The organism is Paenibacillus sp. DRB1-1 (genome assembly GCF_052119485.1).
GTDB lineage: Bacteria > Bacillota > Bacilli > Paenibacillales > Paenibacillaceae > Paenibacillus > Paenibacillus polymyxa_B.
The window spans coordinates 1,441,790-1,499,460 of sequence record NZ_JBODQH010000001.1; the positions used below are offsets into that span (position 1 = coordinate 1,441,790).

At 47.4% G+C, this 57,671-nt stretch carries 50 protein-coding genes (2 of these 50 running past the window's edge); 7 read left to right on the forward strand and 43 right to left on the reverse strand.

Annotation, left to right across the window (positions count from 1 at the left end; all coding sequences use genetic code 11):
* Window positions 1–1,094, reverse strand: the 5' portion of a protein-coding gene (locus ACQW03_RS06290) for a M20 metallopeptidase family protein (protein WP_441948792.1). 133 nt of this gene lie to the left of the window's left edge; 1,094 of the gene's 1,227 nt are visible here — the first part of the coding sequence; the start codon lies at window positions 1,092–1,094; the stop codon falls past the left edge of the window.
* Window positions 1,095–1,320: 226 nt separating this feature from the next.
* Here ACQW03_RS06290 and ACQW03_RS06295 point away from each other — a divergent pair, with 226 nt between their 5' ends.
* Window positions 1,321–2,634, forward strand: coding sequence for a hypothetical protein (locus ACQW03_RS06295; RefSeq protein ID WP_023987220.1), 1,314 nt, complete (start codon window positions 1,321–1,323; stop codon window positions 2,632–2,634).
* A 217-nt stretch (window positions 2,635–2,851) separates the two neighbouring features.
* Here ACQW03_RS06295 and ACQW03_RS06300 read toward each other — a convergent pair whose 3' ends face one another.
* The 6 genes from ACQW03_RS06300 to ACQW03_RS06325 form a co-directional block, all read right to left on the reverse strand.
* Window positions 2,852–3,490: a glycoside hydrolase family 11 protein gene (locus tag ACQW03_RS06300; RefSeq protein ID WP_023987219.1), complete on the reverse strand. Its 639-nt coding sequence runs from the start codon at window positions 3,488–3,490 to the stop codon at window positions 2,852–2,854.
* Between the two features lie 545 nt (window positions 3,491–4,035).
* On the reverse strand, window positions 4,036–4,644 hold the full coding sequence (locus ACQW03_RS06305) for a TetR/AcrR family transcriptional regulator (RefSeq protein ID WP_220030822.1): 609 nt from the start codon (window positions 4,642–4,644) through the stop codon (window positions 4,036–4,038).
* 6 nt (window positions 4,645–4,650) lie between these two features.
* A complete protein-coding gene (locus tag ACQW03_RS06310; protein ID WP_053324732.1) occupies window positions 4,651–5,256 on the reverse strand; it encodes a VC0807 family protein in 606 nt (201 codons plus the stop codon).
* Between the two features lie 416 nt (window positions 5,257–5,672).
* Entirely contained in the window at window positions 5,673–6,425 is a 753-nt protein-coding gene (locus ACQW03_RS06315) for an amino acid ABC transporter ATP-binding protein (RefSeq protein WP_025683111.1), read from the reverse strand.
* A gap of 15 nt (window positions 6,426–6,440) precedes the next feature.
* Window positions 6,441–7,100, reverse strand: coding sequence for an amino acid ABC transporter permease (locus ACQW03_RS06320; protein WP_013308988.1), 660 nt, complete (start codon window positions 7,098–7,100; stop codon window positions 6,441–6,443).
* A gap of 40 nt (window positions 7,101–7,140) precedes the next feature.
* Window positions 7,141–7,908 (reverse strand): amino acid ABC transporter substrate-binding protein, encoded by a 768-nt coding sequence (locus ACQW03_RS06325; RefSeq protein WP_071639730.1) that lies wholly within the window; start codon window positions 7,906–7,908, stop codon window positions 7,141–7,143.
* A 318-nt stretch (window positions 7,909–8,226) separates the two neighbouring features.
* Between ACQW03_RS06325 and ACQW03_RS06330 the strand changes: the two genes are divergently transcribed.
* From ACQW03_RS06330 to ACQW03_RS06345, 4 genes are all read left to right on the forward strand, one after another.
* Window positions 8,227–9,153 carry an ABC transporter permease gene (locus tag ACQW03_RS06330; RefSeq protein WP_023987210.1) on the forward strand — a complete coding sequence of 309 codons (927 nt, stop codon included), beginning with the start codon at window positions 8,227–8,229 and terminating at the stop codon, window positions 9,151–9,153.
* A 1-nt stretch (window position 9,154) separates the two neighbouring features.
* Entirely contained in the window at window positions 9,155–10,105 is a 951-nt protein-coding gene (locus ACQW03_RS06335; protein ID WP_076293398.1) for an ABC transporter permease, read from the forward strand.
* A 196-nt stretch (window positions 10,106–10,301) separates the two neighbouring features.
* Window positions 10,302–11,945 carry a peptide ABC transporter substrate-binding protein gene (locus ACQW03_RS06340; RefSeq protein WP_441948798.1) on the forward strand — a complete coding sequence of 548 codons (1,644 nt, stop codon included), beginning with the start codon at window positions 10,302–10,304 and terminating at the stop codon, window positions 11,943–11,945.
* Complete coding sequence (locus ACQW03_RS06345) at window positions 11,945–12,325, forward strand: DUF3899 domain-containing protein (protein ID WP_220030821.1); 381 nt, start codon at window positions 11,945–11,947, stop codon at window positions 12,323–12,325. The genes ACQW03_RS06340 and ACQW03_RS06345 overlap by 1 nt, the downstream gene beginning before the upstream one ends.
* A gap of 266 nt (window positions 12,326–12,591) precedes the next feature.
* Here ACQW03_RS06345 and ACQW03_RS06350 read toward each other — a convergent pair whose 3' ends face one another.
* The 15 genes from ACQW03_RS06350 to ACQW03_RS06420 all read right to left on the reverse strand — a co-directional run bounded on the left by ACQW03_RS06350 (window position 12,592) and on the right by ACQW03_RS06420 (window position 27,304).
* Window positions 12,592–13,137 (reverse strand): hypothetical protein, encoded by a 546-nt coding sequence (locus ACQW03_RS06350; RefSeq protein WP_023987205.1) that lies wholly within the window; start codon window positions 13,135–13,137, stop codon window positions 12,592–12,594.
* Between the two features lie 338 nt (window positions 13,138–13,475).
* Window positions 13,476–14,576 carry a toxic anion resistance protein gene (locus tag ACQW03_RS06355; RefSeq protein WP_441948801.1) on the reverse strand — a complete coding sequence of 367 codons (1,101 nt, stop codon included), beginning with the start codon at window positions 14,574–14,576 and terminating at the stop codon, window positions 13,476–13,478.
* A gap of 97 nt (window positions 14,577–14,673) precedes the next feature.
* On the reverse strand, window positions 14,674–15,354 hold the full coding sequence (locus tag ACQW03_RS06360; protein ID WP_071639727.1) for a hypothetical protein: 681 nt from the start codon (window positions 15,352–15,354) through the stop codon (window positions 14,674–14,676).
* Between the two features lie 58 nt (window positions 15,355–15,412).
* Window positions 15,413–16,444 carry an ATP-grasp domain-containing protein gene (locus ACQW03_RS06365; RefSeq protein ID WP_441948804.1) on the reverse strand — a complete coding sequence of 344 codons (1,032 nt, stop codon included), beginning with the start codon at window positions 16,442–16,444 and terminating at the stop codon, window positions 15,413–15,415.
* Window positions 16,445–16,461: 17 nt separating this feature from the next.
* Window positions 16,462–17,298 carry an HAD family hydrolase gene (locus ACQW03_RS06370; RefSeq protein WP_441948806.1) on the reverse strand — a complete coding sequence of 279 codons (837 nt, stop codon included), beginning with the start codon at window positions 17,296–17,298 and terminating at the stop codon, window positions 16,462–16,464.
* Window positions 17,295–18,446, reverse strand: a complete 1,152-nt coding sequence (locus ACQW03_RS06375; protein ID WP_441948808.1) for a cysteine protease StiP family protein — start codon at window positions 18,444–18,446, stop codon at window positions 17,295–17,297. Before ACQW03_RS06375 ends, ACQW03_RS06370 begins: the two co-directional genes overlap by 4 nt.
* The gene (locus tag ACQW03_RS06380) at window positions 18,443–19,789 is read right to left on the reverse strand and encodes a phosphoribosyltransferase family protein (RefSeq protein WP_441952320.1); all 1,347 of its coding nucleotides are present in this window, start codon (window positions 19,787–19,789) and stop codon (window positions 18,443–18,445) included. The genes ACQW03_RS06375 and ACQW03_RS06380 overlap by 4 nt, the downstream gene beginning before the upstream one ends.
* A gap of 52 nt (window positions 19,790–19,841) precedes the next feature.
* Window positions 19,842–21,029 carry an HpcH/HpaI aldolase/citrate lyase family protein gene (locus ACQW03_RS06385; protein ID WP_441948810.1) on the reverse strand — a complete coding sequence of 396 codons (1,188 nt, stop codon included), beginning with the start codon at window positions 21,027–21,029 and terminating at the stop codon, window positions 19,842–19,844.
* A gap of 167 nt (window positions 21,030–21,196) precedes the next feature.
* The gene (locus ACQW03_RS06390; RefSeq protein ID WP_076293392.1) at window positions 21,197–21,931 is read right to left on the reverse strand and encodes a TerC family protein; all 735 of its coding nucleotides are present in this window, start codon (window positions 21,929–21,931) and stop codon (window positions 21,197–21,199) included.
* 26 nt (window positions 21,932–21,957) lie between these two features.
* Entirely contained in the window at window positions 21,958–23,226 is a 1,269-nt protein-coding gene (locus tag ACQW03_RS06395; RefSeq protein WP_029517566.1) for a TerD family protein, read from the reverse strand.
* Window positions 23,227–23,450: 224 nt separating this feature from the next.
* Window positions 23,451–24,032 carry a TerD family protein gene (locus ACQW03_RS06400; protein WP_023987194.1) on the reverse strand — a complete coding sequence of 194 codons (582 nt, stop codon included), beginning with the start codon at window positions 24,030–24,032 and terminating at the stop codon, window positions 23,451–23,453.
* Between the two features lie 31 nt (window positions 24,033–24,063).
* Window positions 24,064–24,639, reverse strand: coding sequence for a TerD family protein (locus ACQW03_RS06405; RefSeq protein WP_013308970.1), 576 nt, complete (start codon window positions 24,637–24,639; stop codon window positions 24,064–24,066).
* Window positions 24,640–24,686: 47 nt separating this feature from the next.
* Window positions 24,687–25,280 (reverse strand): TerD family protein, encoded by a 594-nt coding sequence (locus ACQW03_RS06410; RefSeq protein ID WP_013308969.1) that lies wholly within the window; start codon window positions 25,278–25,280, stop codon window positions 24,687–24,689.
* A 28-nt stretch (window positions 25,281–25,308) separates the two neighbouring features.
* Window positions 25,309–25,755: a tellurite resistance TerB family protein gene (locus ACQW03_RS06415; RefSeq protein ID WP_013369616.1), complete on the reverse strand. Its 447-nt coding sequence runs from the start codon at window positions 25,753–25,755 to the stop codon at window positions 25,309–25,311.
* Window positions 25,756–26,272: 517 nt separating this feature from the next.
* Window positions 26,273–27,304: a WXG100 family type VII secretion target gene (locus ACQW03_RS06420; RefSeq protein ID WP_441948814.1), complete on the reverse strand. Its 1,032-nt coding sequence runs from the start codon at window positions 27,302–27,304 to the stop codon at window positions 26,273–26,275.
* A 198-nt stretch (window positions 27,305–27,502) separates the two neighbouring features.
* Between ACQW03_RS06420 and ACQW03_RS06425 the strand changes: the two genes are divergently transcribed.
* Together ACQW03_RS06425 and ACQW03_RS06430 are read left to right on the forward strand one after the other, a co-directional pair.
* Window positions 27,503–28,285, forward strand: a complete 783-nt coding sequence (locus tag ACQW03_RS06425; RefSeq protein WP_441948816.1) for a Cof-type HAD-IIB family hydrolase — start codon at window positions 27,503–27,505, stop codon at window positions 28,283–28,285.
* A gap of 89 nt (window positions 28,286–28,374) precedes the next feature.
* On the forward strand, window positions 28,375–29,163 hold the full coding sequence (locus tag ACQW03_RS06430; RefSeq protein ID WP_013308962.1) for a formate/nitrite transporter family protein: 789 nt from the start codon (window positions 28,375–28,377) through the stop codon (window positions 29,161–29,163).
* A 71-nt stretch (window positions 29,164–29,234) separates the two neighbouring features.
* On the opposite strand, the gene ACQW03_RS06435 is transcribed toward ACQW03_RS06430, so the two are convergent.
* From ACQW03_RS06435 to ACQW03_RS06535, 21 genes are all read right to left on the reverse strand, one after another.
* A complete protein-coding gene (locus ACQW03_RS06435) occupies window positions 29,235–29,480 on the reverse strand; it encodes an HPr family phosphocarrier protein (RefSeq protein WP_071639720.1) in 246 nt (81 codons plus the stop codon).
* A gap of 90 nt (window positions 29,481–29,570) precedes the next feature.
* Window positions 29,571–30,440 (reverse strand): DL-endopeptidase inhibitor IseA family protein, encoded by an 870-nt coding sequence (locus ACQW03_RS06440; RefSeq protein WP_441952322.1) that lies wholly within the window; start codon window positions 30,438–30,440, stop codon window positions 29,571–29,573.
* Between the two features lie 111 nt (window positions 30,441–30,551).
* Window positions 30,552–30,785, reverse strand: a complete 234-nt coding sequence (locus ACQW03_RS06445; RefSeq protein WP_025722924.1) for a hypothetical protein — start codon at window positions 30,783–30,785, stop codon at window positions 30,552–30,554.
* 175 nt (window positions 30,786–30,960) lie between these two features.
* The gene (locus tag ACQW03_RS06450; RefSeq protein ID WP_441948819.1) at window positions 30,961–32,826 is read right to left on the reverse strand and encodes a rhamnogalacturonan lyase; all 1,866 of its coding nucleotides are present in this window, start codon (window positions 32,824–32,826) and stop codon (window positions 30,961–30,963) included.
* Window positions 32,827–32,983: 157 nt separating this feature from the next.
* Complete coding sequence (locus ACQW03_RS06455) at window positions 32,984–33,541, reverse strand: SLOG family protein (protein ID WP_076293389.1); 558 nt, start codon at window positions 33,539–33,541, stop codon at window positions 32,984–32,986.
* Window positions 33,542–33,748: 207 nt separating this feature from the next.
* Window positions 33,749–34,090, reverse strand: a complete 342-nt coding sequence (locus ACQW03_RS06460) for an iron-sulfur cluster biosynthesis family protein (RefSeq protein ID WP_071639718.1) — start codon at window positions 34,088–34,090, stop codon at window positions 33,749–33,751.
* A 218-nt stretch (window positions 34,091–34,308) separates the two neighbouring features.
* Complete coding sequence (locus ACQW03_RS06465) at window positions 34,309–36,231, reverse strand: IucA/IucC family protein (protein WP_441948822.1); 1,923 nt, start codon at window positions 36,229–36,231, stop codon at window positions 34,309–34,311.
* Complete coding sequence (locus ACQW03_RS06470; RefSeq protein ID WP_441948824.1) at window positions 36,191–37,444, reverse strand: type III PLP-dependent enzyme; 1,254 nt, start codon at window positions 37,442–37,444, stop codon at window positions 36,191–36,193. Before ACQW03_RS06470 ends, ACQW03_RS06465 begins: the two co-directional genes overlap by 41 nt.
* On the reverse strand, window positions 37,441–38,217 hold the full coding sequence (locus ACQW03_RS06475) for an HpcH/HpaI aldolase family protein (RefSeq protein WP_076293385.1): 777 nt from the start codon (window positions 38,215–38,217) through the stop codon (window positions 37,441–37,443). Before ACQW03_RS06475 ends, ACQW03_RS06470 begins: the two co-directional genes overlap by 4 nt.
* Window positions 38,214–39,998 carry an IucA/IucC family protein gene (locus tag ACQW03_RS06480; protein WP_441948826.1) on the reverse strand — a complete coding sequence of 595 codons (1,785 nt, stop codon included), beginning with the start codon at window positions 39,996–39,998 and terminating at the stop codon, window positions 38,214–38,216. Before ACQW03_RS06480 ends, ACQW03_RS06475 begins: the two co-directional genes overlap by 4 nt.
* On the reverse strand, window positions 39,986–41,701 hold the full coding sequence (locus tag ACQW03_RS06485) for an IucA/IucC family protein (protein WP_441952324.1): 1,716 nt from the start codon (window positions 41,699–41,701) through the stop codon (window positions 39,986–39,988). The genes ACQW03_RS06480 and ACQW03_RS06485 overlap by 13 nt, the downstream gene beginning before the upstream one ends.
* Window positions 41,702–42,020: 319 nt before the next feature.
* Window positions 42,021–43,046: an ATP-grasp domain-containing protein gene (locus ACQW03_RS06490; protein ID WP_441948828.1), complete on the reverse strand. Its 1,026-nt coding sequence runs from the start codon at window positions 43,044–43,046 to the stop codon at window positions 42,021–42,023.
* 332 nt (window positions 43,047–43,378) lie between these two features.
* The gene (locus ACQW03_RS06495) at window positions 43,379–44,161 is read right to left on the reverse strand and encodes an IucA/IucC family C-terminal-domain containing protein (RefSeq protein ID WP_076293381.1); all 783 of its coding nucleotides are present in this window, start codon (window positions 44,159–44,161) and stop codon (window positions 43,379–43,381) included.
* Window positions 44,130–44,951 carry an ABC transporter ATP-binding protein gene (locus ACQW03_RS06500; RefSeq protein ID WP_441948831.1) on the reverse strand — a complete coding sequence of 274 codons (822 nt, stop codon included), beginning with the start codon at window positions 44,949–44,951 and terminating at the stop codon, window positions 44,130–44,132. The genes ACQW03_RS06495 and ACQW03_RS06500 overlap by 32 nt, the downstream gene beginning before the upstream one ends.
* A gap of 13 nt (window positions 44,952–44,964) precedes the next feature.
* Window positions 44,965–46,008, reverse strand: a complete 1,044-nt coding sequence (locus ACQW03_RS06505; RefSeq protein ID WP_441948833.1) for a FecCD family ABC transporter permease — start codon at window positions 46,006–46,008, stop codon at window positions 44,965–44,967.
* Entirely contained in the window at window positions 46,005–47,018 is a 1,014-nt protein-coding gene (locus ACQW03_RS06510; RefSeq protein ID WP_025722912.1) for a FecCD family ABC transporter permease, read from the reverse strand. The genes ACQW03_RS06505 and ACQW03_RS06510 overlap by 4 nt, the downstream gene beginning before the upstream one ends.
* Window positions 47,019–47,111: 93 nt before the next feature.
* Entirely contained in the window at window positions 47,112–48,113 is a 1,002-nt protein-coding gene (locus ACQW03_RS06515) for an ABC transporter substrate-binding protein (RefSeq protein WP_069081282.1), read from the reverse strand.
* A 282-nt stretch (window positions 48,114–48,395) separates the two neighbouring features.
* Complete coding sequence (locus tag ACQW03_RS06520) at window positions 48,396–48,884, reverse strand: RTX toxin (protein ID WP_441948836.1); 489 nt, start codon at window positions 48,882–48,884, stop codon at window positions 48,396–48,398.
* A gap of 146 nt (window positions 48,885–49,030) precedes the next feature.
* Window positions 49,031–53,083: an S-layer homology domain-containing protein gene (locus tag ACQW03_RS06525; RefSeq protein WP_441948838.1), complete on the reverse strand. Its 4,053-nt coding sequence runs from the start codon at window positions 53,081–53,083 to the stop codon at window positions 49,031–49,033.
* Between the two features lie 63 nt (window positions 53,084–53,146).
* Window positions 53,147–56,068 (reverse strand): S-layer homology domain-containing protein, encoded by a 2,922-nt coding sequence (locus ACQW03_RS06530; RefSeq protein WP_441948840.1) that lies wholly within the window; start codon window positions 56,066–56,068, stop codon window positions 53,147–53,149.
* A 195-nt stretch (window positions 56,069–56,263) separates the two neighbouring features.
* Window positions 56,264–57,671, reverse strand: the 3' portion of a protein-coding gene (locus ACQW03_RS06535; RefSeq protein ID WP_441948842.1) for a glycoside hydrolase family 30 protein. 110 nt of this gene lie beyond the right edge of the window; the window shows 1,408 of its 1,518 coding nt (coding positions 111–1,518); its start codon lies beyond the right edge, outside the window; it ends in the stop codon at window positions 56,264–56,266.

Sequence of the window (57,671 nt, forward strand, 5' to 3'; positions counted from 1 at the left end):
TTAATAAACACTGAGGTACTTGGCACCGCTTGTGATACAAATGCGAAGTCTTCTGATCCCATTAATTTACCACCGGGTATCAATTGTGTTATACCGATAAAGGAACTGGCGCCAAAAGTGTTGGCAATAGTAGTTCTCATTTGATGGTTCAGCCCGCTTTCCGTTTTCACCTCAGGACAGCCCCTGGTATAAATCACATCCACCTTTGCATGAAAAGTTACTCCAATACCTGCAGAAATTTCGTGGATACGGGTTTCCATTTCATCCCGCAATGCGGCGTTAAATGTGCGTACGCTGCCTTTCATTCTGGCAGTATCGGGAATCACGTTGTTTGTACTTCCACCTTCCATCACTCCAATTGTAAGAACTGCACTCTCCATTGGCGAAATTTCACGGCTTACGATCCCCTGCAGCGCCAGATGAAGATGAGCAGCTACATTTAATGGGTCTACTGCGGCACTAGGCATCGCTCCATGTGCGCCCCTTCCGCGGATGATTACTTCGAACCAATCAGAAGAAGCTGAAATCGCTTCTCCGGCCTCAGGCACTACAAATTGCCCGGCAGGAATTGGCATTCCAGTCAACACGTGAAGCATCATGGCTGCATCCACTTTAGGATTTTCGAGAATCCCATTCTCAAGCATCATCTTTGCCCCGTGCAGAGTCTCTTCACCCGGCTGAAACATAAGCTTAACCGTCCCGCGAAGCTGCTCTTCGTTTGCCTTCAGGATCTCCGCAGCTCCCAACAGCATGGAAGTATGCAAGTCATGACCGCATGCATGCATGTTTCCATTCAACGACGCAAAAGAAATATCCGTTTCTTCTTGAGTGGGCAGCCCATCCATATCCGCACGAATAAGAATCACCTTCCCGGCATGTTGTCCGCCGATCGTAACCGTTAGACCTGATTCTCCTACGGGAGTGGGCTTAAGACTCATCGACTCCAACACCTCTTTTACGTAGGCAGTTGTCCTGGGCAAACTTAAATCAAGTTCCGGAATCGCATGCAGATGATGCCTGTACATGACCAATTTTTCCTGCAGCTGATGGGCCATACTCAAAAAGTCTCCAGCTTCTTCAATCACAATGAACATCTCCCAAAACACAAATTGAATGAACGTAAGAACAGAGTAAACATCCCCCCCTTCTTATTTTAAGACTTTTTAAGAACAATTTTATCGTACTTTTAAATTTATTAAATGTAAAGAGAAAATAAGACATTTTAAGAACGCTTTTTTTTGGAGGCTACCGGAACATTGAAATATTACATTTATTGTGATATAACTCTTTTGATTGAACTGTTTATGAAAGGAATCTACCATGAAAATCAAGCTGGGTATTATCACGCCTGAGACCCATATGGACTATTTCCGCGCCATTGAAGAAGAAATGCGGTCGGTATGTCAGTTCCGTTTTCTTACGATCAACAACTTCCGGGAAACAAAAGACATATATCTTAAAAACTTAGGTTCGGTAGATGGATTTGTTATCAGTGGCAGGATGCTTTACGAGTCAATTGATAAGGAATGCTTGGATGAAAAAGTACCTATTCACATTTTGCAGGATAATGAAAACCTTCTATATAGGGAACTTTTCCGGCTACTGGTTACATATCCTGAGCTTGATATATCTAGGATCTATGTGGATTATGCGTATATTATCGATTCTTTCAGTGAATTCCAACAATACCTGACTCATGAGGGAAAGCCCATTAACAACGACGATCTGCTCGAACGGGTGGAAACAATGCTCGAAAACCATATCACTCTGTGGGAAGATAAGAAAATAGACCTGTCCATCACGGCGTTCGGCCACTTTGTTCCAGAACTCAAAAAGCACGGAGTCAGATATATCTTAATCCGGCCCACTTTGGAAAACGTTAAAGAGACCATAAGAGAGATCATCAACGAGATTACCATCCTCAAGCTTAAGAGTCAGAGGGCAGTTGTCGCATGCTTATCGACCAAAACGGCGGAACCGCCATCTGAAGAGCAGCTTCATGAGCTAAAGGTCCTTGTCGGCAGATTTCTGCGAAGCGTGAATCTGGCAGACACGGCCCAAATTTCGGAAGGCTTTGTCAGACTATACACCACCTATGGAAATTTCATGAAAATCACCTCTAACGCGCATAACTGCACCCTGCTGGAGTATCTGGAAGAGCGCATAAGCGACAAGGTGAAGATCGGGTGGGGCTCAGGGCATGAATATTTTCAAGCTAACATTAACGCCACCAAAGCTCACAGACAGGCGGAAGCCTTTACGGGTAGCTGCAGCTTTTTTATAAACGAGGATCAGAAGGTTATCGGCCCAATGCGGAGCATGAATGTCATACAGTTCTCTGAACAGGGGGACCCGGAAATCATCGCGTTAGCCAAAACTATCGGAATAAACAACATTAACTTGCAAAAAATCATGTCCTACGCAGAAATCATGAGAACAAATAAATTATCCTCTGAGGATGTTGCTCAATGCCTGTCCATGACCGTCAGAGGTGCAAACCGTATCCTTAACAAAATTGAAGAAAGTAAATACGTACAAACGGTATTTGAAAAACGAGACAACAGTAAAGGGCGACCAAAAAAATACTACGAACTGTTGTTTCTCGACAAAGAAGGGCGCAAATTAAGCAGATGACACGCATTGTTACGTTTGCCATTTCGACTTTAAATTAATGGCAAAAAAGGCACATTTTCAAAACTGAAAACGTGCCTTTTTTGCGCTTAATTTACCAAGTCAAATCACTTATGATCGATTCATTTAAACCCTATCTATCAGACAGCTCTCAAAACCCGCTTATCCTGTGAGACAGTCCCAACCGCGCCTGTTCGTTGAACAGCTTGTGGTTGAGTGATTACCACACCGTTACGTCAGAACTCCCACTACTTTGATACCCCTCTGTTGCTAACACCTGGTAAGACCAGCTATTCCCCAGATTCATTCCTTTGCTCGCCCATGCTTTCACGTGGTTGCTGAAAGTGATCGTGGAGTTACCCCCGGTCGGTCTCTTCGACTGTCGAACACTCCAGTACTGAATAAACGTCGTTTTTTCGCCTTCAATGGAAGGGGCGTCGTATCGCATTGTTGTGTAGATGTCATATGTGCCCCCATCACTGGTCACCGTACCTTTATACGTTCCGGTAGGTCGATAAGTCCCCCAGCTATCAACGACATAATATTCGATGAGTGAGTTTTTCGTCCACCCGTAGAGAGCCAAGTATCCATTACCGGACGGCGCCCAGACACCGGCATTGTAGTTAATCGTTCTGTTTGGCGATCCAGTAGTCCAGCCTTTGCCGACAACAAAATTCCCGGTATCCTTCCATGTTACGCTGTAATTACCGCCTGATCCATTAACAGCATTGACCGTCCCACCGCCATCGGTCCAATTTTGCCAATAGTCTGTCGCTGCACTTGAGGTTGTTGCAAACAACCCAAAACTCATGGAAGCTGCAAGAACTACCGTCATCATTTTCTTACTAAAATTAAACATAATCTACCTCCTAAAATTTTTGTGTTTGTCCCATACACCTGCTTGTTAGTTGATTCTGTTTGTAACACATCTCTTATCTGTGCATATCCCGTTTTTTTACTTTTACCTCCCTTATGTGTAAATTATAGAATGATAGCGTTTGCATATAAACCTAGCAAATTAAAGCTTTAACTCTATTATGTTTAGCTCTCTTTGAATTTTATAGAATAATTCCAGTATTACAGCGATGGGAAGCACCACCCGACAGCGTAGTGGCGCCTCATGTACATTTTTAACTCAGCTTATATACTAAAAAAACTTTATGCAAATAACGCATAAATCTCAATATGCATCCATCACATGCTGTAAAATGTGCTTGGGTGATTAGCAGTGCTGATGAGAATTCTCGATTCACGTGAGGACAAACACTTAACTTTTCATAGGAGGTATGATAAAAAATGATTTTGGAGGATACCGTTCCGATCGCTGTTATCCCTAGATTTTTCCTCAATAAATATAAATTTAAAGGTAAGATCCGGGGATAACAAAACGAATGGAGGGGCTCACTAGCCTCTGCCTGCGCCCCCCAGCGCATTCATCAAGAACTCGTAAATTTCCAGTTCGTTGATTTTATCGCCATCGGTCACTATGTTATGCTGAACTTGCAGTCCGTTCTTGAACACGGTGAACATCCGAGCTGTCCTGTCCGCATCGATTGAAATAGGGATAGCTCCATTCTGCTGTCCGACTTCGATCCACGTTTTGGCAGTGAGGATAGATGCTTCATGATAACGTTTCAGAATTCCTGCCACGGCGGGCTTATCCTGTTGGCTGAGTAGATAGATAAAAATCAGGCTGGTAGCGCTGTTCCCACTGCCGATGTTACGAAGCCGTTCAGTTAAGGTGTTAAGCGGGGACTTGATTCCTTCTGGTCCTGCGGGAGTCCGGGCGACAGATTCAAAAAAACGCTGATTGGTTTTCTCCATTCCCGCCTCCAGAATCATACCGAACAATTCATCTTTGCTTTTGACATAATGGTAAATGGCTCCTTTAGTCAGTCCGCTGCGATCCGCAATATCCTGTAGTGTCGTCGCCCGACAGCCTTTCTCCATAATCATCTCTTCGGCAATCTCAAGCAGCTTTTTTAGACTGTCGTTCATCGCTTTGTCTTGCATAATCTTTTACCTCCCGGTTGTCTGTCTTTTTATTCGTTTAATGAAACCAATATTCCACCAGATCGTCAAACCAATAATCACGTAAGTGAAGAACGAGGATACGGCCAGAAAGGTCGGTATGGACAACGAGTATACCAGCACTACTTTGATGAAGGCTTCCAGCAGCAGGCTGAGTCCCCACACCGCCGTTATCAGGCGGAAATTAAAGCGATAGCGGGGAAGTTTCTCCCATTTATCGTTCATCTGAGGATTATGGCCTGTGAATCTTTCCGCAAAATAATAAATTAATGGTCGACCAAAGAGCAGCGAACCTAGAAACACCACCCCCATAATACCGGTCACATAAGACTCCCGTAGCAAAATAAAGCGTTCATCACCGCCCAAGAGAACAGCCACGACGCCAAGAATCAGACCAAGAAAAATAAAGCCAGAGAACACATCTGCTTTACGGGTCCGTATAAGGCTGTAGATCGAGTCGCATAGTGGTACAAGAGCAGCGATAGACAGAGCCACCACACTGCTCGTATACGGAATTAGCAGGCGATAAGTCAAATAAGGCAATACAAGATTGATGATTAACGTAAAGATGATTTCGTTGCGAGATTTATTCATGATCGACTCATCCTCTCATCATTTAAAACCTACCTTCGGTAGGTATCTTTTATTTTACATACCTTCGGTAGGTATGTAAAGATTAAAAAATAATAATACCTGACGTCATGACTTTTTACATAAGAATCATTAAGGTTTTTTACTCCTTGTTAAACCAGCTTTTTGAGAGCTTACATTCTATATTTCCTCATGTTGCTACACGTTTCTCATACCCTACAACTACAAAAAAGGAGATGGCGCTTGCCATCTCCCTTGCTTTTATTCTTCTCCCACACTTCCTGCTTAAAAACTTGTTGCAGCACAGGTTGTCGGTGAGCGGAGCGGGCAGAATTGTTCTGAAGAAGCATGTGCGTTCGAAAGAACAATCTGCACGCGCAGGGCCTCCCCGACACACACTCTAACAAGCAACTATTTTTTTAAGCCTCCACCCGATTCAAAAATACCTTCGTCCGCTCCAGCTGCGGATTTCCAAAAATCTGCTCTGGTGTACCGGATTCCGCGATTTCTCCATTATCCATAAAAATGACACGATCCGCCACATCTCTCGCAAAATTCATCTCGTGGGTCACGATGACCATCGTCATATGTTCCTCAGCCAGCTTTTTGATAACTCGCAGCACCTCACCCGTCAGCTCGGGATCAAGGGCCGAGGTCGGCTCGTCGAACAGTAAAATATCAGGGTTCATCATCATTGCCCGGGCAATCGCCACACGCTGCTTCTGTCCCCCCGACAGTCGGGATGGATACGCATCTGCTTTATCTGCCAATCCGACTTTAGCCAGCAACTCAGCGCTTTGGCGACGCAGTTCAGCCTTGCTCACCTTTTTCACCAGCTTCGGAGCCAGCTCCAGATTATCCTGCACCGTCAAGTGAGGGAACAAATTAAAATGCTGGAACACCATGCCCATCCCGGTGGTAATGCCCTTAATGTCACCTGCCGGAGCGTACTGGCCGTTTTCCACCAGTGCTTTATCATGAATGCGGATCGTTCCGCCCGTCACATCTTCCAGGTGTACCAAACTACGGAGCATGGTACTTTTTCCTGAACCTGAAGGACCGATGACGGCTACAACCTCGCCCGCTTTAACGTTAAAGCTCACTCTTTTCAGAACGTCGAGCTTGCCGAACGATTTTTTCAAATCGGTAACTTCTATTGCATTAGTATTCATATCCCGACATTCCTTTTACTCGAATTTAAAACGTTTTTCCAGCGCCCTGAAGAATAGCGTCAGCACCAAAGCTAACAACAAATAAATAACCGCCGCTACAACATAAGGTACAATCGAGAAATCACGGTTTACAGCCGTATTGGCAAAATGCAGTAGTTCTGGTACCGCTACTGCATACAGTAGTGCCGTATCTTTTACCAGTGTTGTCGCCTCATTGGTTACCGCAGGCAAAGCAATCCGTACCATTTGCGGCACAATGACTCTAATCAGCGTCTGCGACTTGCTCAAGCCCAGCACTTGCGAAGCCTCGTATTGCCCTTTATCAATCGACAACATCCCACCTCTAAAAATTTCTGCAAAATAAGCCGCATAATTCAGTACAAATGCCAGTACCGCAGCCGTTGTCCGGTCCATTACCAGATACTCCCCAATGACAGGCAGCATCGGCAGACCAAAACAAAAGAACAATAATTGCAGCAATAGCGGCGTGCCGCGTATAACATAAATGTACGTATGCATCAGCCAGGCGATTGGCTTAATCCGGCTTTTGGCCAGTAAAGTAACGATAAAACCCAATGGAATAGACAAGATGAGCGTGATGAAAAATAAAATAACCGTCATCTGTGCCCCTTCAAGCATAGGCTTCATAATTCGTAAAATATATTCCATACTCATAACCTTCGACTCCTAAACCCTTAGTTCAATACACTACGTATTAATTTAATACTTTATCTTCACCAAACCACTTTTTCGAAATTTCAGCAGCTTTTCCGTTCTTGTGCAGCTCATCCAATGCGGATTGCAGCTGCGTCAACAGCTCTTCATTCCCTTTTTTCACACCGATGCCGTATTCCTCAGGGGCCAATGATTCATCAAGCAGCTTATATGTCCCTTGTTCCTTCGACATATAGTATTTGGCGACGACCTCATCAATGACAACCGCATCCAGACGTCCGGTTTTCAAGTCCGTCAAAGCGAGAACATTATCCGGGTACTCGGACACAGGCTTCAACTTGCTTTTGATCGGATTCGCATCCAATGCATCGGCTGCTGAAGACAGCGTCTGGAGTCCGACCGTTTTGCCCGCCAGATCAGCCAGCTTGGAAAGACTGGAAGTAGCCGGAATGACAATCACCTGACTGTTTTTCAGATATGGCTTCGTAAACAGCACTTTTTCCTTGCGCTCATCCGTAATGGTGTATCCATTCCAAATGAGATCAATACGTCCGCTGTTCAGCTCGGATTCTTTGGCAGACCAGTCAATCGGCTGAAATTCCACCTGTTTACCCATTTGTTCCCCGGCCGCTTTCGCATAATCAATATCAAAGCCGGTCAGCTCGTTATTTTCATCTCTAAAGCCCATCGGGGCGAATTTATCATCAATTCCAATAATCAATTTACTGTCATCCTTACCGCCGGAACATCCGGCCAACACGATCATCATCAATCCAATTAACATCGTAAACATGGCTGCTTTTCTCATCTTATTCCCCTCCAACAATGATGACCCCCGTATCCAAGAACAGGTGGCAAACGCTTTAGCTCGTTAACACGTTATCAGAGTATCATCATAACACACCGCAGGATACTCGTCGAGAGGAATAAGCGGAATCTTAGCCTTATATAAATGGAAAACCTGTGACGAAAATTTGACCGATGTTCTATAATGTAAAACCTTACCTTGACATGTCACCTAAACCGTCTTATTATTTCCTAGTATTCTTATATACTTTTATTTATTTTAAAATTTCAGCAGCAATAGTATGTAAATCAGCTTGATAGACAGGAGAAATAAAGCCCCATGTACATTTTAAAGCGTCTTTTTACGATGTTCATAACGTTGTGGATTATCGTCACTTTAACGTTTATCATCATGCACATCATTCCGGGTGATCCATTCTCGAACGATTCCAAAACCATCCCGGAAGCGGTATTACAGAACATGCGTGCCAGGTACAATCTAGACAAGCCGCTCGCTGTGCAGTATGTGTTGTATCTAAAAAATCTGCTAGTGCTGGATATGGGCCCGTCTATTCAATCGAAAACGACGGACGTCAATATGCTCATCGCCCGAGGTTTTCCACCTTCTGCATTGCTGGGTATTCAATCCATCGTAGTCGCGATTATTGCCGGTATTTCGCTCGGAACACTAGCTGCTCTGCACCATAATCGACCACTGGATTATATCTCGATGTTTATCGCCATTGTTGGTATTTCCGTACCCAGCTTCATATTGGCACCGCTGTTAATCAAGTATGTTGCCGTCCAATGGCACCTGCTTCCGGTCGCCTCATGGGGAACCTGGCAGCATACGGTGCTCCCGTCGCTAGCTCTCGCTGTTTCACCTCTTGCCGTTATCGCCCGCTTTATGCGGACGAGTATGTTGGAAGTTATGCATGAGGAGTATATACGCACTGCCAAAGCAAAAGGGTTGTCCTCTTGGGCAGTAGTCATTCGTCACGGATTACGCAACGCGTTGATTCCGGTGCTGTCCTTTATCGGACCGCTATTCGCTTCCGTTATTACAGGTACCTTTGTCGTTGAAAAAATATTCGCCATTCCCGGCATCGGTAAATACTTCGTAGACAGTATCTTTAACCGGGATTATCCAGTGATTATGGGGACGACCATTTTCTACAGTGCCATTCTGGTCGTTACTTTATTTTTAATTGATATATCCTATCGCCTTGTCGATCCGCGAATCAAATTAGACAGCAAAGGAGATTAACATGAAAGCAGCACCTACTGTCGAAAAGGACAGCCTGTTTAGTCTTGTAGACCGCAGCCAGATCCCCACCCCCACGTTGACCAGACCCAAAGAATCACCCTGGCGGGATCGGCTACGCAGACTTTTTAACAACAAGCTTGCTCTGTTGGGGCTTTCTCTACTTATTATTATTATTGTGCTGGCGATTGTTGGACCTTCCATGGTTCCTTATGCACCGAGTGATCAATCCCTTTTGAAGACGAATCTTTCTCCTTCGGGAGAGCACTGGTTTGGCACGGATGATCTAGGGAGGGACGTATGGGCACGGACATGGGCCGGAGCTAGAATTTCACTCATGATCGGCTTTGCCGCTGCTGCCATTGATTTGGTGCTTGGCATTCTTGTCGGCTGTGTTGCTGGCTATTGTGCTGGGCACGGTAAAACGGGCGACCGGATCGACAGCATTCTTATGCGTATTATTGAAATTTTGTATAGTATTCCTTATCTGTTGGTCATCATTTTGCTGCTGGTCATTATGAAGCCAGGCCTGCTCACAATGATTATTGCATTATCTATTACTGGCTGGGTCGGTATGGCCCGTGTAGTGCGTGGGCAAATCTTACAGCTGAAGCAGCAGGAATATGTGTTAGCAGCCCGTAGCTTGGGGACATCTCATTCGCGTATTATCTTCAGACATTTGCTACCAAATGTAGCGGCAATCATTATTGTAAATTTGACGTTCACTATTCCGTCGGCTATTTTTGCCGAATCGTTCCTGAGCTTTCTCGGTCTGGGGATTCAGTCTCCTTCGGCCAGCTGGGGGACGATGGCTAACGATTCACTTGGCGTTATTTTAAGCGGTCAATGGTGGCGCCTATTCTTCCCCGGGCTGATGATATCGCTCACCATGCTGGCGTTCAATACACTTGGAGACGGGCTTCAGGATGCACTTGACCCGCGCTCACAACATTAACAACAGAGAGATCCAAATTGGACAAGGAGGGGTGTCACCATGATCCGCAGCTTCACGCCTAATCGCAGGAAAAACGGAAGTTCCTTTATCGAAGTGCGCACACGCGGCATACCTGCGGGAAAGGAGGATGAATAAATCCCGGTACGGTGTACCTTATTTTTGGCATAACTAATCACAGTAATGGAGGAAAACCACGATGAAAAAAATGCATTGGATGACGATCATCTTACTTTTGGCCGTAACGGCTTTGGCTGGATGCTCTGGTACTTCGGACAAAACAGCAAGCAACGACCCGTCCGCTACGCCTCAAGCAGATATCCCGCAAGAAATTACTGCCAATCTGGCAGGTGGAGAGCCTTATACGCTAGACCCTGCTTTCGCATCAGATACAACGTCCTACTTTGTGATTGATAACTTGTACGAAGGGCTGTATACATACGATAAAGCCGGTAAAATCGTAGAAGGCGCTGCCAGCAAAGTAGATGTATCTCCTGACGGCAAAACCTACACCTTTACTATCCGTGACGGTGCAAAATGGTCGAATGGTAACACGCTGACAGCTAAGGATTTTGAATACTCCTGGAAACGGGTACTGAATCCGAAAACAGCTGCCTACGATCCTTCTGCCCTCTACTACATCAAAGGTGCCGAAGCGTACAACACAGGCAAAGGTAAAATTGAAGACGTGGGTGTTACAGCCAAAGATGATAAAACTCTTGTAGTTGAGCTGAAATCACCGCTGAGCTTCTTCCCAACGATCGCTGTGGGTCATGCCTATCTGCCAGTAAACCAATCGGTTGTTGAGAAAAATGACAAATGGGCAGCAGAAGCGGGCACAATTGTCGGCAACGGTGCGTATGTAGCTAAGGAATGGAAACATAACGAACAAATTACGCTGGAGAAAAACGATCAATTCTGGAACAAAGATGCCATTACAATGACAACGATTAACTTTAAAATGGTCCAAGACTCCACAACTTATTATCAAATGTATAAAACGGGCGATCTGGACCTGATTTTGAGCCTTCCCGTAGATACACTGGATCAGGAAAAGAGCAACAAGGAATTCCTGTCGCATCCATCTTTCAGTGTGTACACCTATTCTTTTAACGTAAAACAAAAGCCGTTTGACAATAAAAAAATCAGACAGGCCATTTCCTACGCGATTGACCGCGAAGCACTGGCTACCAGCGTAACCAAAGGTGGCGAAACTCCGGCTTACGGTTATGTTCCATACGGAACAACAACGCCATCCGGCAAGGACTTCCGTGATGAAGCACCGAAAAAATACTATGAGTTTGACGCTGCAAAAGCAAAACAATTGCTGGCCGAAGGTCTGAAAGAAGAAGGTTTGACCAAGCTGCCACCAGTCACCTTTAAATTCAACACTTCGGACAAGCATAAAAAAGTAGCTGAAGCGATTCAGGAAATGCTGAAAACAAACCTGGGTGTTGAAGTGACGCTGGAGAATCAGGAATGGAAAACGTACATTGATACCTTTAAACAAAAGAACTTCCAGATCGCCCGTATGGGCTGGGAAGGAAACTTCCTGGATCCACTCGGCGTATTGGGGCATTATACTTCCAAAAATTCGAACAACTTTACCAACTGGAGCAACCCGGAGTATGACAAACTGATCGAATCTTCAACCTTTGAGCTTGATCCGGCAAAACGCTTTGAACAGCTCCATCAGGCAGAAGACGTATTAATGGAAGATCTGCCGATTATTCCGATCCAGTTCTCTGCGGACACCGCATTAATCAGTCCTAAGATTCAAGGTATCGTATTTGATGCTCGTTCGAACCCAGACCTGCGCTTTGCGAAACGGGTCGAAAAATAATGATTTTACGTTTCGGGATCACTGCCCTGATTGTCGGTACTTTAGGATTTTTGTACGCCACCCCCCATCTTTTGTATGGTCGTGAAAACATGGGTACTGCAAATCTGCTATTCCTGTTGGGGTTGCTGGGCTTGGTGATCGGTGCAATCTTCCACGTTCTGCAAAGCGGTTTTTTAACCCTCTTCCTGCGGGGATTTACCGACATCAGACAGTTGTTCATTCGTCAATCCAAAGCATTACGAGAGGAAAATGAGCGTTTGCGTTCCGATGAATCTCTGTCAGCCTGGAAAACATCCATGTTCCGCCACCTCAAGGTATATACTTCGGGGTGCGGGGCGGGGCTTATCCTTTGCTCGATGATACTAATGGGAATAAGTTAGTTAGGCATATGAAAGCTTTTTCGCGGTTGGTGGGCGCTGCGCGTGCAGATTGTTCTTCCGATCGCCACGCTTCTTCAGAACAATTCTGCCCGCTCCGCTGGTACCCGCCGTAGAGCTTCCATACGTTTTAGAGGTGTGAATGGTAAGAGAAAGGTAGGCCAAGTTTAAATCACTTAGCCTACCTTATTTTGTAGCTCAGGTACACAAAAAAGAGAGAGTTCCGCGGAGCTAGTTCGTGGGACTCTCTCTTTTTTGTTTCAATAAATCTACCATCTGCGTCGTTCGTCGCCTCTCAGGGGAAAGTCGCTCAATTCTCCGAGTTGGTCATGTGCAGCTTTATAAATGCGAAGAATAGCTTGTACCTTGTTAAAGTCATTGTCTTCCGGGCCGAATCCTTCCATATACATTTTTTGAATAATGTTTTGGAAGAAATCCATACGTTCGCGGACGGAATCCTGCTCGATTTGCAGTACCTCTTCAAAGCTGTGTGTCTCAGCAAAATCAGACAGCTCATCAAACTCTTGCTCCTGATATCGCTCTCCCCGAGTTTCGGGATTGAGATCAATAGAGGTGCGCAAGGTTGACAATAAAATATTTTCGCGCGCCAGCATGACATGAAAATCTTTGTTCTTAAACAGATCCGTAACGATCAGACGGCACATTTCCTTGTTCTGCAGCAGAATCCCGTCAAAAGGATGCAGCGTCCACACACCGTAGTTAAAAAATAAATTAAAATTGAAGTTGCTGCTTCCATACTGATATACAATGTTGATTTTCGATTCGTCGATGATTTCAAATGAAAATTCCAGCATGCATTCTCCTTTGGGATTCCAATATTTAACTCTATCCTATCAGAAAATGCATGATTTTCAATAAAGAATTTTATTTCACAGAATCATTTAACTCTGCAATTGAATCTGCTTTTTCGCTGCTGGCAGCCACAAGTAAATAGACAATCACACACCCTAAAATAAAGGACATCATACGCTCGCTCTCTCCTTTTGTCATTCGCTTTTTAAGAGTTTATGCACGAGAGTGCTATGTATGTTCATCATGTCCTTTATTAGCTGCTGCCAAACCAAAAAAAGACGCCTTTTGGAGTCATCCGGCGTCTTTTTAATAGATTAGGTCCTATTATTCTAAATTGTCATCAGTTCAAAAACGAGCTTAGACCCTCAGAAGAATTGCTATCCTTCAGCGTTTTGGATGGTCCTTTCCCTTCGATCCCCAAGCGTTGGCTAAGGTTGGCATTGATTGCTGTCATTTTACTTGTGTAATCATGGCAGCTTTCAATAATTTGGCGATTCGATTTTTCAGACAGATCCAAAGCAGATACCAAATCACCAATCGCCTGATTCACAGCCTCCAGTGACATAGAAGGCTTGCTAAGCAGATCTGTTGTTCTCTCGGTCGTCGTTTTGAGAAGCTTCGCATTTTCCTTGAATTGATCTTCAATGGTACGGTTGGTTGCATCGACGGCTGAAATGATTTTATCCTGATCCGCCAGCGCCATCGCGATCATAGCCGATACAGTAATCAGATTCGATGTTTTATCAATCGCATTATTTACAGAATCAATCAGTTTATCATTGTTATCATTAATAATATCTGTTGCTGCAATCGCCTGATTATATAACAAAATCATTTCTGTCATCGACTGTGTACGAGTAACCACCTTGCGCAACCCCCGCTCCAGATGAGGCTTACGGTTTTCATTTTCCGGCTTGGCAATCTCAGTCTCAAACAGTTCTTTCAAGCGATTACCAAAGGCAATCTTCGTCTGTAAATTGTAGATTTCTTCAATGGAAGCCTTCTTCAACTGTCTCATGCTGACGATGTTTTCTTCCAGATTATCCTTACCATCTCTCAAGGCAGTAATGATTTTCTCGATGTTCGTCTTCACCGACTGATACTTGTAAATGTAGTTTTTTAACGAGCTTTTACGCAGAAGCTTGCCAAAAAAACTCACATTTTTGCTCTGCTGGAGCGTTTCGCATTCATCACGCAGCTTTAAGATCATATTGGATACCTCAGCCCGATCACCGGACATGAGGTCGTTTACCGGACGATCCAGCATTTTAAGGGTCTGCCCCGCACGTTCCTGCGTCTTAACCCCCAGCTTACCGATATCATCCATTAAGGTATCCAAGCTCATGACATCGCTTTGTGATACCTTCTGAATCAGCTGTGAAGCCTCCTCAGTCACCTTTTGTTCATCTTCTTTTTTCAATTCAGCCCATGGGGTCGCCATACGCTACCTCCTATTCTGAAAACAACTGTTACCCAAGGCTAATCGTTGTTATTCAGAGCAGCTATACTGCTACTTTTTTATTTTTTCAAAAAATCGCCTACAATTCGGAACTGCTATATCGCTGGTGAATAAGCTCCGCTTTGCTCTGTAATTCCAACAGATCCTTATGCTCCACCGTAGATACAATTACAGATATTTTGCTGTCCACATCCCGTAATCCGTTTAATAACGTCCTCCGGTTGGTCCGTTTCGCATCGCCGCTGAGCCGAAGAAACGGATTAATCAGTCCGTTCAAATCCTTCAAAATCAATCTCCGAACCGTGTGATTCACTTCGCTGTTGTTCAGTTCATGCAAAAGTGGAATGACCCGCTGCAAACGTGCAAATAGAGCCAGCGCCTTCTCGACAATCTCGTTATCAAGCGCATCCTTCTGTCCCTCGGAGATCACCATATCCTCCAGTACCTCCAAATACTCCATCACCTGAGCAAATTCACTGCTCACCTGAACTGGTTGACGTACTTGTCCTGTCATAGACTCCGGTCGAACGGCAGCTTCCTTTTCATGCTGATGTGTCTCAGCGACCTGCTCCTGCACCACCGGAATCACGGAACCGGTCAGATTGGGGCGAGGATGACGAATAGCCATGATGGCACTGTATCCTCCCAAACCAATGATCGGAATCGCCAAACACACAAACAGTGGCAACCAAAAACTTAGTAAAAGCGCAATCAGATAGCTAACCACAGCAATCGTGGCACCCCACATTTTTGACGTCATAGCTTGTACCTCCTGACGTAAACCCTTACCATATTGTAGAAAACAATATTTGTGTGTGTCAATGTACGGATTTACGTATGGTGATTGGCTGCTCGATATGACTGGCTAAAATGTCGTATTGCGGATGAAGTGAACCTATCTCATGACCCAAAGCCGATTTCACTGCTAGATAAGGAAAATTGATACCAGACAAACATGATACATGAAGTCCTCCGGACATCCGCGGATTGATCTCTAGCAGCTTGGCATGCTCGCCGTTATATTTTACCTGAATGTTATAATTGTACGGAATGTGATACGCCTCAGCGACCTTATGTGCCACCTCCAACAGCTCGGGATGCTGCTCCAGCAGCCGTAATCGTCCTCCTGCCTTCCTACGCGGCACCGCCGCTAGCAGCTTTCCGTTCCGGTCAGCCAGGCAGTCAATACTGTATTCGTATCCCTCCAGCAACTCCATCACCATCAGATTGGGAAATGATTCTGTGGATGACAATACGCGGTGTGCTTCCTCGAACGAAATATGATTCAGCGCATGGCCGAACAGTTCCTCCAGCGGATTACGTTCATTGTCGATGATACGAAAGCCCATTCCGCCTTCTGCATTACATGGCTTGAAGCATACCTTATGTCCAAGTGCTATTAACGACTCATATGCCTGTTTAAACTGCTCGGCATTGCTGGCAATGGCATAATCGGGAATCGTGACAATTTCCTTTTGACGAATGGATTCATAAAACAAATCCTTTTCCATCAGTTGCTCCAGCAGTTCGGTATCTTGGCATACCATCACTTTTGTCCCAATATCATCGAACAAATAAAGATGCTTGCTAATATCGAGCATATTCCACCGTGGGATAAAGACATCAATTCCGTGCCGCTTGCAAAAATCAGCGCAAAATTGTGCGTACTCCACACCACTGGTGCGAGGCTCTACTTCAGCCACATCACTGGCCTGTAGCGCCATGTGCTGCGGATCTGAGTGTGTTGCATAGATCTCGAACGGAATACCGTCCTCATTGTTACGAATAGCATTCATATAATGATACGCCACTGAAAACCAGCGGTTAAAATACACCTTAACCTTCTTCACAGAGCCACGTCCCCTATCTATTCTGAAAATGAAGTTTGAGCTGCGAACACAATCCGGTGTATTTCATGAACATACGCCATGATTTCGTCCGCTGCATAAACCCCCGACACTTCTGTAAAACGGTAATTGACCTCCAGCTTATCCCGCAGCTGTTCCCGATACAATTCACCATGACGGGGAGCAATCGCGTAATCGGCATAGTCCAGCAGACAACGGTCCAGCAAAGAGTCACCGGACGCAACCACAGCCCCACCATTCGTGAGATTACGGATATGCTCCACGGCTGCCTGTTTATTCACCGCCGCAGGCACCAGATATATCTTACGACCTTGAATGGATACCTCCCAGCCCATTTCACGCATGATTCGCGCCTTCTCCAGCACCTGTTCCAGCGGCATACGATCCCGTTCAATCACGAAAGCATAGAATAACTCGTCGCAAAAGCGCTCGTTTACCACCCAGTCTTCATGCAGCACCTGTCCGAACACCTGACGTGCTTCTTCCGCATGAGCACCATCACGGCGTACTTGTTCATGAATACGCCGATTCCACTCTCGATCCACCTCGCCTCCGACGATGATGTTTCCACCATTACTCGTCACGGCATATGCGGGAACCAACTCCGTCTGAAATACAGTGATTCGTCTATACTGTTCTATCGTCCGAGTCGTCACGGGCATAAACATCACATCTTCAGGCAGTGTACTTAGCAATTGCAGGGCTCGTTCAGAAATAAAAGCCGACGTCGCCCCGTCTATCTGTTCCGCAGGCAACAGACCAGAGGACTCCAGAGGTACACCAAGCGAACGTTTGGAGTAAATCAGTGTCTGATCCAGATCACTTGCGTAGATCATTCTTGTCCCCCCTTGAGCGGCTTGATAATTCCGCAGCAGGAATAAGTCAATCCTTCAAATACCTCTACAGGCACTCCACGATCCTTTGCCAGCAGCATAATATGCTGGAGATTCGGATTATCTTCGCGGTCAATCAGAATTTTCCACGGCACTCTGCGCAGCAGTACACGAGTCGTCTCCCCCACTCCGGGCTTGACCAGATTGATATCCCGAATACCAAATGCCTGCTGAATCGCCTCAATATCCCGTAAGCCCTGCCATGTCACCGCAGGCGGATTCAATGTCATTTGTTCAGCATATACAACTGCCGTTTCAGCCACGTCTTGAAAGTACCCGGATACCGTATCCACAAACGTATTGGACTGATCCACTGACCGCCAGGATTCATAAAATTTGGCCCCATGGAAATCGTCAGGGCCTATGAGATCGTCGCGTAATACCGTCCGACTCATCAAACCTGATACAGTCGAATTCAGACAAGCACTTGGAATTAAATAATCTTCTCGTGTACCAAAGGATTCCGAACATCTGCCCGGATCGGCCAGCACCGCCAGATCATCATTTAGACGCAAACCGTAATCCGCGTTCATCTCACGACAGGCCTCAATCAATACCTGCCGAATCGCCCCTTTCCCCGTCCAGCCATCGACAAACTGAAGTTCAATCTCCAGTCCGTGCTGCTGTAAGATGTATAAAATCGCATTCCGGTCAATGCCTTTGCCACGAATAATAGAAATGCTGTAATGCGGCAAGGATACGCCATACTTCCAGTCAATATAACGCTTGATCAGGATACCAATGGGCGTCCCTGCTCTGGCAAGAGAAACAATCGCCGTGTTCAGGCCTCTTTTTCTCACAATCATCTCAGCCACAGAAGCTGCCGCTAATGCAACCTTTTTGGCAGATTGGGCAAGCGTTTCGTGAAACAATGCAATATACTCTGCTGTCGGCTCGTATTCCACTGGCAGCATTTCTGAATAATGGACTCCCGACTGAATCGCCTCTTCACGATCCTCCGTCCCTTTTTCCAACGTAACCCGGCTCAAATCCTTCAATAAAAAAGTGACATCCGAGGCAGGATAACTGCCCAGCGGTTCGGGCGGATGAATGTTCTTCTGCTGTATTTGCTCCATGAGTGCTTGCTTCATATCCGCGCTCCTTTACTCTCCTGTCTAGTTAAACCGTTAAAATAAACGACATGCACTTTATCGCAGCCCAGACGGGTCAAAGCCTCCAGCATGGGGTTCATCCGCTCTGGGTCCGATTCCCTTTCCATCAAAACGAATATTTCGTCATACTGACCGGGGTCTACATTATAAATAAAATTGCGTATCGTACTGTCCTCAGGTGATGGATATGTCACACCACAGGCGACTCCATACCCTTCTTCGCGGTGGGGATACACCGGGCTGCGTGTCGTCGATTGAAAATACACATTCGGACCTAACTCTGCTGCAATCCGCATTGGAATGTACATGAATTCCCCCGTGCCCATAACCAGCGTGCGTTGCCCAGAACGAAGTTGGTTCAGTCGTTTAGCTGTACGCGTGATTTCTGCATCCAACGCTGAATTATCAGCGGATTGTAGACCAAAACGGCCTGTATATTTTAGATAAGGAGCTGTATTGGCGTACCCGTCCGTTGACATGGAGCTGTGTACTACCCGCTCAAAACCGGAAGCATCCTTTTCAAAACGGTGGTCAATTATTCCAGAAGCGTATTTATTAACCTCTGCCATGCTAGTGGCTGCATGTTCTGGGTACAAGGCCTGTGCAGCATATTCTGCGTGATCCAGTATCGGTACTCCCTGTACCTCAATCTTCCCTTTGAGCAAGCTTAAAGGCGTAATCGTAATGCCTAGCTCTGCCTCCAGATCAGTGAAAGCCTGCTCGTCGCTGTCTGTCCGCCAATCCAGTAACGAAGCAATCACATACTGTTTACGCGGAAAATGCTCCTGAATATCCCGTATGATATTAAGCGTTGTTTTTCCCGTCGTAATTTCATCATCTACCAGCACAATCGGGCCATCTCCTGCAAAAACATCTTCATCCAGTGCATAGCAACGATGATCAACAGCGTGCGAATGCTCTTCTTCAAACCGAATAATAGGCCGAAGGCCCGGAATATCCTCGCGCGTCGTATGAATATACGAGGCTCCGTCGTCAAACAACCGATACATGCTGTGTCCCAGTGCTGTAGCCGTCTCGGCAAAACCAACAAACTTGATCGGCTCCGTAAAAGCAAAAGCTAAACGTTCATCCATCAGCTTTCGGTAGGCCTCTTTCGCATAGTCCGGGTCAAGAAGTCCTCTCACGGCCTCTCCAATCAGTTCATCCATTTGTTGTCCTGCCTGCGGGACAAGCTCCTTATATAGTAGAATCGCCAGCGCCCCACCACTGAGCAGAGAAGTGTATGGGTTTACCGGAATATGCTTACCCAGCACCTTGCTGACAAACAAAAACGAACGCTTTTTATTGACCCGTGCCGCCATTGCAAACAGCTTGTCCACAGGAAGGCGGAATGGATTATGTGTCTCCGTAATTTTAACGCTGAACTGCTCCAGAATTGGCAGCAGATGTGTTTTCGTGGTTGGGTAAGAGACTGACAAAATGTTGTTGTTCATGTAACACCCCGTATACTTTTGATCTATTGATAATACGATGAGCCCAATTCAAATGCGGCTTAATTTCATTCATTTTGTTGGCATAGGTACTTTTGAATACACCCAGACTACCGTCGTTACGCTCAACAATTTCAAGTGCATCCATATACTCTTCATGTGTCACCGCATACATGGCTTGTACCGGTTTAATATGGGAGGGATGAATAATTGTTTTGCCAATAATCCCATTCTCTTTGTCCATCATGACTTCTCGAATCAGTCCGTCTACGGCATCTGAGATGAAGTCCATCCGCAAGTGTCGTCCCGGCTTTCCAAGTGCATCTTCGAAAGGAGACACTCTTAATTGAGGTTTAAAGACACGTTCTCGGTGAGAGAAATATTCCCATACAGGACCGGAAATGACATAATTTGAGCCCACACGTCCAAACAAGTTAATAATATCTGCGATGCAATCCCGAATGACGGCAATTTCATAAATCGTAATATCCGGGCTGCGTCTCAAGCCATATAGACTGGAGAAATCGGTTGCCCCAATTCGTACATTCAGCACATATTCCTGGTACTCATCTAAAATTTCCTTAATCGACAGCAGCTCTTTCCAGCGGGTTTCCCGATAAATAATTTTGGAGCTTTCAAGAATCGGTAATCCGTACAGCACAGGCATGTCTCTTGCGTTTCCTGCCCCTGTATGCATATTCCGGTTATATTCAGCAATGAGTGCAAAATACGCCCGTCCATTATCAGAAGAGAACTTGGGTAAGACAAAGCCCGTGAGCAGTGACAAAGATTCTCCCAAACCGTTCAGCAGTCGTTCCAACTGCTCCACAGAGCGCACACGCACAAATAACAAAGGTAATTGCTGTTCACTCATCATCCCCGTCCGTACATAGGATAGTAGTTGAAGCAGCTGCTGTGCCAGCGATTGTTCTGCCTGTCCGACCTGGTGATCCCCTATAGCATCCTCCAAATCCAAAATGACCGTTGTTAGTCCTTCATGTTTTCCATTTTTGATCTCTTCCGCTACCTCCGAGCGGGTAGCAGGCATGTACAAAGCTGCTCCTATTGCATAAGCCAATATACTTTTGGGAGAACGGTTATGAAACTCCAACGGTGGAGTATAAAAGATCGCTTCTACTTCCTCAGAGGTTAAATCATTAAAATATTTCAGGGCCCTTCCCCTCCTCTTGCTCTTTCTTGCCTGACTGAAGCCCTGTGCTTCGGGTATAAAAGAAATCCCCCCTTAGTTTCAGGAGGGATTTCGCTATACTTTGTACATTAAGCCTCTTTGTCGGCCTTTTTCTTTCTTTTCGCCGAGCTGATAACCATTGTGCCTACAAAGACAGCAATCAAAATGCCGAAGAATAAAATCTGCGACATATGAAAGCCAAAAGCAGCAGCCAGCATTTTACCCCCGATAATGGCGATCATAATAAAGGCTGTCTGTTCCAGTTCCGGAAATTTATCAATGAGCTTGAGGAACACTTGAGCAACACCACGCATCATCAGAACGCCGAGAATACCACCCAGGAACAGAACCCATACTTTCTCGCTCACACCGAAAGCGGCAATGACGCTGTCAATACTGAAGGCAATATCCATCAGTTCGACCATTAATACGGTTTTCCAAAAAGAAGTAGGTTTGTTTTTCACTTCTCCATCACCTTCGGACTTGAATAAGCCCTTATAAGCGATATAGAGCAGATAAGCCGCACCCAGTACCTTAATCAGTGTGAACTTAATCAGGAATGTACCCAAGCCGATAGCCAGGAACCTGAATATATACGCACCCAAAATCCCGTAAAATAAGGCTCTCTTCTGTTGTTCCTTGGGTAAGTGTTTAACCATAACTGCGAGAACCAAGGCGTTATCCGCCGATAAAAGTCCTTCCAGCAAAATGAGAGTTCCTATAATCCCCCAACTCACTGGATCAGTAAGCGTAGCTACAACATCACTCCATGAAAAGAAATGGCCATAGTTTTCGCTGATATTTTTAAACAAATCATTCAACATGAAAAGAGTGCCTCCGATAATTCAATTTATTTGCTACCCTGCGACCAGCGCATGCCCCAGTTATAGGCCCGATCCAACTCACGATGACCGCCATAGAACTGCACGAGTCTTTCAATGCTGAACGTTTCATCGTTTACATTTTGGATCATGGCAATCGCACACATCCCTTTGCGATTGTCATGTTCATTCATGTGAACGATAATGTCCGGCCCATCCTTCTGGTACAGCGTGACTACCCCGTCCGCTTGTGACCAGTTCGTGACTCCTTCATAGATGAAGGTAAATACCAAAATTCGCTTAATTTCAGAAATTTTAGCACCATTAATGCGAAGATTTTCTCCTGTTTTCACAGAGCCTGTACGGTCGTCGCCATCCAGAGCAATATACGGGAAGCGATTTAGAGAACCGAAAACTTCCCCGAGCGCCTGCACAACGCCTTTATCTCCGTTCTTCATCTCATACAAGCAGCCCAGATCCAGATCGACACCCTTGGAACCGCGATTGAAAAAGCCTTTGCTTTGCTGGACCTGATTCCAGTTTAGATTGATCAGGATTTCACCCAATCCGCCTGAGCCTTTTTTCAGGTTGATGGTGTCGCCCTTCTTCTTCAGCTCAATTTTCCGCAGATTCAGATTCACCGGTGTTGCAGATGGCTCTGGCTTCGGAGCAGGTGGTACTGGTGGCGGCGTTGGTGCTGGTCGAGGCGCTGGAGACGGAGGTGTAGGCACTGGCGTGGGAGGAGCCGGATTGTTTTCCACTTCAATCCCAAAATTAACGCACAACGCATCCAATCCACCGGAAAAACCTGCGCCAATCGCGTTGAATTTCCATTCCCCGTTATGACGATACAGTTCCCCAATGACAATCGCCGTTTCCACTGTAAATCCACTGTCCAAATTAAACCGCAAAACCTCTCCGCTAACCGGATGAGCAAAACGAATGAACCCACCTTGAACCTGTCCAAAATTTTGCCGTTTCTGATCCGCATCATAAATCGTCAGCGTAAACGCAATCTTCTCAATGTTTGCAGGAATTCGCGTCAGATCAAGGGCAAATTGCTTTTTGTCACCGGACTGTTGTCCGTCTGAATAGGTGATAAAGGGCGTGGTCGGATTGTTATAAAAAATTAAGTCCTCATCGCCCGATACTTTTCCTCCAGGACCCAGCAAAAATGCTGAAGTATCCAGCTCCAGAGACGCTGGGGACTCCCAGCCAATCCCTACGTTGACATGGGTCAGGCCCGGATTTGTTTTCGTCAAATCCGCCTTCTGTCCCTTTACTACGATAACAGCCATGATTGTGTCACCTTTCTGTCCGTTTGTCATGTGTCAGCGTACGCTAATGTAGCATTTTGCATAATTCGATTCCCAACGCACATAAGTACAATATATAGACGAACTAAAGCGTTTCGATCTATATATTGCTGATTTGAAAATGCTCTTGGGATTTATGCAAAATGCTCAATGTAATAGCTTAAAAAGAAAGGGTAGCGCCCTATGGACACCACCCCAAGTGGATATTATTGAGCGTCCAAGCCATAGTTTTTAGCAAGCGCACCCAATCCACCAGCAAAGCCACTACCGATAGCCTGGAATTTCCAGTCCGCATTCTGACGGTAAAATTCACAGAATACGACGGCCGTTTCGGTGGAGAAATCTTCTCCCAAATCGTAGCGCAGCACTTCACGATCTGTTGCCGCATCTACCACACGTACAAAAGCATTGGACACTTGACCAAAGTTTTGCGCGCGTGCCTCGTAATCATAAATGGTAACCGTGATCCCGATACGGTGGATGTTCGCAGGAATCTTCGAGAAATCAACGATGATTTGCTCGTCATCCCCATCGCCCTCACCTGTGCGGTTATCACCCGTATGAGTAACCGATCCTGCTCCGCCTGTCGGGTTGTTGTAAAACACAAAATCATCCGCAGCTTTGGCTTTACCGTCTTCATAAAGTAGGAAAGCCGAAGCATCCAGGTCAAAGTCCGCGCCACCACTGTATTTGTTCGTATCCCATCCAAGACCTACAACGACACGAGTCAAGCCGGGATTCGTTTTGGTCAGATCAATACGTTGTCCTTTGGAAAGGCTAATGGTCATTCCGCATACCTGCTTTCTTTGTATAGATTTTTTACGCCAAACCGTAATCGCGTGTCAATCCTGCAAGACCATCTTGGTAGCCGCTACCAATGGCATTGAACTTCCACTCACCGCTATGACGATACAGTTCGCCTACAACAACGCCTGTTTCGATTGAGAAATCTTCTCCCAGATCAAAGCGGACCAATTCTTCATTGTTTGCTTCGTTTACGATACGAGCGTAAGCACGGGACACTTGTCCAAAGTTTTGGCTGCGTTCTTGTGCTTCATAGATTGTAATCGTAAAAGCGATCTTTTCAACGTTAGCTGGCACGCTACCCAGATCAATTTTAATTTGCTCGTCATCTCCGTCGCCATCACCTGTGCGGTTATCCCCTGTATGAACGACAGAGCCGTTCTCATTTTGTGGGTTATTAAAAAAGACAAAGTTCTTATCGGATTCTACTTTACCTTCCGCATTAGCCAAAAATACGGATACGTCTAGGTCAAAATCTTTACCGCCATCGTATTTGTTTGTGTCCCAACCGAGACCAACTGTGATTTTGGACAAACCTGGATTTGTTTTCGTCAAATCGATTTTTTGACCTTTGGATAAGTTAATTGCCATGAGTAAGAACCCCTTTTCACATTAAGTTTTGTATGAGCAACCTAAAATTACATATAACGCTGAGCCAGCACATCAATATGTACGGCATGGGTTCCTTCACCGATTGCAGCAAACTTCCATTCGTTGTTATGACGATAGAGTTCTCCACAGACCAGTGCGGTCAGCCCTTCATAATTATCAGATAAATTAAACGTCACCAGCTCCTTGGAATTAGCACCGTCCAGAATGCGGATATACGCCTTCTCGATCATGCCGAAGTCCTGTTTCCTGTTTACGCAATCATATATATTCACAACAACAAGCACTTTGTCGACATTGGCAGGAATACGTGCCAGGTCAATCGCAATTTGTTCATCATCACCGTCGCCTTGTCCGGTCAGATTATCACCAGAATGCACGACAGAGCCGCATGGACTTTTTTTATTGTGGAAACACACTACGTTATCTGACTGAGTCAGTTTTCCGTTTGCGTCCAGCAAAATGGCAGAAGCATCACAATCAATGTTCGGTTGCTTCTTAAAACCAAAAAATCCTTTGGACTGTACTGGGTCCCATCCCAATCCGGCTATAACCTTGGTTAGTCCTGTGTTCCCTTTGGTCAAATCAATTTTCTGGCCCTTGACCAGATTAATTACAGCCACTGATTAACACACCTCCCTTCCGTAAAATTTACAGACTAAATTCAGACGGATTCAAACCAAGCGCGCCGCAAATCTCAGCCACAATTCGCTGCTCATTTGCATCAAAGTCACCATCAGCTGCGCCAATAGCGCTACATACGCCAACGACGAGTCGGCCTACTTCAGGCTTACCTTTCAATTTACCAATCGCCTTCAGTGCTTCCTGTTTACCGATTTCAGGTGAAAATTCAAAGTTCGCTACATAGTGATTGAAACGGTTGATAACCTCACCCATATCAAACACTTTCAATTCTTCACTGATATTTATGTATCCGGCCATTTTTGTTTTCTCTTCCGGACTAATCGTACCGTCAGCAAATGCTACTAATGCACAGCCTGCAACAACAGCTTCCATAAAATCTTTATTCTTAAACTTCTTAACTTGGTCTCCAAGTCCTTTTTTAGTTGTATTCAACCAATTTTTAAATGTACTCATGTTTCCCTCCACAATTACGTATTTGGGTAAAGGTATCCTAGTTAATTTCTTCCTTTACTATAACCTGAATTACGATCTTTTTCTACAATAATATACAAAAATACGGTAAATCCGATCTATTTATTATTGGTACCCTCTCTATCTTTAGCCCTATTTTCTACATAAAACCCTCTCTTCCATCATCCATCATTTGGTACCCCAATTGCAAGTCTGTGAAATAGTAGGGTTGAAAGAAAGGCACAGCCTTCTAATTTAACAGAAGCACTGTGCCTTTTACCATAATCCACGGTTTATCCATCTATAAATTTAGTTCTACTTAATTTGCACTTCTCTTTGGATATGTATTCTATCTATCTAATATATCGGTTTTCCGAAAAAATTGGTAAACCAAAAAATCTACAGACTTCTCCAGCTAGCGAGTTTACAGTTTCTACCTGCCGCTCACCTGTTCCAGAAAAAAAGACTGTAGATTTTATAGATACTCCTATTCACGCTATTATCGTTCACAGCTCAAGACCTAATTATAATCCTCCCAATAGCGATACTCCATTTCATTCTCACCTTTGGTGACGATGATCATGTTTTCAATATGTCCCGTTTCTTTATTCGTTCGGTAGATCATGGTACGGGTTTCTCCCTCATCGGGTACAGAGAAGAGTACTTTGTCACTGAGCATGCCGCCGCCAATGCCGACGACGTGTTCCCCCCACCCGGAGGCTGCGCCAGAACCGATGCCCGAACCTGCCCCACTAACTCCAGCCCCGCGCGACAAAATAAGACCTATTCCATATCCAGTGACGGTCTGGGCCGTTTTACCTAGAGCGTGTTCTCCGGCTGATTGGATATGCTTTTGGACCCAGTAATCGTATTTATCCGTATTTTGCTCATAACTCACAACATTCCCTTTTTTATCGATAGATATATCCGTTTTGCTTCCGTCTTTACCTGTCAGTTCGGTGACGGCGACAAGGGAATCGGACGTGATCTTGGAGGTCTCTCCTGTATTGTAATCTGTACGAGGAACTGAGTCCTCATATTGCAGCCGCAGGACATTCATCTGGTCGTGAATTTTCTGCATAACCTGCTTGTCGCCGATGGCCTCGGCGTTTTTCAGTAGCTCCTCATATTGATGATATTTATCCGCGTCTGCCTGATCCCATTGGTCTATGTTTTTGGGCTGCTTGGCAATTTTTCCACCATCATCTCCAGCCTCTCCACTGCCTGCCAACGCTGCGCTAGCGTTCATTGCCGCTGCTAGGGCTGTCCAGAAGCCACGTGTGCTTTCACCATCCGCATTTCTAAACTTCGAAGCGATGCTTTTCAGCTCAATTTCAATGGATTGAACCTTATTTAATACAGAAGAAAGTGTATATTTAGCCGTACGATAGTCATTATAAAAACGATTCCTCTCCATCCCATCCCACTGGCTGTGAAGGCGGTTCATTGTGCTATCCAGGCCGTTTAACTGGTTATACAGTGTGCCGTGGGCATTGGCAAATTGGGAGGCCACGCTGTCCAGCTGCTCCGGTGTGACTTGGATTTTTGTCATGGTGATCACATCCCATCTATGAAAATAGGAGATAGAAATTATATTTTACAGTAATCCTTATTTCATATTGTAAGCTATAGAGGTCGGACATTCATGAGGATTTATACGTATTTGTGTATTCAGAAGCAGTTCCTTTGATATAATGAATCCATATGAGTTCATTTCGACAATACATTATTGAAAGTCAGGTGTAGGGACATGTCAGACAAAAAAATTATCTTTTTCGATATCGACGGTACATTACTGGACGATGACAAGAAAATGCCGTTAACGGCAGAAAAGGCCGTCTTTGCTTTGAAAGAGCTGGGACATGAGGTGGCCATCGCAACAGGACGTGCGCCTTTTATGTTCAAAGATATCCGCGAGCAGTTGGAAATTGACTCCTACGTCAGCTTTAATGGGCAATATGTCGTGCTTCGCGGGCAAGTGGTCGCTACCAATCCGTTGAACAGAGAAGCCTTGCAAGCGATGACCGATCTGGCCCTCACACATAATCATGCTCTCGTATATATGGATCATATGGACATGAAGGCCAATATTCCTAACGATGAGCTAGTGGAGAGATCGGTCCAAACGCTTAAAGCCAAGATTTCAGTTGGATACGACCCGCTCTATTTCCAGGGAAGAGATATTTATCAGACGCTGTTGATGTGTACAGCAGAAGAAGAACCTTTCTATGAAGCGGTATTCAAGGCGTTTGACTTTGTGCGCTGGCATCCGAGTTCTGTGGACGTTGTTCCTCATGCTGGCTCCAAAGCGAAGGGCATTCGCGAAATTACATCCAGACTGGGCATTGCCGATGAAAATCAATACGCCTTTGGCGATGGCTTAAATGATGTGGAGATGCTGACAGCTATACATAACAGCGTCGCGATGGGCAACGGCTGTGATGAAGCCAAAGCCGCAGCTAAAATGGTCACAAAACGCGCAGATGAAGATGGTATTTTGTACGGACTGCAAAAGCTTGGTTTGTTAAGCTAACAGGATTGCTGATAGACTGGACATGTTTCGGAAAAAATAAAGTCTGTTTAAAGACTTACATATGAGAAAATAGGAGGTTGTCCTTAAATATGGAGACGGAAGGCTTACGCAATGTCGAACAGCTAGCCATGAAGAAGTACAAAATTTACAAGCAGAGCCTACTCCGGTATTTGGCACGTTCCATGCTGGCGAGTATGTTCATCGGGTTCGGCGTTATTGTAGCCTTCAAGACGGGCAACTTTTTTTACATGGAGCATTCTCCATTCACTTATCCCATGGCGGCACTCACGTTCGGAGCGGCCATCATTCTAATCGCTTACGGCGGTGGGGATTTGTTTACAGGTAACACCTTCTATTACACTTATGCTGCGCTCCGTAAAAAGCTGCGCTGGGGGCAGGTGCTTCGATTATGGGCTGCCAGCTATGGCGGTAATTTGCTGGGTGCGGGGGTATTTGCACTCCTTATTTACTTGACCGGGCTGTTTGACTCCTCCAGCGTGAACAGCTTTCTACTGAACGTGGTTGAGCATAAAATGGAAGCGCCTGCAATGCAGCTATTCTTCCGAGCTATTTTGTGTAATTGGCTAGTCTGTCTTGCCTTTTTTGTTCCAATGTTTATGAAGGAAAATGGCGCAAAGATGTTTGCCATGATGCTGTTTGTGTTCTGCTTTTTTATTTCGGGATATGAGCATAGCGTGGCTAATATGTGTACTTTCGCCATTGCGCTCGTGCTGGATCATCCGGGTACGGTTTCTGTCGCTGGTGTGATCCATAATCTCGTTCCGGTTACGCTCGGAAATCTGGTTGGTGGCGTGCTGCTTATGGGGGTTATGTACTATTCGGTGAATCTCCCGTTTTTGGACGAGGAAGAACACTAAAAAAAGAAGCCGTGGGACTTAGGCTCCACGGCTTCTTTTTTTTAGTAATAGAGCAGGTGCTTTCTTGCCTTTTATTCTTCTTGAGCAGGAAAATGGATAAACTCCTCCAACTCCTTGAACAGCTTCTTGGGATTGACATTGTCAGGTACAACCAGAGTTAGCGGTTCATCCAGCTTCAGCACATACATGCCTAAAATGGATTTGGCATCTGCCATGCCGCTTTTGCCATGAATCCAGATGTCATAGGTATAATTCGAAACGATTTGATTGATTTTTTCAATATCTTTAACGTCTTTTACCTTGATGGGTGTCATCATTGCACAGCACTCCCCTGCATTGAATTGGGGCTTACAAAACAAGCCTTAATATCACTTTACCCCATATGAAGCCTGTTGCAAAATCTTAATTTAGAAAATGACATGCGGAGCGGAGCTGATTTTCCAGTAGCTGCCGACCTTTTCAAAGTTCACGGTGATTTTCTCATTCGCCTGCTTGGTTTCTGCCGGATAAGGCACGGTCAGCAGGTAGCTGCGCTTCACCGGAGTCATGTTTACCATTTTCGCCGTAGCCCGGCTGAACTCTAGCAAATTGCCACCATCTGCGTTCAACTGAGCTAATCTGCCGTTAACTTCAACGAAAAATTTACCGACAAATTGCTCACTAGCCTGCTTTGTGTAGACCTGCGTCAGATAACTGATCAATTTGGTCTTCGTGCCGATGTCCTCGGACAGATAGCGGTAGCTTTTACCGTTCAACTGGAACGACTCTCCCACCGGGCTGCCACCACTAATCGCATACTGATAACGAGACTGTGCCTCCAGCACAAGCGGAACCGCACTCTCGTGGTTCAGCTTGTCCAGCTGCGTCGGTTTCACGCTGGTAGCCGCGGCTGCTGGCGCCGAAGTGGACGGCTGTTGCGGCTTAGACGGCTTCACAGTCGACGGTACGGACGGAGCAGCCGCTGGTGCTACCGATGTAGATGGACGCTGTGCTGGTGCAGACGGAGCTACTGGTGTAGCGGCTTTGGCAGAACCTGCAGCTGCAGCCGGGGTCGAGGCTGCTGGAAGCGACGGCGCTTGCGCAGGGGCTGGCATCGTAGCCGACGCAGACGCTGCGGGTGCTGGCACCTGGGCTGGGACGGATGCGGCCGGACTGGCAACGCTCGGTTGCGTCGCTTCCGCTGGAGCGGTCACGGCGGGTGCGGCAGCGGCGGCCTGTGCCACGCTCATAAGTGTGGCCGCAATGCATAGTGCGGATAGCTTCGTATTTATTTTCATACTCATATACACCTCCATAATCATATGTCTGCATAAACTGCACACGTTTCTATTATAAGAATTTCGCTTCTCGATTGGGTTGCTAAATTGTTTCTATTTGCCTTTTTTTGTTCATTCTGCACGAAGTTTGTCCGTATTTGCCGGGGACGGCTGTTCTGATTGTTTCAACTGCTTTGCCTCCATCTCTTCCAAGGATAGCGACAGTTGCTTAACAGATCGGTCCAGCTCCTCCAATCTGCGACTCAAAGTGAAGAGGATGTATTTTAACAGAATCAAACTTAATGCAGCAGGGAATCCGACATTAGTTACGAGCTCGATCATGCCTTCAGTCGTTAAAGAACTCACAGATTCTGCCTCCTTTTTCATACATATATTCCATCAATAAGAACTAATGTTCCCATTTTTATGAAAATCATACGTTATCTTTTGGGCTCTCATGACAAAAAGAGCTCCAATTAGCCAGGAGCCCTCTCTGTTTTTGTTCATTCTACCTGCTTTCAGACCACTGTCGAACGACATATCAAGGAGTATATATATTCGGTTGCTGGGGCCTGGACATCCCTTCTCCGAGATAAAACCCGGTGTGCGGCGGCTGATTATAAGCTACGTTCTGCCAGGCAACACTGAGGCGATACACTGGATCATGCATAAGCGTATAGAATCGATGTTCTGACTCGTATGGTGTTGTGTAGATCCGCAGCGCCGAATTATCACTTTTGCGCCAAATGACTTCCTCACGCCAGTCACCGAACAGATCGGCCTGCAAGGACGGCGTTCCTTTGGTTCCGTTATTGGAACTCGTTCCTGTCGCCGTAAGCAAGTTGGAAGTAGTCGAGTTCGTATAGTTCCACTTGTCTATTTTCCCAGCGCTTGATGAGGTATGATCCAGCAGTTCACGGAGGAGATCCCCATCCCACCAGATGCCAAAATTAATGGAAGACGGTAGCGTGTTGGTGATGAGCTGCCCCTTGGCTGAACGCAAACCAATACCCGGTGCCCACTGCTCGTTCCCTTTGGTCCGCGGGTCAATGTCTGCCGACAGGCCTCTTCCGGTATCCTTGCCTGTTTTTACGCCCCATAAAATATTTCCATTACGCGGGTCGTACATGGCAGCTCCGTAGGTGGCATTTTTGTCCTCGTTCACCTTGAACACTTCATAACCTGAACGGTCGGGGTCCAGATCACCAACATGAAGTGCATCTCCATGTCCCATCCCCGTGTTAGCCAGTTTCGCTCCGTTATCGTCTACAACCAGCGAGCCATACACGATCTCATCCTTATCATCTCCATCCACATCCGCCACGCTCAAACTGTGGTTCCCCTGTCCAGCCGTCCCGGCATTGGTGGAACTGTTGCTGTCAAAGGTCCAGCGTCGGCTCAGGTTACCGTTCCGCCAATCATATGCGACCAGAACGGTGCGGGTGTAATAACCACGTGCCATCACAATGCTGGGTCTCACGCCATCCAGATAAGCAACCCCGGCGAGAAAACGATCCACACGGTTACCATAATTATCTCCCCAGCTCGATACCGTTCCGCGCGGTGGCACGTAGTCAATCGTACTAAGAGCCTTACCTGTATCACCTGAGAATACAGTTAGAAACTCAGGGCCTTGCAAAATATATCCGCTCGTGTTTCGATGATCAGCCGAAGCGTCCCCAATCTTTACACCTGCACCATCTACCGTGCCGTCTGCTGTTTTACATACGATCTCTGCTTTACCATCTCCATCAAAATCGTAGACGAGAAATTGCGTGTAGTGGGCTCCAGCCCGTATGTTACGTCCCAGGTCGATCCGCCATTTGCGTGTTCCATCCAGCTCGTAGCCATCCAAAAATACATTTCCCGTATAACCGGATTGCGAATTATCCTTGGCATTGGAAGGGTCCCATTTTAACACAATCTCATACTCGCCATCTCCATCGAGATCCCCTACGCTGGCATCATTGGCATGGTACGTGTAATTCACATTATCCGGAGTTGTGCCTCCCGCGGGCTGCTGGATCGGAACATCCAGGTAGTTGTTGTTCCATACCTTCACCGCAGGAGAAGCGCTCTGCTCTGCTCCATTGACCACGGCACGAACGGTATACGAAGATGAGGTCGTACCTGCCTTGTCCAAAAAGTTGGTTCTCGATGTAATCGGCGCATCATTCACCTTGCTTGTCCCTCTGTACAAATTAAAGCCGACCGAATCCGCTTCCGTGCCCAGCAAGCGCCAGCTCACCAGTACACCCTCAGGCACCTTAACGGCAACGGCTCCCCGGTTCAGCTTTTCCATTTGCCTCGTAGAGGCAGCAGTGACCTGGCTATCCATCGGGGTGACCACTCCACTCAACATTACACCGAGACAGAGCAACGCAGTATACCGAAACCTTTTGTTCATCTGAATTATTAGCTCCTTTCATGGTTTGTATTTTCAATAAATTAATTTTATGTGACTGATAAGTTATTGTTATTTAAATTTTATGATAGCGCTTACATAAATGTAAAGGGACGAATACGTCCTTTTTGTTCAAAAATCCGGGCTAATGCTTTAAAAATCAGAGGTCCATGAATAATCGTTCTTCATCCGCGATGCTCTGGATATCCTCCGAGCTGATGCTGATATACTGATAGCCCTCTGCCTGTTGTTTTTTCAATGCAAGTTCCTTCATAAAACGTGGGCTGCCCTCTCCCGCATCCTCATCGTAAACAAGCAATAAACCGTCTGTTTTGCGGAAAAGGAGTTCATCCCGTGCCTTGAGTTGCCATATTCCCTGATAAGGCTGGCGGCTGACTACTCCCACATAGTCAACTTCGGCACAAATCTGCTGAAAATATTCCTTTTTGTCCTCTTTCCATTTTTCTTCCATATTTTGATGAGCCATCATAATAGAGCATTTGAGGTGGGGATATTGCTGTTTTAGTGCAGTAACGACCTCACAGGCCCACAAGTCCACTCCGTATTGGCCGGGGGTAATCACCCATTCCAACCCTTCTTCTACCAGGGGAATAAGCCTGCCTGCAATCGCCTTTTTAATATATGGAATGCCTTCGTGCTTCTGATTGAAAATATTCAGCTCATGGGCACGATAGCCCGAAACAAGCAAGTTTTTCATCTTCTCAACGTCCTTCTCCGATTATCATAAAGGTTATTGTACCACTTCAGAGCAGACCACTAAACACTTCGTTTTTTGGAGGAACGAATTGAATATAACGCAAAAGACGAACCTCTTCCAATTGAGCTGGATCAGGTTCGTCTTTTGGAGTTTGGTCTAGTTTCGAATGGATGGTTTACCCATCGCTATTATCCTTTTCCATCCCTATCACTCCTCAGACGATTTTATGCGGACATCTTTAATTCTAATGTTGCTACTAAATATACCAGCATCACTACTTAGCTTGAATGACGGGTAACCAGGGTCTGCCTCAAGCCGCATTCTGCCATCGAACTGCTGCTCCTGCTGCTGATCTACCCAAAAAGAATAAGGCTCAGACTGAACTGCTTTATCAGTTGCATTCGGCGTAGTGACAACCAAAATGACAAGTACGCCATTGCATCCGCAATCCTCGGTGTCATAAAACAACTTGAACATTCCCGCTCTTCCTGAAAGGGCCAATTCTAGCCTTTCAACGGACAAGGAATCCAATTCCAAATGTATGCTCATGAGATGAATTCTCTCCTTTGTAAGTGAGATGTTTGGAGCCGTCAGCTCCATAAAGACTAAATTTTAACTATGTGTTCATTATAGTCATGTTTTCGTATGTGTCTATGTGACTGCACTCACTGCTATCAATGAGCTCTTACATAAAAAGGCAACCCGATTACACTGGGTCACCTCCGTCATCTCTCATCTTATCTAAACCAACATTCTAGTCACAACTTCTATCCTTTGTAAAAAGGATTATGACCTGTGCCTTTGCCCGATGGCATCGCCCCAGGCACACCGTCCGCTTCAAGCAGCGGACGGATTATGAGCTTCATCGGCCACTCCCTACTCTCGAATACCGCTTGGAACAGTTCGGCCCGGTCAGCTTCGGGAAGCGGCACTACCCGTAGCGCTTCCTTCCACGCCTGCTCGGTGATATCCCATAACTTTGCTTCAGGGATAGGATACACCTCGCTTAGCGCTTCCATAATCGCGGCCAGGTTCACCTGCGTGCCCAGCGACTGCACGTAGAAGATCAGCTTGCGGATCGTCTCATTATACAAGCTGTTCGAGTATCCTGGCCGGATATGATAACCCGGGTCCGCAATGCCGTGTTTGTCCAGATACGGCTGATGCAAACGTACGGAGTCGTGGTCACGGAATAATAGGCCGTTCACCCGTCCGTTCCGCAGGACCACGCAGCAGTTCTGACCGTGAATTTCGGGTACAACGCCTACCTTGAACAGCCGCATTACTACATCATAGAATAACACCGTCAGATTGGTGTAGAATCCTATAACCTCTTCACTGGTTAACTCTCTGCCCAGCAGATCGGATAACATATGGCGACCTTCCAGTGTCACCCCAAGCGCAGCCATGGGAATGACCTGCACACCTTCTTCCAGCAACTTTGGCGGATAGATGCGAATCTGGGCGGCCAGATGGCGAGGATGATCATCGAACAATCCCATGGATTCCGGCATGTATCCCCACCAGTTCCGTTCCTCGCAGAGCCACACTTTACCTGTGAGCGATTCATCGCAAGCCACCGCCTGTCGTAACATCTTCTCCCCAGCCAGACCATTTAGCAGCTTCACCACCGGGAGATAGCGGGCGGCCCCGAGAGATAACACACTGACCGGAAGCTTGAGCATCTGTGTGGATTCTTCCATCGGGGCCATCGAGCGCAGGGACGATGTCGCCTGAACCTCTCCCAATTCAATATCCAGTACAACGATGGTACCGTCCGCGATCTCTCCGTTGAAACGTGGCAAGATGATATGTTCCATCTGCCATGGATGTACTGGCATGGGCATGTATTCTTGCAGATTCAGGCCCTTCCGGGCCAATTCTGCTTCCAGCCTGCTGCGCTGTTCTTCATCCAGTACATCCAGTGTGGACATCCCTTCCTCACATCCCTGTTGTACGGCATCCCAACGCACCGCCACCCATCGCAGCGGGATCTCCTTCCTGAATTCCGCTGCATACCGGGTCACATCTGCTTCTGTGAACCCCACCTTTGCCTTGGAGGTGGGGTGAAATGGACGATCTCGCAGCGCTGCCACCTGCTCTCCCTTGATAAACCAATCGTAGGCATGGAACGGAACTCGTTCTCTCAGACGTTGTACCTGCTGGAGTCCCAGTGCCAATTGCTCGGTGGCTATTTTCACGCCTGCCAAGAACTCCGCAACCCCGGGATGCGCGTATGCTTCATCCGAAAGTGTCATCCGAAGCACAGCCTGTCCTACGACTGCCGGAGATTCAAGAAGCTTCCAGCCTCCATCCGGTGTCTCTCCATAGACGGGTGAACCCTGTACCCATTGATATCCCTGCCTTTTGCCTGCTTTCACCAGAAACAAAATCCCTTTCTGATGCAGCATAAGCTGTCCACTATGTCTACCTGCCCCATTCTCATCCTGCTTATCCTTACCTGCGACATTGCCGTCGGTTCCGTTCCCCGTTCCCCATCCGCTCTGCGAAGGACCTCCATTACCATCCCCCAGAACCATTCGGCGGAACGGTTCAGGTGAAGTAGAGAGTTCAATGAACGGATGCCCTTCCAGCGGTAGCAATTGCTCGGCTAGAAATGCATTGATCAGATCCTCCATAATCCGGCGCTCAGCGTCTTGCAGACTGGAACGCTTCATCACTGTTGACATGGTTGTCGTCCTCCGTCAAATAATGGAATGCCGGGTGCGGATGGCCCAGAAAATCATGATGCGAAATGGTCCAGCAATAAGCTCCCGACTTCTCAAACACAACAATATCGCCTACACGCAGCCGCTCTACTTCCGCATCCGAATGCATACGATCCTTGGGCGTACACAGCTCTCCGACTATGTGAACTTTGCTGTTCCATACCTCTGGTCTTGCAAACGAATGCCCCCAACGGTCCGTAGACATAATGTGAAACGGATGGTTGTGTCCCCATGATGCAGGCAGACGATTATGATGTGTACCTCCTCTTAACACGGCAAAATGCTGACCATGCGATGTTTTGATATCCATAACCTCTGCCGCATAATAACCGTGGTCAGCGACAAGCATGCGACCTGGCTCGAAATACAACTGTATGCCGCGTGAAGCAAGGCGCCCTCTGGCTTCACTTCGCTCAATCAGGGATGTGAACAGGGACCAGTCGAACCCGGGGCTCCCATCATAGGTGACGCCAAACCCGCCTCCGGCGTTAATTACTTCAAGATGCAGGTCATATGCCTGCTGCCACATCTCCGCCTTTTGCAAATACAGCTCAATCATCTCGGCATGTAGTCTCGCGTCCACATTGTTCGATAACGAGTGAAAATGAAATCCGCATAAACGCACCGTACCCGCGTCTTCCTCACGAATAACCCGGACTGCTTCCTCCACGCTCTCCTCATCCATGCCGAATGGGCTCGGACCGCCGCCCATTACAATCCGGGTCCGCGGCAATGTGCTGCTTCTCAGATTGATCCGCAGCAGAATGCGGACTTCCTGCTCTCTCTTTGTAGCAATGGCGATGACACGCCGGAGTTCCAGCAGGCTCTCCACATGAATGAAACTTACCTGATGCTCGATAGCCTGCTTCAACTCATTCTCCTTTTTCCCTGGACCGCCAAACAGGATTGGAACCTCGCTACTTACACTCCTCACCTTGAGCAACTCACCAATGGAAGCTACCTCGAACCCGTGAACCCAGGGCAGCAAAGCCTCAATAATTCGGGGATCCGGATTGGCCTTTATGGCATAGAAGAGCCGCGTGCCTTTGGACAGCGTGTGCAGCATGTGACGAAGCTGCTCCTGAATACCAGCCAGATCGTAGACATAAGCACATACCGGGTCTTCACTGTCCCTTTGCAGTTCATGAATCATATTCCATACGCTTGATTTCATGTCAGTCCACCCGCATTTTTATAGTCATTCCGTTTCTGTTCGTACGCCCGAAAAGCCGTATTCCGGTCATCGCCCAACACGTATATGTATACCCCCCGATTGGCCCACAGCGCCATGCCTTCCTTGTTTCTGACCACTGTTGCATACGGTACCTGACACTGCTTTGCGGCTTCATGTAGTGCACCTAGCGAACGCTGCACGTCTGGATGTTCCGTCTGCCACGGTACGCCAAGTGATTGCGACAGGTCTGCCGCCCCCTCTAGTACCCAGCTCACCTGGGGATGAGACAGTATGCTCACACTTTGCCGGACGCCCTCCACACTTTCGATCATCGGTACAATCATCACCTGTTTATTCGCTTCCTGAATATACCCGGTGAGTGGATACTTGCCAAACACCCCCGGTCGCCCACTGTTCAGACTCCGCATGCCAAGCGGATGATAATACGCATGACGAACCGCTTCCTCCACCTGTTCCCGCTGTTCCACATGAGGAATGACAATGCCTTGTGCGCCACAGTCCAATACCTTTAGAATCTCTGTTCGCTCTACCTTCGAGATGCGTACCAGCGGGGTCATTCCTGCCAGCTCCGTAGCACGTACCAGTTCTTCCACCGATTCCATATTCGTTGCGGCATGTTCCAGGTCGATAATTACAAAATCATACTCCGCATGTCCAATCATCTCAATGATGACCGGATGTGGGATAGAGACAAAGAGGCCAAACACCGGCTGTTTACGTTCAATTTTCTCCTTCAGCGTGTTGGTTCTCATCCGAGAACGTCCTTCGCCAGCTTCAGCGGATTGCTGGCCTTACGGAAATACACTTCCCCATCCCCATACAGGCGGCGCTTGGTCATCTCTTCAATCAGCGCATCCTCGGCAAAAAGATCAAACCACTCGAACCGTTCCTCGTACTCCGGATGCTCCCGCTGATAGTCTACAATAGTGGCCGCGCACAGCTGCCAGAACGCTTCTTCCGTCAGACCGAAATTCTCCAGCGTCAGCGCAATATCCGTCATGCAGATAAAAAAGAACGCATCATACGTATAGTCCCGGACTTCCGACACGTCACCCGCGTAGATAAAGGAATACCGATTAAACTTGCGATGGGTCTCCGGTTCGGGGTGCAGCTTGGGGGCTCGTTCTGGATTCAGCAGCTTCTCAGGTACATAGCGGACACCATCATGAAGGTCCTTGATGATGATCCGTTTCGGCAGATCATTTTCCAGCACCAAAATGATATTCTGGGCATGCGATTCCAGCGCGATGCCGTGTGCATAGAGCAGATGAATAATAGGCAGCGATACCGTTCGAACGAGGGCTTCACTCCACTTCTGAATGCCATGATGCTCAACTGCACCCTGGATAAACGGTACCCCGTTCGACTGTACCAGCATAAGTGCATTTAAGGGCCAGGCTGTCTCGCCTTCTTGCAGATGAACAGATACATTTTCACGCCAGATCGCCCCTATTGTGCCATACGCCCGTCCATACTGGATTGCAGGCAAGTTCTCGTACCGAAGCGAGAGTCCCATGATCTCTTTCAGAATGGAAAACTCTTCTCGTTGCAACAACTCATCCTCTTGAATGAGTGCTTCCAGCCAGTCGCTGATTAGCGGTGCATTCTGGGTCGTGTGCTGTGCCAAAATGCGTATGCTCGATGTATTGGTAATACTCAGCGACAGCTTGAGATACGATGCCTTCGAATTCATCCGGTTCGACAGGGAACGAATGGACTGCTGGGCGCGATAGGTTGAGTCCGAAGGGCCGAGAAAAACGATATCTCTGTCCATTCGTTGCCGGGCAAACACCGATTCCAGCTGGTGTTCCCACTGCCACGGATGAACTGGAATGAATATATAGCGTTTACCCTCCGTATCTTCCGACTGAAGTATCCGATTAAATCGGCTGATATCCTCCTCTGTGAGATGTTGTCTCACCAACTGTTCTGACGTGTAGCCTGTGGAAAGAGCCGTTTGCACAAGTCCTTCTTTCACGGCAATCCAGTATACGGTCACATCCGAGTTAAACTCTGGACCGTAAGCAAGATTGTCTTTTAGGGTGAAGCCGAGCCTCGACTTGTAGCTGGGATGGTAGAGATGGCCGTCGCTCATATGGCTTTCGAGAGCATCATAGTGCAGGTCTTCATCCGGAATCTTCTCAGGCAGCAAAGCCCGGCACTGGCTGTCCTTCACCATCGTCTCCAGCAATTCCTGAATGAAGGCCGCCTCATTCGCACCCTCCAGAATGTTCAGCACCATTTCCTCCAGAAACAGATCCAGATCGGTGCAGTGAACGCCCTCTCTTCGAATCGAGCCCTTCGCCACCTTCACTCGGCCAAATGAAAATTTTCGCTCCGCCTCACAGCTGTATGTCACAGCCTGCCCTGACGTACTCCGCCCCACAGTACACCATTCGTTCCCCCCCACCTTACAGTCAAGGATACCCTCGAACCACATGGCTTCCAGCGCCTGCCGCATGATCCGTTCCTGTACATCCGTGTATACTGCCGTCTTGTGACCTTTCTCAGCCCTGTACCCTATGAACCCCACGCCACTTCACTCCCTATTCGGTTCATTATATTTCTCACCGGCACATACGCCGGGGTCTGACTGATCCCCCTGAGACAGCTCACCAGATTTTGTTTCGCCAGAAAACTGTCCGCGGTCAGCAAATGCTGCACGTACACGTTTCCGGTTCGATCTAGTTCCTTCACCAGCACCTCACGGACCTCTGCCCAGAAATACTCCTCCGGTACGTTCACATCCCTTGCCATCGCATGAATGAGGGAACCCAGATGATTGATGATAAAGTAATAGGATGTCCTCGCCCAAGCCTTGTCCCGTGGATAAAACAGCAATCTGGAGGGAGCGGTATCCTCTTCATGGATCAGCTCCGCATCGACACTGACTCCTTCCAAGTCACGCACGATAAATGCCTCAGGCATTCCGTCCCTTAGCGTCACGAGAGTATTTTGCAAGTGAGCTTCAAAGTGAATGCCGCGCTCTCCGGCCGCTCGTACAATAGGCAGCAAAGACAAGGTCAGATAACGTGCAAACCAGCGTTCGGCTTCAGCACGTACGCCACCCAGCATCGTCATAAGTCGTGATCGCATTCCCGGCAAGGGGGCTTCTACCAGACTTGACAGGACATATGTACATTCCGGGTCAAACTCAATCGGTCTGTATGCGACAGTAAACAGACTCGTTAATTCTCCCTCCTGAAAGTCACAAGTGGCTACACCTGTCTCATAGGCAATCTGCGTATGCTCATCAACACCGAAGCAATTCTGCTGCCTGACGTACCTGGAGGCGTCCAGCGTCCTTCGCATCTGCTCCGCACTATTGGTGCGAATCATGTTGGTAATCTGCATGTTCAGCGACAGCTTGATATTGCAATTCAGCTCTGGAATATAGACGGTGCGTACCGAGGAGGTCGGGTAGGCCTTCGGTCCGCCGTTGCCCATCGGAATGAGTTTTTTATCCAGAATATACTGCTGGACCTCGGACAAGCCCAACACGTACGCATACTGCCAGGGATGGATAGGCAGTAGTTCATACTCATCCCCATGCTCACCGCACTCTGCTTCCCAAGCTTGTTCCACATGCCCGTGCAGGCTGGCATGCAGATTGATCCTAGTGTGATCATCCACCCATTCCTGCATGTACACATCCTTCCTCACAGCAACGTAACAGAGTTGGAACGAGGTACGCAGTTCTGGGCTGTACATCCGTACGTCGTGCTCGGTGAAGCCTTTGGAGTTTTTCGGAAACGGGTGAAAGGGATGACCATATACCAGAGACTGTTCAGAAGTACAGTAATCATACATGCCAAGTCCAGCAGCCTGCTCGATATACAGCGCAAGATTATTCACGCTGTTGTCTACCTTTTCCGCAAAATCACGCACATCAGCCGCATGGGTCATTCTGCCTTGCTCATGCCGGCTCTTTCCATACGCCGTGTCTTCACTCAGCTCCCGTGTGATCCAGCGAACCAGGTCCTGATAATGCACCGCTTGCCCGCGCTGTTGTACGCTTCGGTACTCATGCTCTCCCATAGCCGAGTAATACGCTAATTGTCCGGTTATCGTCACCCCACTGGCCTGAAAAGCAACTGCGTACGTCATCGCACTCGGATCAATCTGAATGTCACCCTCCTTCTCCACCGCAAGCTCCCGGATATAACAATTGAGCAGCAGCTTACAAGAGTGTGTATTCGCCTGCTGCTCTGCTTCAGACCTGAGCCTGTTTTCCATCTCGAACAATGTTGCCAACCTTCTTTCGGGTTATAAATAAAACGAGGGACAAGGTCACAGGATGGCACAGGCGAGCCCCATACTAATCTCTTTCAGTGCCACCCATCTGGCCGTATCTGCTGGTGTTCTGACCCGTTGAACCATTAGCAGACCCATCATCCAGAGTACCTACACTTTTGACCAGTAGCGGAATGCTGGATGGATGCCACCGCTTGCAGCGGGCAGGCACGTACATTCGAATATACCGACCACACCATAGGAGCAAGAACAACGCAAAACGCAAGCGGTCCATTGAGCCAGATCAGGCAATGAACTGCTCTTATTCTGCAATCGACTTTTTGAAATGATGTTCCATCTGAAAAAGATACTCCAGGTACAACCGGACGACATCACGTGTGGTCCCCCCAAAGGGGAAGACATGGTGGGTCAGGTCCGGCAATGCGTTGACTTCCAGAATGCCTCCCTGATCTGCTGTCAGCGGCTGGCGGATATCCTCACAACGGATATCAATGCCAGCCACATCAATCCGGAGGGCTCCTGCGGCCTCAATTGCCATTTGTGCATTGTCAGGAAAAATCGCTTCCGTACAGTCCATATAAAATTCACTGATGTTCCCGGCGGCCGAATTGCGAAGATCATATAGCTCGATCTCTCTTCCTGCCGCAGGTACCTCCTCCAGTGTAATTCCCTGTCCAAGCAGAACGTTTCGCAAAGGCTCTGCGTCTTCATCAATCTTAGGAAAGGCCTCGAACTTCCCTATACTGGTATGCTGGATTCGCTGCTGGTTCAACATTCGAATCAACGCCCGTATGGTTGAGGTGCCGTCCCCTTCTACATAGACAGGTCGATACTCATTTACTGCCGCCACTTCCCCGTTAATGACCAGTATCCTGTAATCTACACCCGTTACGAATTGCTGCAGCATGATGCTGTTACTATGGGCACCCGCCCGGGCAATAGCCGTTTCCAGTTCCTCGTTTGTTCGAACGTCCAGTGTCACACCTGCACTGCCGCTTGCGTCCAGCGGCTTCACTACAACGGAACAATGTAGTTTCAGAAACTGCGTTGCCTTGTCACCCATTGCCTCGATAACGATAAACGGCGGCACAGGCATTCCCCGCTCATGCAGTAGCATATTACAAACCTGCTTGTTCTTGGCGAGCAGTCCAGCGATTAAGGGTAGACGATGCGATCTGGTTTTATTAATGACTCTGCGCTTATCCCCATAGGATAATTCCAAAAAATCTTCACATTCTGCGAGAAGTGGCTCGCAGGTCATTCCCAGTTCTCTTGCTTTGCTTATGATGAGTCGGTTTTGCAGATTATGAATTCCTTTCGGAAACAATGAAAATCCTCCCCGACCGAATGAAGGCGTTCGCTCCTGGTTGTGCTTTCATCGGATTGATTTGATGGAAATAATATTGATAATGATTATCAGTTTCAAACAAAATCTATTTTATGGCAATTTCAGTCACCTTGTCAATAATAAGCTTTTTAGGAAAAATAAGATGGTTTTTGCAGGGAGAGAATCCCCAAATGAAGGAATGTTCATGGAACAATGGGCACAACAAATAAGACAAGCTCTGAATTTCGTTATGTCATAAGCTTGCCTGTGCTATTCGCTGTATTGAGATGCAATGAAGTATAGGCTGGGGATGTAGATGATGATCATCGGTATTAATGCTTTAATTTGGGGCAGGTTGAGCAGTAATCTTGTGGATCATCTGCAGCGAGATAATAGAAACAACAGGTTGTGCGTACACGAATGGGTGTATCTGAAGCAGCTGTTGCCCGCTTGGGTGTGTTAAACTGCTTGAGCGGATTACGGGATTCACCGAAGAGATGTGCAGATGCATCACGAATTAGATAATGGAAGTCCTCTTCGACACGCTGTTTTTCTTCAGGCGTGGCTCCTTCAGCAAATTTGTTCTCATAGAGCCAGTATACATAAATGGCCGTGTTCTCCCACAGAACTGAACGGGAAATCCGGGTTGCCTTGGACAGCGATTGCCACACCTTGGCCAGATTACCGGCGAACATCTGTTCAATCACCTGATCTCTCCATTTGCCACGCTGATCCGCCTCTGGTGAGGTCGTCTGCCAATCGGTCAGACGAGCCTTGGGGAGCCACGCTTCCCCCTGATAACTGGATTCGATCGTGCCGTTGGTAATCTCATAATTCAGGCCTTTGTTGAAGCGTGACATGGCATAGAGGCCCGAAGCCAAAATCAAGTAAGCATACCGTTTAGCAAAGAGAGATACAGTAGCCGTTTGGGAGTCCGTCTCAAAGATGCTACTAACTCCTTGCAAATAGTTCAGGCTTTTGGACGGGTCCAGCAAGTCCGTAAATGGCATCGAAAATGTGCGATCTGTCGAAGGCTCCCAGGTCAGACGGTATTCGGCAGCCAAGGACTGCATCTCTTGATCGTTAAGCCAAGTTGCTGTAGCGTTTGGTTTCATTTAACTTCCTTCCCTTCCCGTGCGGAATGCACATTGGTGTGCCAAATAGCGGATCAACCGCAATGTCGCACTCCATCTGGAAGACCGCGTGGACCATGTCCTGCGTAACAATGTCTTCCGGTTTTCCTTCCGCGTAAATGGACTTGTTGTGGACAGCCACAATATGGTGAGCATAGCGACACGCAAGATTCAGATCATGAAGGACCATCACTATGGTGCGTCCCTCCTGTTCATTCAAATCGAACAGTAGATCCAGAATATCAATCTGATGGGTCATATCCAGATAAGTCGTTGGTTCATCCAGCAGCAGGGTTTCTGTTCCCTGTGCGAGTGTCATCGCAATCCAGGCGCGCTGGCGTTGTCCGCCAGATAATGCGTCCACGGGCCGATCAGCCAGAGCAGTCAGATGTGTGGATTCCAGCGCGAGCCTGACCATGCGTTCGTCCTCGCAGGACCACTGTTTCAGCCATGTCTGGTGTGGGTACCGTCCTTGCCGAACCAGTTGGTTTACCGTCAGTCCCTCTGGAGCAGAAGGACCTTGCGGCAGAATGGACATACGTCTTGAAATTTCCTTGGTAGGCAACTTCGCAATCTCCTCGCCATCCAGCAGCACCGAGCCTGAACTGGACTTCAGCAGTCGCGCCATCGTTCGCAGCAAGGTGGACTTCCCGCAACCGTTGCTGCCAATCAGGACAGTAGTTTTCCCCTTGGGAATAGTCAGGTTCAGATTCTCAATAATAGGCTCTGCGCCATAGGCGATCGTAAGGTCCTTGGCTTCCAGAATACTCACGGCATTCTCCTCCTCAAAACTGATTTCGATTCTTGAACAACAGATACAGGAAAAACGGTGCTCCTACCCCGGCGGTAAATACCCCTGCCGGAACATCGAGCGGCAGAAATACCGTACGGGCAATCAGATCAGCAGCAAATATAAGCAGGGCACCGACCAGTCCCGAAACGATGAGCATGCTGCCAAACATACGCCCTACCAGCTTCCGGGCAATATGTGGCGCAATCAGACCGACAAAACCAATCGTCCCCGCGACAGCTACAGCACCCCCGGCCAGCAGTACACTGCACAGTAGCAGTGCTGAACGATGACGCTGTACAGTGACCCCCAGCCCGGTGGCCAGATCATCCCCGAATTCCTGTGCGTTCAGACTGCGGGCAAACCAGATCGCCACCGGAAGCACGATTACAATCACCGGGATGATCGTTCTAACATCGGTCCACGATGCTCCATATACACTCCCCGTCAGCCAGATATACGCCTGACCAGCCGTATAGAATGGACTAAGGATCAGCATGAAGGTCGTCCCGGCCCCCGTAATGGCTGACACTCCGATTCCGATCAACACCAGTCGAATCGGGCTAACTCCTTTTTTCCAGGCAAGAAGATATATGATGATTGTGGTAATCATCGCCCCCATAATGGCAAACAGCGGCAACAGCTTGATACTGATGGTTCCACCCAGCAGGGTGACAAAACCCACAGCGGCAACGGCAGCTCCTCCCGTTATCCCGATCACATCCGGTGAAGCGAGCGGATTACGGATAATCCCCTGCAAGAGGGCACCGGACATGCCCAGTGCTGCACCAACAAGCAACGATAACAGCACACGCGGCAGCCTTAGCGTCAACACGACAAAGTCATGATCGCCTGCGCCCAGTCCGAAGATAGTCTGCAGCACATTCAGCGGAGATATGAAATCATTACCCACACTGGTTCCTAGAACGGATGCAATCAATACCAAAACCAAACAGATTCCGATGATGAACAGCGATTTGCGCTCCATTTGCAAAGATAACGTATCTTTTTTATTGCGAAAAGTAATCATCTTCCTCATATCTTCGTCCCCCCCTTGCGGGCAATATAGACGAAGAAGGGACCACCAATGAGTGCTGTCATAACGCCAAGCGGAACTTCCTGCGGCATGATGATCAGTCGTGCAACGACATCCGCCGCCAATAACAAAATGGCGCCGCCCAGAATGCAGTAGGGAACAAGCCAGCGGTAGTCGTTGCCAACAAACGCCCGCATGATATGTGGTACAACTAATCCTACCAGACCAATCGAACCGGCCACCGCAACAGAACCACCGGCCAGCAATACCGTAACGACTCCCATAAGCACCTTAACCAGTAGCACATTCTGTCCCATGCCTTTGGCGATATCATCACCGGTCAAGAGCAGATTGATCGCCCGGCCCATAAACAGGGATACTACAGTGGCAACCGTCATGTATGGCAGTACAGGATACAGCATGTCGAGTGTCCGACCGCTCACTGAACCTGCAAGCCAGAACAACACGTCCTGTAATCCCGTTCCATCCAGCACCAGGATTGCCTGTGTGAACGAAGCAAAAAGTGCAGAGATAGCGGTACCTGCCAGCACAATCTTGATGGGAGTCAGACCATCACGACCGATGGACCCAAGCGCGTACACAATCACTGTTGCAATGGTTGCCCCGGCAAAACCAAACCACATCATCGTACTGAGCGAGGACACCGACAGCACCACGATGGCAATAACGATAAAAAAGATGGCGCCCGCATTGATCCCAAACACACTTGGTGAAGCGAGCGGATTACGAGTTAGCGCTTGCATGAGTCCTCCCGCCACCGCCAAACTTGCACCAACAACAGCGGCAATAATTGTGCGTGGTAAACGTTCCGTCAGAAGTACGACATGCTCCACTGAGCTTTCGTCATAGTGTTGTAGTGCATCCACTGCTATTTGAAATGTTATGTGTGTGCGTCCCAGTATCATGCTGGCTACACAGGCGAGTAATAGCAAAATGAATAAGCCGGATAGTCCATACATCTTCGTACTTGCCTTCGTAAAAAGGGGAAACATATTCTCACTCTTTCATCCGTGAAATGCAAAAAGACCTGCCTGCCCATACGCTTCGTATACGAATGTCCTGGTACATGGCAAGTCTTGCTCCCATTAGTTCAGATTGAACTGTTTGTATAGATCGTCCAGCATCATGTTGGCCGATGTGTATCCGCCCCCCATGTTCCAGGCCACTTCATCAACCTGTACCAGCTGGTTATTCTTCACCGCATCGAGATTTTTCCAGAGCGGACTGCTGGTCCAATCCTTATAATTTTTCTCAATAGCTTCTGTTTCCGTACCTGAATTAAAGTTGAAGATCATATCTGCGTTCATATCCGGGATGTTCTCTTTCGAAGTCAACTCCACACCCCAGGTGTCTTCATCATGTCCAGGCGGTCTGGTAAATCCAAGCTCTTTCAAAATTTTTCCGGCGTATCCCATATAGAAAATGCGAACCTGATCGGCTCTGAAATTCGTAATAGTCGCTTCAATGGGAAGACGGTCACCCATTTTGTCTTTGAAATCCGCTACCCTTGCATCCCAATCGGCAAGCAACTTGTCCGACTGTTCCTTCATATTCATGGCTTCACCAGCCGTCTTAACCGTCTCTTTCCAGTCAAACAACGTCTCGGTAACTACCGTTGGAGCAATCTGGGACAGTTGATCATAGATATCCTCATGTCTTGTTTTGGTGGCAATGATTAGATCCGGCTTCAACTTGTTGATCTCTTCCAGATTCGGCTGTGATTCCTGACCTACTTGCGTCACTCCATCCAGATCCGCTTTCAAATATTTGTATACGGGTTGCTGTACCCAGGATTCCACAACTCCCGTTGGCTTCACACCAAGTGCAACAACAACATCATTGGCACCCTGGAACAAGGTTACAATCCTCTTCGGAGTTCCCTTAATTGTCGTTTCACCCATGGCATGTTTGATAACTCTGGTCTGCTCGTCCGCACCACTGCCTACTGTATTGCTCTTATTACCACTTGCAGACTTGCTTGAAGGGTCAGTTGTCCCTGTAGTTCCACCCGAGGCACAACCAGCCAGCACCGATATCATCAGAATAAGTGCTATATAAATATGTAGCTTTTTTGTCAATCCAAACATGTAGCCCAACTCCCCCTTTTCATCCTAATTGATATTAAAAATCATTATCAATTGTATTGTAATTCAGTTGAGTACATTGTTCAAGCATATTGATACTGATGCGGAAGAACTCCCCATGCCTCTAGTTTCATGTTGAAAATCTCCTTGTACAGTAAAGGCTTGGATGAATACAAAATGCTCAGTATACAAAAAGGTGTAACCCTCCATAGTTGTTGGGTTACACCTTTATAAGTAATTCATGACCTGTCTTCAACAGACAGCGATCGCAGACAAACATACCGATTAAGGTGTATGTCTGCCTACATATTGATAAGTACCTTTCGGGTATGCAATCCACTCATCCCGCTGATTAAAAACGGGCGAGCCACCCGATATACCTTGTCTACGAACAAATGTCCCTCCTTGAGGAAACAATTGATCCTGCGAATGAGGCTCTCCAATTACATCTACCACAGTTTCATGATATTTCAGTACATATGCGACCGTATTAAATTCGTTTGGGTTATAGAAATGACCCTCTTGATTAAAATAGGAAACATTCGTGACATCCATGAAATCATAAAAGATGCTGTTTATGATCAGATACGGTATTACTGGATTAGCCGGATATAGTGCTATGCTGGATACGTTCATGCGGTTCGTGTTTTTCATGAATTGGTGAACCTCCAACTCATATCCTTCTATTTTATGAGAGAAGTCACATTCTCGGTTGTAAAACAATTGCAGCACGATGCGACCGTCTCCACCATCGACATATTGTGAAAAAAACAAAAGAAATGCCTCCTGTGGTTCCTGATGAACCTGAAATATAGTCGCTCTGCCAGCAATCCTACGACCTACTTAAGCTGGACTCTTAAAAAGTCAAATAATCATTTTCGAGGGGACAGGAGTCCCCTTGATGCTGCAAAACATACCGTTTATGGTGTATGAATGCCGACATATTGATAGCTCCCTTTCGGAAACGCATTCCACTCATCTGGCTGATTATAGGCAGACGACCCGTAGGATATTCCTGGCTTGCGGACGAACGTTCCTCCTTGCGGTGCAAACTGCTCATGCGAATTTGGATTTCCTAATACATCCACCACTTGTCCTTGGTATTTTAAAACGTATGCAACGGTATTAAATTCGTTCGGGTTGTAGAAATCACCCTCATCATTGTAGTACCAAGCATTCGTAATATCCATGAAATCATAAAAGATAGTGTCGATGATTATATATGGCATGGCAGGATAAACCGGATTAATCGGTAAAGTGGTAACTTTCATTTGGTTTGTTTTCTTCATCCATTGATGAAACTCCAGTGAATAACCGTCTGCCCGATGGGAAGGGTCTCCATTCCCGTTATAATGCAATTGCAAAACAATTCTTCCATCCCCGCCATCCACATATTGCGAGAAATATACAGCAGGCGCTTGCTGTGGTTCCTGTTGAACCTGAAATACAGCAGCCCTTCCATCTGCTCCTACTACCCATACCAGTAAAGGTTCGGGGGAAAGAGGGATAGAGGTGCCCATGAGTTCTACAGGACCGAGGAATGTCGATGATGGTGTTCCTCTATATACCAGGAATTTAGATTGTCCTGGGAAATAACTGGACAGATCCACGGTTCTGTGCGGCAAGCCATATTTAACCCCAATCGGAGTGATACCGCCGGAAACCAGCTCCGCGTTGCGTGTATTCAACGTGTATTGAACTGATCCACCCCGATTATCCGCAGCCGTAATAGTAATTTCAGCAAGGCCGCTGCCTGTACCCGAAGCCAGTGATAAAATGCTGCCATTAAGCGATGCACTCACCAACGTCGGATCACTGGAGCTGACTGTAAATCGCAGCTCATCCCCATCCTCGTCGTAGAACAGTTGTTGCAGATCATAATCCCTTTGCTGTGTAACTCCGGGAGTCAATACCTGCTCGTTTATAGCCGCTATGACTTGAGGAGCTTGATTAAGCTGAGGCATGCTGACGGTAACCGGGAACGTCGCTCCCTCTGCACGTCCGTACTGATCATACACACTGAGTGTTACACTTGTGGTCCCTACACTCACTGGGTTTAGCTGTAGTTTCTGACCATTCATATGGGCCGTAGCAATTCCTGGATCATACGTGTCTGCTGTCACTGACAGGGATGCTATATCCCAGTTCAACAGGAACGGCGAGAGATCCAGTTCTGATGCAGCATCTCCCAATTGAAGCAACTGCTCAGGAATTGCTGTAATAACTGCATTTTCCAATAGATGAACCTGTAGATCTGTGCTAATCTCTCCGCCTCTATCGTCTTTAGCCGTGATGGTAATCACGGTATTGCCGCTAGTCAGCCCATGAATGACAAGCTGTTCATTTTGAACTGTAGCATCTGCCACAGCTGGATCAGACGAACTGATTTCATAACGAATCGGATCATGATCCGGGTCGGCAAAGATAGTGGACAGATCCACGGTTCCGTCAGCCTTGCCTAAAATCAGATGTACCGCGTCTGGTACACGGGTTACCACCGGGCTACTGTTCGGTATAGGCAAAACCGTTACAATCAAGGTAACTGTATCTGTTCCACCCTTGCTGTCGTCTGCCGTCAGGGTAATACTTACACTCCCCGCTTGCAGCGACTGCAAAGATAGGTGATCTCTCATTATGGTAGTCTGCACGATAGAAGCATCCGAACTGGTCGCTGTGAACACCAGCGGGTCACCATCTACATCCGTAAATATCGTTGAAAGATCCAGCGTTGTATTAGGCTGGCCTAAAGTAACGGTTAATGGCTGAGGAGCTTGTCCATGCGGAGCATGGTTAGGAGCGCCCTGAACCGTTAGCTTGAATTCAATCTGCTTTTGGCCTGTACTGCCATCTTCTCCTTGCTGTCCGTCATTGGCAGTGACATGAACGATCGTACTGCCCGCGCGAAGCGGACTCAAACGCAATTCATCTCCTGTAAGCACCATCGACGCTACAGCAGGATTATCAAGAGTAACTTGATACGTTAAGCTAGCATTTTCCGGGTCCTGAACATAGTCGTTCAAATGCAGTACCAAGTCGGACTGTCCCACAGTAAGCGCCTGATCTGGTATACCTGCAGATACTGGCTGACCGTTCACGATAATTTTGAAGGTCGACGACACTCTTTTTCCCCGTCCATCATTAGCCGATACACTGATGGATGCTTTTCCGACACTGACTGGCGTAAGCTTTAATGTATTGCCAGATACAGACGCCCGTACGATGCCAGATTGAAGAGAAGCTGCCGAGAAGGTCAAGATATCCCCATCAGGATCAGTAAAGAATTGGCGCAAATCGTACAATTGGTCACCAGCGCCTTCTGTAATTACACGCTCTACAGAAGCATTCACGACTTCCGGTGAACGGTTAGCGCTGCTGGATGAACTAGATGAGCTTCCAGAAGATGAGGACGTACCTGTTACACTTGCCACAGCTAGACCCGTAACAGCGTTGGAAGCTACTCCGGTACCCAGTGTGACCGCAGATACCTGTACATTTCCACTCACATTTACCCTAGCTGCCGGGTTGCTGACTTGAATATTTTCAATACTACCTGTAGTTTTCAATTCCAAGGCACCCGTCCCTGTGACGGTCAGCTGCTGGATCGTGCTATTACCTGTCATCTCGACGGATTGGCTGCCAGTTACCTGAACGGTCTGAACCGTTCCCTGAAGATTGACTTTGTCCGCCCCTTCATTAACATTCAACTGCGGCAAGGAAGCATCCGCACTAACCTCAATGCTTGCGCTGGATTGCACGTTCATGACTGTCGCGCTTGTGGTACCACTGAATACAACGTGAACTTCCGGCTTTGTGACATCCATTTGTGTCAACGTTGAGCTATCAAATACAACTGTATTATTATCTCCGCCGTTAATATGGGTCTGTCCCTGCACCTGCACATCCTGTGCATAAAAATCCTGCTGTACTCGGGCATCCACCATTAACTGCTGTCCCACTTTCAAATGCAGTATGGATGTAAAATCACCAGCGATCACCAAATCTCCGTTCAACGTGGAGCCGTGTCCGTTCAGCACAACGTTGCCACTGAACTCCGCTTCACCGTCACGAGCTGAACTCCCGCTGCTGCGAAGCTCCAGCCAAGTGACCTTGTCCACCGTCCGGCCTGTGGCATGGAAACGAATGCCTGCGTTGCGCAGCGCGGTCTGATTATCCGCGTGAAAAATGCCGCGCAGCGGCTCTGCCACGTCATAAGCGATGCCATTGATCCGTATCTGCTTGCCGTCCATTTCCTGGAGCTGCGAAGCACGCTCCTGTGGAAACAGTGCAGATACGAGCAGGCTGGCCGCATCTACGCGGCTTACCGAGTCTTTGGCGTGTAGATTTCCGCCAAATTCACTCATCAGCCCGTCATTCAGCGCCGCCCGAATCATCGGGGTCGCCCACGGGCTGGCGTCCTTCCACGCCGTCGGCAGCGTCTGCGCCGACGGCGAGTCGGTTGTGCTGGCGGGCGTGCCCGCAGCCGTACCCGTCCCAGCGGACCTGACCAACAGCGCGACCAGTTCTTGAGCGCTGATCAGGTCATTCGGACGGAAGTGTCCGTTGGCATCGCCCTGCATCAGCCCGGCCTTACGGGCTGCCTCTATAGCCGGGCGCCCCCAACTATCGGCGGGCACGTCCGTGAAGGAGGCAGCGCCGTCCAAGTTGCCCGTCGGAAGCTGCAACGCTTTGACCAGCAGCACAGCTAGCTCCTGACGTGTGAGCTTCTGCTCAGGTCTGAGCGTTCCGGCGGGATCGCCTTGGATAATCCCGAGTTCACGAGCTTTTTGTAGTTGTTCCAATTGCTGTGCTGAAAGCTTCTGTACATCCGTCCAGGCGGCAGTATTGTTCCCTGTGGACCCCTTGGATACGGAAGCCGTATCTATCACGGTAGCTTGCTCTGCTCCGGCAGGAAACGAGGGGGTCAGCAGCAGCAAAGCAGCTGCCAGCTGAGCGGTTAACTTCTTATTTTTCATAGTGCAATTCTCTCCCCACCGATAAATGTAATCATGTATTCAAAATCTTAGGATACGTATGTTTTACGGCTGAGGACGACCGATAAAGTCTCCTAAATTAACAGGGTAGTTCGTCCCTTCCACATTCCATTCACTAGCTTGATATGGTTCTGTATTACCAATGATCGTACCGCTATTCCGTCCCAAAGCCTGCCCTTGACCAATAACTGCGATATCAATGAGCACGTTGTTGTAGTACAGCTTAAGCGTTACAGGTTCGGAATTGTTACTTTGTAACTGCAGGAAGGTATAATACCAATCCTCCGATACGAACGAACTCAAATCATTCGCAATAACAAATGTTTGCCCAGGCATAATCACATCCCCGTCATTGGCATTTATGATAATCGGGTCTGGTTGGTCGGATCGCTCAATCCATATTCTATTTTTCTCCAACGGTCTGTTGGTAGGGTTATACAATTCAATCGCCTGGTCCAGATAATCCGGTTCGCCTTGCCACACGACTTCGGAAATGAACAAGTCTCTTTTCTCAACAATCACTGGAATTGTAAAAGATGTCGTTTCACCACGATTATCATTTGCCGTAATCGTAAGGAACGTCATACCATTACGCAAAGGTTGTATGAAAAGTGCATTCCCTTCTACCTGCCCCCCTGCCACCGATGGATCAGAAGACACCACAGTATAGGTCAGCGTGTCTCCGTCCTCATCAGAGAACATATCATTCAGCTGCAATGTTTGCTGACCATCTCCCGGGTCCAAATATTGAGGTTCAGGCACACGGGTCACTACCGGACGATGATTTACGGGTTGAGGAGCTTCAACTTGCAGCATAAATGAAGTGAAAGAAACACCCCCACGGCCATCATTCGCCGTAATTCCAATCATCGTAATACCGGCATTATGCAGTGTTACAAATGAATCTTCTCCATTCTCCACCACACTGCCTACTAGGGGGTTGGAGGAAGTTATGGTATACGTCAAGGTGTCGCCATCCTGATCCATAAATAACGAGCCCGGATACAGCATTAGCTTGTCCTGTAACACATTAGCAACTACGATAGGTAAATGAGGCAAAGCCACAGGTATGTGATTCTCAGGCTGCGGATCAGGCAAAGGCGCATTCACCAAAGCAGCAAACTGAAGCGAGGCTGTACCTCCCTTGCCGTCATGAGCTGTTATCGTCATTAGACTAATGCCGACTTGAAGCGGCGTAAGCATAAGCTGATCGCCTGTAACTTCTCCTGTGGCCACTTCTGGCGAAGCCGATTCCACCGTGTAGGTCAGTGCATCGCCATCCTCATCGTTAAACAAGTCAGACAGGCTAATCTGCTTGCCACCTTCATTTAAGAGCAAAGGAATGTCATTTAGGCTGTTGCTCGCGACAGGACTGTGATTAATGTCCTCCTCATAAGTAGAACTGGTCACTGTATAGCTGAAAAACACGCTCGCTTTACCGCCTTTTCCATCCTCTGCCGTAATAAATACCTGTGTGCTTCCTACTGATTTAGGTTTTAGTGTAAGCTGTTGATTTGCCACTTCTGCTTCTGCTACGTATACATCCGAAGTGACCGCATGATACGATAGCTCATCCTGATCGGCATCGTAAAACACATTTTTCAAATCCACTAGCGTATCTCCAGAACCCAAAATGGCATATTGATCGGCAGGAACGATAGCTGAGACAGGTACATGATTAGGTGTTGGCGCTGGATTCGTTGTAGAACTGCCACTGCCACCGCCGCCGGATGAACTTTTTTTAGTACTTGTTGAGGATGTATCCGAAGATGCACCCAACGTGGTATCACGTATAATTTGAGTCTCTGTTCCCCGCTCCGCAAGACGGGTCTGTACAGTCTGTATCCCATTGGCGAGACGTACCTGTGTATCGGCAAAATTCAGTTTAAGCTGCTGCCATACACCACTTCCCTGAATCTGAATAGGCTCATGCGTATCCACGATCATTTCGTTTACATCTGCATGAATCTCTACATTTTTGGCGCCCTGCATCAGGGTTACCTGAGGTAACGTATCACCTTGAATACGCACATAATCCGCTGCAATAGCTAACTTGCCTTTAAATTCTGTCCCTTTGCTATACAAAGTCACCGGTTGTTGGGCTGTACCACTTTGCACAATTTGAAGTGCTGACAGATCAGCTACGTTTCGGTTCGATGCCTGATAGGTCAGGGTAGCCCCTTGAAGCGCCGGCACATTGTCTGCTCCGAACAGTTGCTTCAATTGCTGGCCGATTAAATAGGGCTTTCCATCCATATAGGCGATATCCCCGTCGATACGAGAAAGGATGCCCGTTCGTTCACCCGATTGGAATACATTCACCAAAAAGGCTGCGATATCCTGACGTTTTACCTGTACTTTAGAGTCAAACCGATTATCCGGCGTATCCATTAATCCCAGCTTGAGAGCTGCTTCTACGTTGCTTTTGGCCCATGCGCTCACCTGATCCCCATCAGAAATGTCCTGAACATCTCCGCCTTGAACATGGGTTCCTCCAATCGCTCTCACCAGAATTGCTGCCAATTCCTCACGACTCACTGCAGCATCCGGGCGGAAAGCACCTGATTCATCTCCGGTCATTAGACCTGCCGCACGTACAGCTTCTATATAAGAAGCTGCCCAACTCCCCTGCGTATCCTTAAAAGTTACTGTTTTCTCCGTTGCGTCAAGCTTAAGTGCATTAGCCAGCAAAGCTGCCATTTCCTTGCGCGTTAACGGTTGATCTGGACGGAAAGAACCATCTGGATAACCCGTGATCAGTCCTTGCTTTACAGCCTCCTGTACCGCCTGTAATGCCTGGGATGACATAGTGGACTGATCTGTAAAAGATACTGTACTGGCTTTAGTCACAATCGCTGACGTCTCCCCTTTCGTTTCCGCATGAACAAGCTGGGGCCCCCATGCCATACCTGCCAGCAACGTCACCATCAGCACTTTTTGCCATTCTTTATTCGTTTCTTGATTCATCAGACTCTCCCCCGTGAACGGTTCATTCTTGTTATTAGTGAAAAAATCTTATCATCCGCCTCTGAACCAATTCTGAACAATATTAAAATTTTATCTTTTTCACAGTCTGGACTTTGTAGTAAATGAAAAAAGAGCGCTCAGCCAGATGGGCTAAGCGCTCTAAAACTTCTATAAAACGTTGATGTACATGCCATATCAGGAAACCGTAGGATTCCATTGAAAGGTAGCTGCGGACTTGGATGGAAGGGTAGATTTGAAAACCTTATTTCCCTGCCGAACCTTAAATGTCTTTGTGTTCTCTCCCGTATTGGCGGCAATCAGGACAAGCGTACCGTCGGGGTTGCGATAAGCGACCGTTTCGATACTTCCACTATAATGTGTAGAATCAATACGTACCGCACCTGAACGGACAAATTTGCTGGCGTGCCCAATCGCATAGTACTCCACATTTTTCGTAACTGCACCGCTTAACGGGTCGATGGTCACTACACCTCTACAGTTGGCGCAACCCCCATTGGTCGGACCCCCGGACGGGTCAAGTGCAATATTCCAAAAGAGGACATTTTGCGACCAGTTTCGGGGTGCACCAATGATCAGCTTGGACATGTCCCAGCTCAAATCATCTCCAAAGCCCGGACTCCACGCTCCCCCACTACATTCTGTCATATATACAGGCTTATCAGGGAAAGCATTATGCACATCTGTCATCGCTGTGGGCTCTCCTTTGTAGCAATGAAAGGCCGTTCCATGCGTATAGTTTCGAGCCTGTTCATCTCCTAACACGGTCTTGGCATATTCGCTCCCTGTATCCCAGTTATGGTCAAAGGCAATAATGTGAGTAGATAAATGGTTTCGATTTAGGGTCGGGCCCAGATATTGTTTAATAAAATTCGCCTGTTCTGCTGCTCCCATGCTCATGCTGGGATACTTGGACGTCGTGAATTCTGGCTCATTTTGAATGGAAATCGCCTGAATCGGAATTCCCTCGTTCGCATAAGCCTGTAGATAACGAACAAAATAGTCAGCATACGCCTGGTAGACACGCGGATCGGTATAGTCCAAATACCAGCCGTTATAAATCTGCTCCCCATATTTCATCCAGGGCGGAGCTGTCCATGGGGTTCCCATAATCTTTAAATCCTGGTTTCTTCTCAAGATTTGCTTCAGCACATCGATCACATCCCGATCCTTGGCGATAGAGAAATGATTCAGCTCATAGTCTTTGCCTGTTGCCACATCGTCATAGGTATAGCTGCCAGGCTGTCCCTGTTCATCTACGGAATAATCTGAGGCCCCAATGGTATGGCGAATATAACTTAGTTGAATGCCACTAGCTGTAAACAAATCATTTAGCAGCTGATCACGCTGATTGGCAGACATGCCATAATTCATCAGGTATGCGGACGAACCGGACACCGCTGCGCCAAACCCCTCCATCGTCTGATAATGAATATCTGGCTTAATCTCAATCGTCAGTGTATCCGCATTCGCTGCATTTTCTTTACTGTTATCCTTATCCCAACGGATCGGGGTTTGTTGGGTTAGGCGATTCGCCGGATCGGGTGTTGTTAGCCACATGTTGACGTTATTTTCTGCTTTCGGC

Bases quoted from the DNA above. Each gene is read 5' to 3' on its own strand.
- ACQW03_RS06295 (WP_023987220.1), top strand. From the start codon at position 1,321: ATGAAAATCAAGCTGGGTATTATCACGCCTGAGACCCATATGGACTAT.
- ACQW03_RS06300 (WP_023987219.1), bottom strand. From the start codon at position 3,490: ATGTTTAATTTTAGTAAGAAAATGATGACGGTAGTTCTTGCAGCTTCC.
- ACQW03_RS06305 (WP_220030822.1), bottom strand. From the start codon at position 4,644: ATGCAAGACAAAGCGATGAACGACAGTCTAAAAAAGCTGCTTGAGATT.
- ACQW03_RS06310 (WP_053324732.1), bottom strand. From the start codon at position 5,256: ATGAATAAATCTCGCAACGAAATCATCTTTACGTTAATCATCAATCTT.
- ACQW03_RS06315 (WP_025683111.1), bottom strand. From the start codon at position 6,425: ATGAATACTAATGCAATAGAAGTTACCGATTTGAAAAAATCGTTCGGC.
- ACQW03_RS06320 (WP_013308988.1), bottom strand. From the start codon at position 7,100: ATGAGTATGGAATATATTTTACGAATTATGAAGCCTATGCTTGAAGGG.
- ACQW03_RS06325 (WP_071639730.1), bottom strand. From the start codon at position 7,908: ATGAGAAAAGCAGCCATGTTTACGATGTTAATTGGATTGATGATGATC.
- ACQW03_RS06330 (WP_023987210.1), top strand. From the start codon at position 8,227: ATGTACATTTTAAAGCGTCTTTTTACGATGTTCATAACGTTGTGGATT.
- ACQW03_RS06335 (WP_076293398.1), top strand. From the start codon at position 9,155: ATGAAAGCAGCACCTACTGTCGAAAAGGACAGCCTGTTTAGTCTTGTA.
- ACQW03_RS06340 (WP_441948798.1), top strand. From the start codon at position 10,302: ATGAAAAAAATGCATTGGATGACGATCATCTTACTTTTGGCCGTAACG.
- ACQW03_RS06345 (WP_220030821.1), top strand. From the start codon at position 11,945: ATGATTTTACGTTTCGGGATCACTGCCCTGATTGTCGGTACTTTAGGA.
- ACQW03_RS06350 (WP_023987205.1), bottom strand. From the start codon at position 13,137: ATGCTGGAATTTTCATTTGAAATCATCGACGAATCGAAAATCAACATT.
- ACQW03_RS06355 (WP_441948801.1), bottom strand. From the start codon at position 14,576: ATGGCGACCCCATGGGCTGAATTGAAAAAAGAAGATGAACAAAAGGTG.
- ACQW03_RS06360 (WP_071639727.1), bottom strand. From the start codon at position 15,354: ATGACGTCAAAAATGTGGGGTGCCACGATTGCTGTGGTTAGCTATCTG.
- ACQW03_RS06370 (WP_441948806.1), bottom strand. From the start codon at position 17,298: ATGATCTACGCAAGTGATCTGGATCAGACACTGATTTACTCCAAACGT.
- ACQW03_RS06375 (WP_441948808.1), bottom strand. From the start codon at position 18,446: ATGAAGCAAGCACTCATGGAGCAAATACAGCAGAAGAACATTCATCCG.
- ACQW03_RS06380 (WP_441952320.1), bottom strand. From the start codon at position 19,789: ATGGCGGCACGGGTCAATAAAAAGCGTTCGTTTTTGTTTGTCAGCAAG.
- ACQW03_RS06390 (WP_076293392.1), bottom strand. From the start codon at position 21,931: ATGTTGAATGATTTGTTTAAAAATATCAGCGAAAACTATGGCCATTTC.
- ACQW03_RS06395 (WP_029517566.1), bottom strand. From the start codon at position 23,226: ATGGCTGTTATCGTAGTAAAGGGACAGAAGGCGGATTTGACGAAAACA.
- ACQW03_RS06400 (WP_023987194.1), bottom strand. From the start codon at position 24,032: ATGACCATTAGCCTTTCCAAAGGACAACGTATTGATCTGACCAAAACG.
- ACQW03_RS06405 (WP_013308970.1), bottom strand. From the start codon at position 24,639: ATGGCAATTAACTTATCCAAAGGTCAAAAAATCGATTTGACGAAAACA.
- ACQW03_RS06415 (WP_013369616.1), bottom strand. From the start codon at position 25,755: ATGAGTACATTTAAAAATTGGTTGAATACAACTAAAAAAGGACTTGGA.
- ACQW03_RS06420 (WP_441948814.1), bottom strand. From the start codon at position 27,304: ATGACAAAAATCCAAGTCACACCGGAGCAGCTGGACAGCGTGGCCTCC.
- ACQW03_RS06425 (WP_441948816.1), top strand. From the start codon at position 27,503: ATGTCAGACAAAAAAATTATCTTTTTCGATATCGACGGTACATTACTG.
- ACQW03_RS06430 (WP_013308962.1), top strand. From the start codon at position 28,375: ATGGAGACGGAAGGCTTACGCAATGTCGAACAGCTAGCCATGAAGAAG.
- ACQW03_RS06435 (WP_071639720.1), bottom strand. From the start codon at position 29,480: ATGATGACACCCATCAAGGTAAAAGACGTTAAAGATATTGAAAAAATC.
- ACQW03_RS06440 (WP_441952322.1), bottom strand. From the start codon at position 30,440: ATGAAAATAAATACGAAGCTATCCGCACTATGCATTGCGGCCACACTT.
- ACQW03_RS06450 (WP_441948819.1), bottom strand. From the start codon at position 32,826: ATGAACAAAAGGTTTCGGTATACTGCGTTGCTCTGTCTCGGTGTAATG.
- ACQW03_RS06455 (WP_076293389.1), bottom strand. From the start codon at position 33,541: ATGAAAAACTTGCTTGTTTCGGGCTATCGTGCCCATGAGCTGAATATT.
- ACQW03_RS06460 (WP_071639718.1), bottom strand. From the start codon at position 34,090: ATGAGCATACATTTGGAATTGGATTCCTTGTCCGTTGAAAGGCTAGAA.
- ACQW03_RS06465 (WP_441948822.1), bottom strand. From the start codon at position 36,231: ATGTCAACAGTGATGAAGCGTTCCAGTCTGCAAGACGCTGAGCGCCGG.
- ACQW03_RS06470 (WP_441948824.1), bottom strand. From the start codon at position 37,444: ATGAAATCAAGCGTATGGAATATGATTCATGAACTGCAAAGGGACAGT.
- ACQW03_RS06475 (WP_076293385.1), bottom strand. From the start codon at position 38,217: ATGAGAACCAACACGCTGAAGGAGAAAATTGAACGTAAACAGCCGGTG.
- ACQW03_RS06485 (WP_441952324.1), bottom strand. From the start codon at position 41,701: ATGGAAAACAGGCTCAGGTCTGAAGCAGAGCAGCAGGCGAATACACAC.
- ACQW03_RS06495 (WP_076293381.1), bottom strand. From the start codon at position 44,161: ATGAAACCAAACGCTACAGCAACTTGGCTTAACGATCAAGAGATGCAG.
- ACQW03_RS06505 (WP_441948833.1), bottom strand. From the start codon at position 46,008: ATGAGGAAGATGATTACTTTTCGCAATAAAAAAGATACGTTATCTTTG.
- ACQW03_RS06510 (WP_025722912.1), bottom strand. From the start codon at position 47,018: ATGTTTCCCCTTTTTACGAAGGCAAGTACGAAGATGTATGGACTATCC.
- ACQW03_RS06515 (WP_069081282.1), bottom strand. From the start codon at position 48,113: ATGTTTGGATTGACAAAAAAGCTACATATTTATATAGCACTTATTCTG.
- ACQW03_RS06525 (WP_441948838.1), bottom strand. From the start codon at position 53,083: ATGAAAAATAAGAAGTTAACCGCTCAGCTGGCAGCTGCTTTGCTGCTG.
- ACQW03_RS06530 (WP_441948840.1), bottom strand. From the start codon at position 56,068: ATGAATCAAGAAACGAATAAAGAATGGCAAAAAGTGCTGATGGTGACG.